General features: G+C 40.4%; 57 protein-coding genes and 3 riboswitches (2 of these 60 running past the window's edge). Of the genes, 42 read left to right on the forward strand and 15 right to left on the reverse strand.

Going from position 1 to position 57,671, the window contains the following annotated elements; translation table 11 throughout:
- From MHH31_RS06510 to MHH31_RS06520, 3 genes are all read left to right on the forward strand, one after another.
- A protein-coding gene (locus MHH31_RS06510) for a PAS domain S-box protein (protein ID WP_342495393.1) crosses the window boundary here: on the forward strand, window positions 1-1,383 show its 3' portion. The gene continues 813 nt to the left of window position 1, outside the view; 1,383 of the gene's 2,196 nt are visible here — the last part of the coding sequence; its start codon lies off the left edge, out of view; it ends in the stop codon at window positions 1,381-1,383.
- Between the two features lies 1 nt (window position 1,384).
- A complete protein-coding gene (locus MHH31_RS06515; RefSeq protein WP_058337424.1) occupies window positions 1,385-1,876 on the forward strand; it encodes a methylated-DNA--[protein]-cysteine S-methyltransferase in 492 nt (163 codons plus the stop codon).
- An 89-nt stretch (window positions 1,877-1,965) separates the two neighbouring features.
- Window positions 1,966-2,100: a hypothetical protein gene (locus MHH31_RS06520; protein ID WP_017359454.1), complete on the forward strand. Its 135-nt coding sequence runs from the start codon at window positions 1,966-1,968 to the stop codon at window positions 2,098-2,100.
- Window positions 2,101-2,124: 24 nt separating this feature from the next.
- On the opposite strand, the gene mtnA is transcribed toward MHH31_RS06520, so the two are convergent.
- Both mtnA and mtnK read right to left on the reverse strand, forming a co-directional pair.
- Window positions 2,125-3,186 (reverse strand): S-methyl-5-thioribose-1-phosphate isomerase, encoded by a 1,062-nt coding sequence (gene mtnA, locus MHH31_RS06525; RefSeq protein ID WP_017367119.1) that lies wholly within the window; start codon window positions 3,184-3,186, stop codon window positions 2,125-2,127.
- A gap of 6 nt (window positions 3,187-3,192) precedes the next feature.
- On the reverse strand, window positions 3,193-4,386 hold the full coding sequence (gene mtnK / locus MHH31_RS06530; protein WP_110487286.1) for an S-methyl-5-thioribose kinase: 1,194 nt from the start codon (window positions 4,384-4,386) through the stop codon (window positions 3,193-3,195).
- Between the two features lie 79 nt (window positions 4,387-4,465).
- Window positions 4,466-4,625, reverse strand: a riboswitch (SAM riboswitch).
- A gap of 163 nt (window positions 4,626-4,788) precedes the next feature.
- Between mtnK and MHH31_RS06535 the strand changes: the two genes are divergently transcribed.
- From MHH31_RS06535 to MHH31_RS06560, 6 genes are all read left to right on the forward strand, one after another.
- On the forward strand, window positions 4,789-5,979 hold the full coding sequence (locus tag MHH31_RS06535; protein WP_039169151.1) for a pyridoxal phosphate-dependent aminotransferase: 1,191 nt from the start codon (window positions 4,789-4,791) through the stop codon (window positions 5,977-5,979).
- A gap of 44 nt (window positions 5,980-6,023) precedes the next feature.
- Window positions 6,024-6,125, forward strand: a riboswitch (SAM riboswitch).
- A gap of 99 nt (window positions 6,126-6,224) precedes the next feature.
- Entirely contained in the window at window positions 6,225-7,442 is a 1,218-nt protein-coding gene (gene mtnW / locus MHH31_RS06540; protein ID WP_061418797.1) for a 2,3-diketo-5-methylthiopentyl-1-phosphate enolase, read from the forward strand.
- Complete coding sequence (locus MHH31_RS06545; RefSeq protein ID WP_017367123.1) at window positions 7,443-8,138, forward strand: 2-hydroxy-3-keto-5-methylthiopentenyl-1-phosphate phosphatase; 696 nt, start codon at window positions 7,443-7,445, stop codon at window positions 8,136-8,138.
- Window positions 8,102-8,734, forward strand: a complete 633-nt coding sequence (locus tag MHH31_RS06550; protein WP_342495394.1) for a methylthioribulose 1-phosphate dehydratase — start codon at window positions 8,102-8,104, stop codon at window positions 8,732-8,734. The genes MHH31_RS06545 and MHH31_RS06550 overlap by 37 nt, the downstream gene beginning before the upstream one ends.
- Window positions 8,735-8,750: 16 nt before the next feature.
- The gene (locus MHH31_RS06555) at window positions 8,751-9,281 is read left to right on the forward strand and encodes a cupin domain-containing protein (protein ID WP_024719646.1); all 531 of its coding nucleotides are present in this window, start codon (window positions 8,751-8,753) and stop codon (window positions 9,279-9,281) included.
- A gap of 301 nt (window positions 9,282-9,582) precedes the next feature.
- Window positions 9,583-9,825, forward strand: coding sequence for an aspartyl-phosphate phosphatase Spo0E family protein (locus tag MHH31_RS06560; protein ID WP_024719647.1), 243 nt, complete (start codon window positions 9,583-9,585; stop codon window positions 9,823-9,825).
- A 51-nt stretch (window positions 9,826-9,876) separates the two neighbouring features.
- Here MHH31_RS06560 and MHH31_RS06565 read toward each other — a convergent pair whose 3' ends face one another.
- Complete coding sequence (locus MHH31_RS06565) at window positions 9,877-11,376, reverse strand: ATP-binding protein (RefSeq protein WP_008346092.1); 1,500 nt, start codon at window positions 11,374-11,376, stop codon at window positions 9,877-9,879.
- 204 nt (window positions 11,377-11,580) lie between these two features.
- Between MHH31_RS06565 and MHH31_RS06570 the strand changes: the two genes are divergently transcribed.
- Window positions 11,581-12,036 (forward strand): MarR family transcriptional regulator, encoded by a 456-nt coding sequence (locus MHH31_RS06570; RefSeq protein WP_003211701.1) that lies wholly within the window; start codon window positions 11,581-11,583, stop codon window positions 12,034-12,036.
- Window positions 12,037-12,068: 32 nt separating this feature from the next.
- Here the strand turns inward: MHH31_RS06570 and motB are convergent, their stop codons facing one another.
- The 3 genes from motB to MHH31_RS06585 all read right to left on the reverse strand — a co-directional run bounded on the left by motB (window position 12,069) and on the right by MHH31_RS06585 (window position 16,291).
- The gene (gene motB, locus MHH31_RS06575) at window positions 12,069-12,836 is read right to left on the reverse strand and encodes a flagellar motor protein MotB (protein WP_024719648.1); all 768 of its coding nucleotides are present in this window, start codon (window positions 12,834-12,836) and stop codon (window positions 12,069-12,071) included.
- On the reverse strand, window positions 12,829-13,623 hold the full coding sequence (motA, locus tag MHH31_RS06580) for a flagellar motor stator protein MotA (protein ID WP_008346088.1): 795 nt from the start codon (window positions 13,621-13,623) through the stop codon (window positions 12,829-12,831). Before motA ends, motB begins: the two co-directional genes overlap by 8 nt.
- 562 nt (window positions 13,624-14,185) lie before the next feature.
- Window positions 14,186-16,291: an ATP-dependent Clp protease ATP-binding subunit gene (locus MHH31_RS06585; RefSeq protein WP_039169142.1), complete on the reverse strand. Its 2,106-nt coding sequence runs from the start codon at window positions 16,289-16,291 to the stop codon at window positions 14,186-14,188.
- A 245-nt stretch (window positions 16,292-16,536) separates the two neighbouring features.
- Between MHH31_RS06585 and MHH31_RS06590 the strand changes: the two genes are divergently transcribed.
- The 6 genes from MHH31_RS06590 (at window position 16,537) to MHH31_RS06615 (ending at window position 20,667) form a co-directional block, all read left to right on the forward strand.
- Entirely contained in the window at window positions 16,537-17,580 is a 1,044-nt protein-coding gene (locus MHH31_RS06590; protein ID WP_039169140.1) for a membrane protein, read from the forward strand.
- 71 nt (window positions 17,581-17,651) lie between these two features.
- Window positions 17,652-17,696, forward strand: a riboswitch (PreQ1 riboswitch).
- Between the two features lie 159 nt (window positions 17,697-17,855).
- A complete protein-coding gene (gene queC, locus MHH31_RS06595) occupies window positions 17,856-18,512 on the forward strand; it encodes a 7-cyano-7-deazaguanine synthase QueC (RefSeq protein WP_008348090.1) in 657 nt (218 codons plus the stop codon).
- Entirely contained in the window at window positions 18,513-18,953 is a 441-nt protein-coding gene (gene queD / locus MHH31_RS06600; RefSeq protein ID WP_024719651.1) for a 6-carboxytetrahydropterin synthase QueD, read from the forward strand. It begins immediately after the preceding gene.
- Window positions 18,946-19,677, forward strand: coding sequence for a 7-carboxy-7-deazaguanine synthase QueE (gene queE, locus MHH31_RS06605; RefSeq protein ID WP_047946004.1), 732 nt, complete (start codon window positions 18,946-18,948; stop codon window positions 19,675-19,677). The genes queD and queE overlap by 8 nt, the downstream gene beginning before the upstream one ends.
- Before the next feature lie 15 nt (window positions 19,678-19,692).
- Window positions 19,693-20,190 carry a preQ(1) synthase gene (gene queF, locus MHH31_RS06610; RefSeq protein WP_003211403.1) on the forward strand — a complete coding sequence of 166 codons (498 nt, stop codon included), beginning with the start codon at window positions 19,693-19,695 and terminating at the stop codon, window positions 20,188-20,190.
- 258 nt (window positions 20,191-20,448) lie between these two features.
- The gene (locus MHH31_RS06615) at window positions 20,449-20,667 is read left to right on the forward strand and encodes a hypothetical protein (protein ID WP_017367128.1); all 219 of its coding nucleotides are present in this window, start codon (window positions 20,449-20,451) and stop codon (window positions 20,665-20,667) included.
- A gap of 124 nt (window positions 20,668-20,791) precedes the next feature.
- Here the strand turns inward: MHH31_RS06615 and MHH31_RS06620 are convergent, their stop codons facing one another.
- On the reverse strand, window positions 20,792-20,980 hold the full coding sequence (locus MHH31_RS06620) for a DUF2187 family protein (RefSeq protein ID WP_003211747.1): 189 nt from the start codon (window positions 20,978-20,980) through the stop codon (window positions 20,792-20,794).
- A gap of 167 nt (window positions 20,981-21,147) precedes the next feature.
- Between MHH31_RS06620 and MHH31_RS06625 the strand changes: the two genes are divergently transcribed.
- The 16 genes from MHH31_RS06625 to MHH31_RS06700 all read left to right on the forward strand — a co-directional run bounded on the left by MHH31_RS06625 (window position 21,148) and on the right by MHH31_RS06700 (window position 39,542).
- A complete protein-coding gene (locus tag MHH31_RS06625; protein ID WP_008348081.1) occupies window positions 21,148-21,342 on the forward strand; it encodes a hypothetical protein in 195 nt (64 codons plus the stop codon).
- 306 nt (window positions 21,343-21,648) lie between these two features.
- Window positions 21,649-22,308: a cell wall hydrolase gene (locus MHH31_RS06630; RefSeq protein ID WP_342495395.1), complete on the forward strand. Its 660-nt coding sequence runs from the start codon at window positions 21,649-21,651 to the stop codon at window positions 22,306-22,308.
- 113 nt (window positions 22,309-22,421) lie between these two features.
- A complete protein-coding gene (locus MHH31_RS06635; protein ID WP_073414311.1) occupies window positions 22,422-23,738 on the forward strand; it encodes a polysaccharide biosynthesis protein in 1,317 nt (438 codons plus the stop codon).
- A 54-nt stretch (window positions 23,739-23,792) separates the two neighbouring features.
- A complete protein-coding gene (gene stoA / locus MHH31_RS06640) occupies window positions 23,793-24,281 on the forward strand; it encodes an endospore biogenesis thiol-disulfide oxidoreductase StoA (protein ID WP_340959710.1) in 489 nt (162 codons plus the stop codon).
- A 295-nt stretch (window positions 24,282-24,576) separates the two neighbouring features.
- Window positions 24,577-26,496 carry a heavy metal translocating P-type ATPase gene (locus MHH31_RS06645; RefSeq protein WP_047946008.1) on the forward strand — a complete coding sequence of 640 codons (1,920 nt, stop codon included), beginning with the start codon at window positions 24,577-24,579 and terminating at the stop codon, window positions 26,494-26,496.
- 104 nt (window positions 26,497-26,600) lie between these two features.
- Window positions 26,601-27,695, forward strand: a complete 1,095-nt coding sequence (locus tag MHH31_RS06650; protein ID WP_342495396.1) for a Xaa-Pro peptidase family protein — start codon at window positions 26,601-26,603, stop codon at window positions 27,693-27,695.
- A gap of 292 nt (window positions 27,696-27,987) precedes the next feature.
- On the forward strand, window positions 27,988-28,977 hold the full coding sequence (locus MHH31_RS06655) for a LacI family DNA-binding transcriptional regulator (protein ID WP_039169127.1): 990 nt from the start codon (window positions 27,988-27,990) through the stop codon (window positions 28,975-28,977).
- A gap of 55 nt (window positions 28,978-29,032) precedes the next feature.
- On the forward strand, window positions 29,033-29,887 hold the full coding sequence (locus MHH31_RS06660) for a transcription antiterminator (protein ID WP_017359435.1): 855 nt from the start codon (window positions 29,033-29,035) through the stop codon (window positions 29,885-29,887).
- Between the two features lie 202 nt (window positions 29,888-30,089).
- On the forward strand, window positions 30,090-32,189 hold the full coding sequence (gene ptsG / locus MHH31_RS06665; protein ID WP_342495397.1) for a glucose-specific PTS transporter subunit IIBC: 2,100 nt from the start codon (window positions 30,090-30,092) through the stop codon (window positions 32,187-32,189).
- 93 nt (window positions 32,190-32,282) lie between these two features.
- Entirely contained in the window at window positions 32,283-32,549 is a 267-nt protein-coding gene (locus tag MHH31_RS06670) for a phosphocarrier protein HPr (RefSeq protein WP_003211078.1), read from the forward strand.
- Entirely contained in the window at window positions 32,549-34,267 is a 1,719-nt protein-coding gene (gene ptsP / locus MHH31_RS06675; RefSeq protein ID WP_008348058.1) for a phosphoenolpyruvate--protein phosphotransferase, read from the forward strand. Before MHH31_RS06670 ends, ptsP begins: the two co-directional genes overlap by 1 nt.
- A gap of 98 nt (window positions 34,268-34,365) precedes the next feature.
- On the forward strand, window positions 34,366-34,608 hold the full coding sequence (locus MHH31_RS06680) for a transcriptional regulator SplA domain-containing protein (RefSeq protein WP_034646394.1): 243 nt from the start codon (window positions 34,366-34,368) through the stop codon (window positions 34,606-34,608).
- Window positions 34,609-34,688: 80 nt separating this feature from the next.
- Complete coding sequence (gene splB / locus MHH31_RS06685) at window positions 34,689-35,717, forward strand: spore photoproduct lyase (RefSeq protein ID WP_007498710.1); 1,029 nt, start codon at window positions 34,689-34,691, stop codon at window positions 35,715-35,717.
- Between the two features lie 115 nt (window positions 35,718-35,832).
- Complete coding sequence (locus tag MHH31_RS06690) at window positions 35,833-37,794, forward strand: methyl-accepting chemotaxis protein (RefSeq protein WP_024719660.1); 1,962 nt, start codon at window positions 35,833-35,835, stop codon at window positions 37,792-37,794.
- Window positions 37,795-37,870: 76 nt separating this feature from the next.
- The gene (locus MHH31_RS06695; RefSeq protein WP_326378033.1) at window positions 37,871-38,656 is read left to right on the forward strand and encodes an SDR family oxidoreductase; all 786 of its coding nucleotides are present in this window, start codon (window positions 37,871-37,873) and stop codon (window positions 38,654-38,656) included.
- Window positions 38,657-38,669: 13 nt separating this feature from the next.
- Complete coding sequence (locus MHH31_RS06700; protein WP_342495398.1) at window positions 38,670-39,542, forward strand: NAD(P)-dependent oxidoreductase; 873 nt, start codon at window positions 38,670-38,672, stop codon at window positions 39,540-39,542.
- A gap of 114 nt (window positions 39,543-39,656) precedes the next feature.
- Here the strand turns inward: MHH31_RS06700 and MHH31_RS06705 are convergent, their stop codons facing one another.
- A complete protein-coding gene (locus MHH31_RS06705; protein WP_007498701.1) occupies window positions 39,657-40,454 on the reverse strand; it encodes a CAP domain-containing protein in 798 nt (265 codons plus the stop codon).
- A gap of 336 nt (window positions 40,455-40,790) precedes the next feature.
- Here MHH31_RS06705 and MHH31_RS06710 point away from each other — a divergent pair, with 336 nt between their 5' ends.
- Together MHH31_RS06710 and MHH31_RS06715 are read left to right on the forward strand one after the other, a co-directional pair.
- Window positions 40,791-42,914, forward strand: a complete 2,124-nt coding sequence (locus MHH31_RS06710; RefSeq protein WP_342495399.1) for a penicillin-binding protein 2 — start codon at window positions 40,791-40,793, stop codon at window positions 42,912-42,914.
- A gap of 156 nt (window positions 42,915-43,070) precedes the next feature.
- The gene (locus MHH31_RS06715) at window positions 43,071-44,897 is read left to right on the forward strand and encodes a PAS domain S-box protein (protein ID WP_342495400.1); all 1,827 of its coding nucleotides are present in this window, start codon (window positions 43,071-43,073) and stop codon (window positions 44,895-44,897) included.
- Window positions 44,898-44,923: 26 nt separating this feature from the next.
- Here MHH31_RS06715 and MHH31_RS06720 read toward each other — a convergent pair whose 3' ends face one another.
- Window positions 44,924-46,096: an aminotransferase A gene (locus MHH31_RS06720; RefSeq protein ID WP_007498694.1), complete on the reverse strand. Its 1,173-nt coding sequence runs from the start codon at window positions 46,094-46,096 to the stop codon at window positions 44,924-44,926.
- Between the two features lie 294 nt (window positions 46,097-46,390).
- On the opposite strand from MHH31_RS06720, the gene MHH31_RS06725 reads away from it, so the two are divergent.
- Window positions 46,391-47,275, forward strand: a complete 885-nt coding sequence (locus MHH31_RS06725; protein WP_039169114.1) for a cation diffusion facilitator family transporter — start codon at window positions 46,391-46,393, stop codon at window positions 47,273-47,275.
- A gap of 64 nt (window positions 47,276-47,339) precedes the next feature.
- On the opposite strand, the gene MHH31_RS06730 is transcribed toward MHH31_RS06725, so the two are convergent.
- On the reverse strand, window positions 47,340-47,492 hold the full coding sequence (locus tag MHH31_RS06730) for a hypothetical protein (RefSeq protein WP_017367142.1): 153 nt from the start codon (window positions 47,490-47,492) through the stop codon (window positions 47,340-47,342).
- A 300-nt stretch (window positions 47,493-47,792) separates the two neighbouring features.
- Here MHH31_RS06730 and MHH31_RS06735 point away from each other — a divergent pair, with 300 nt between their 5' ends.
- From MHH31_RS06735 to MHH31_RS06745, 3 genes are all read left to right on the forward strand, one after another.
- A complete protein-coding gene (locus MHH31_RS06735; RefSeq protein WP_342495401.1) occupies window positions 47,793-48,332 on the forward strand; it encodes an RDD family protein in 540 nt (179 codons plus the stop codon).
- Window positions 48,333-48,457: 125 nt separating this feature from the next.
- Window positions 48,458-49,768: an MFS transporter gene (locus tag MHH31_RS06740; protein WP_170861579.1), complete on the forward strand. Its 1,311-nt coding sequence runs from the start codon at window positions 48,458-48,460 to the stop codon at window positions 49,766-49,768.
- A 73-nt stretch (window positions 49,769-49,841) separates the two neighbouring features.
- The gene (locus MHH31_RS06745) at window positions 49,842-50,750 is read left to right on the forward strand and encodes a chemotaxis protein (protein ID WP_342495402.1); all 909 of its coding nucleotides are present in this window, start codon (window positions 49,842-49,844) and stop codon (window positions 50,748-50,750) included.
- A 35-nt stretch (window positions 50,751-50,785) separates the two neighbouring features.
- On the opposite strand, the gene MHH31_RS06750 is transcribed toward MHH31_RS06745, so the two are convergent.
- The gene (locus MHH31_RS06750) at window positions 50,786-51,247 is read right to left on the reverse strand and encodes a YkyB family protein (RefSeq protein WP_007498684.1); all 462 of its coding nucleotides are present in this window, start codon (window positions 51,245-51,247) and stop codon (window positions 50,786-50,788) included.
- 314 nt (window positions 51,248-51,561) lie between these two features.
- Here MHH31_RS06750 and MHH31_RS06755 point away from each other — a divergent pair, with 314 nt between their 5' ends.
- Window positions 51,562-51,993 carry a hypothetical protein gene (locus tag MHH31_RS06755; protein WP_178930097.1) on the forward strand — a complete coding sequence of 144 codons (432 nt, stop codon included), beginning with the start codon at window positions 51,562-51,564 and terminating at the stop codon, window positions 51,991-51,993.
- A gap of 165 nt (window positions 51,994-52,158) precedes the next feature.
- Here the strand turns inward: MHH31_RS06755 and MHH31_RS06760 are convergent, their stop codons facing one another.
- Entirely contained in the window at window positions 52,159-52,374 is a 216-nt protein-coding gene (locus MHH31_RS06760) for a hypothetical protein (RefSeq protein ID WP_058337408.1), read from the reverse strand.
- 165 nt (window positions 52,375-52,539) lie between these two features.
- Here MHH31_RS06760 and MHH31_RS06765 point away from each other — a divergent pair, with 165 nt between their 5' ends.
- On the forward strand, window positions 52,540-52,716 hold the full coding sequence (locus tag MHH31_RS06765) for a hypothetical protein (protein ID WP_173407972.1): 177 nt from the start codon (window positions 52,540-52,542) through the stop codon (window positions 52,714-52,716).
- Window positions 52,717-52,780: 64 nt separating this feature from the next.
- Here the strand turns inward: MHH31_RS06765 and MHH31_RS06770 are convergent, their stop codons facing one another.
- The 3 genes from MHH31_RS06770 to MHH31_RS06780 all read right to left on the reverse strand — a co-directional run bounded on the left by MHH31_RS06770 (window position 52,781) and on the right by MHH31_RS06780 (window position 55,643).
- Window positions 52,781-54,058, reverse strand: coding sequence for an MFS transporter (locus tag MHH31_RS06770; protein ID WP_008348012.1), 1,278 nt, complete (start codon window positions 54,056-54,058; stop codon window positions 52,781-52,783).
- A gap of 73 nt (window positions 54,059-54,131) precedes the next feature.
- On the reverse strand, window positions 54,132-54,629 hold the full coding sequence (locus MHH31_RS06775; RefSeq protein ID WP_041507380.1) for a L,D-transpeptidase family protein: 498 nt from the start codon (window positions 54,627-54,629) through the stop codon (window positions 54,132-54,134).
- 156 nt (window positions 54,630-54,785) lie between these two features.
- On the reverse strand, window positions 54,786-55,643 hold the full coding sequence (locus MHH31_RS06780) for a metallophosphoesterase (RefSeq protein ID WP_144678868.1): 858 nt from the start codon (window positions 55,641-55,643) through the stop codon (window positions 54,786-54,788).
- 139 nt (window positions 55,644-55,782) lie between these two features.
- Here MHH31_RS06780 and fadH point away from each other — a divergent pair, with 139 nt between their 5' ends.
- Together fadH and MHH31_RS06790 are read left to right on the forward strand one after the other, a co-directional pair.
- On the forward strand, window positions 55,783-56,547 hold the full coding sequence (gene fadH / locus MHH31_RS06785; protein ID WP_061418951.1) for a 2,4-dienoyl-CoA reductase: 765 nt from the start codon (window positions 55,783-55,785) through the stop codon (window positions 56,545-56,547).
- Window positions 56,548-56,611: 64 nt separating this feature from the next.
- Window positions 56,612-57,671 carry the 5' portion of an EAL-associated domain-containing protein gene (locus MHH31_RS06790; protein WP_268373881.1) on the forward strand. Its footprint extends 161 nt past the window's final position, so 1,060 of the gene's 1,221 nt are visible here — the first part of the coding sequence; its start codon is at window positions 56,612-56,614; its stop codon lies off the right edge, out of view.

Genomic DNA, 57,671 nt, shown 5'->3' on the forward strand with positions numbered 1-57,671 from the left:
GAAATATTCGAAAATGCGATGGATGCCATCATCATTTGGGCGGATGATGGAGAAATTGTCAGGGCAAATGAATCAGCCTGCCGAATTTTTGAATTACCGATGCATCAGCTGATTGGCAAGAAACTCATGGATTTTCTAGTCAAATCTGATCGCAGATACCGGCCGACAAGAAGACGGTATATAAGGAATCTTGAAATCAGAGAAGAACTCCTCTTTAGAATGGCGAATGGCCAATTCAAAGAGCTTGAGTTCACCTCTAAGCATGCGGTATTAGAAGGGCAGCACTTAACCATTCTACGGAATGTCAGTGACAGAAAGCGAATGGAAGAGGAGCTGCGAGAAAGTGAGCTCAAATTCCGTAAAGTATTTAATGGCTCTATGGATGGCATTGTTCTTTTCGATAATCAATACCGGATTATTGATGTGAATCCATCCGCAAGTGAACTGCTTGGCCTCAAAGATGATCACTTAACGGAAATGAACCTTTTTCATATCCTTGCGCCATATCAAATTGAAAATTTGGCACAGCCAGCTCAGGCGATGTCATTAGACGAGATGGACAATGAAGTTCCATTTGTGCTGAACCATCCAGATCAACGTATTTTGGAGTTTTCTTTTAAACGAAATATTATTCATAACATGAATTTGGCCATCTTTAGAGATGTGACTGAGCGCAAGGAATTAGAGGAGCGGGTAAGAAAATCGGATACGCTTCATGTTGTCGGAGAGCTTGCCGCTGGAATTGCCCATGAAATTAGAAATCCAATGACGGCTTTAAAAGGTTTCATTCAGCTGCTCAAAGGAAACATTGAAGGGGAGTATTCGCTCTATTTTAATGTCATCACATCAGAGCTAAAAAGAATCGAATCCATCATTACAGAATTTTTGATTTTAGCGAAACCGCAGGCCATCATCTATGAAGAAAAAAATGTCGTGCAAATTGTCAAAGACACGATGGACCTTCTTCACGCACAGGCCAATCTTGGCAATGTACAAATGCATTTAGATGTGCTCGATGATATTCCGCTCATCTACTGTGAACAAAATCAATTGAAGCAAGTCTTTATTAACATTTTAAAAAATGCGATTGAAGTAATGCCTCAGAAAGGAAATGTATACGTGAGCATTCAAAGGAAGGGGGAGGAGCACATTGTGATTTCTCTTCGTGATGAAGGCTGCGGCATGACAGAGGATAAACTAAAGCGTCTCGGAGAACCATTTTATACAACAAAAGAAAGAGGCACTGGACTTGGGTTAATGGTTAGTTATAAAATTATTGAAGAGCATCAAGGAACCATTGAAGTAGAGAGTGAAGAAGGGGTCGGAACAGTGTTCCATCTCACGCTTCCACTCCGGCAGCAGAAACAAGAAGAGGAGCTTTAATGTGTATTATACAGTCTATACCGCACCAATCGGGGCATTATATATACTAGAGAAAGATGGTGCCATCATTGAAGTGAAGTTTGATGATGAATCGTTTTTGGTCAAAGAGCAGAGAGACCGTTTTAAACAAGAAGACACGCCTGTATTAAAAGAAGCGAAAAAACAGCTGGATGAATATTTTAAGGGCGATCGGAAAGTGTTCGATCTCCCGCTCAAGCAAGCAGGCTCTCCGTTTCAAGAGCAAGTGTGGGAGGCACTTTCTACTATTCCGTATGGTGAATCAAAAAGCTATGCTGATATTGCAGAAGCGATCGGCAATCCAAAGGCTGTCAGAGCCATTGGACAAGCTAATAGACGCAATGCATTGCCTATTTTTATCCCGTGTCACCGGGTCATTGGAAAAGACAGGACTCTGACTGGTTATGCAGGGACGAAGACAGGGATGAAAGCGATCTTATTAGAATTAGAAGGCATCCCATTTGTTCAAAAATAAATGAATTGACCTGTTCCAAATGTTTAGTGAGCGACATATCCTTTTATTAAGCTAAAAAAGTTGGTCTAGGGAAAAAGGAGGCTGCTAACATGTTATGGGGCAAAAAAGATAAAATGTACGCCGTCACATCACTATGTGTCAAAATGAACGTGTTGACAGAAGAACAGAAAAAAGAAATATTAGCAAAAACGAACGAAACAAAAAAGCGCGGTGCTCTTAAATGATAAGAACTCCGCGCTTTTGTTTGATTAAAGTGACACGCTTTCGGTGAATAGTGCATCAATCTCTTCTGTATAGTTGGAAGTGATAATGCCTTTTTCTGTAATGATCCCGGAAATGAGATGATGAGGAGTGACATCAAAGGCAGGGTTAAATACCTGCACGTCAGGAGGCGCAATTTGGATGCCGTTTAATTCCTTTACTTCCTGTGGGTCGCGTTCTTCAATCGGAATATCTGACCCATCCTGAGTTGACACATCAAAGGTCGAAAGAGGCGCAGCCACAAAAAATGGAATTTGAAAGTGTTTAGCTAAAATAGCCAGACTTAACGTTCCAATTTTATTTGCTGTATCACCGTTTCTAGCGATTCGATCTGCACCAACAATAACGGCAGAAATTTGTTTTTCTTTCATCGTATGGGCTGCCATATTATCCGTGATAAGCGTCACATCTACGCCACCCTGCATCAATTCCCATGTCGTCAGACGAGCGCCTTGAAGGACAGGACGTGTTTCACATGCGTAAATGTGAAGATCGAGGTTTTTCTTTTTCGCTAAATAAAAGGGTGCAAGCGCTGTTCCGTACCGGCTTGTGGCAATGGAGCCTGCGTTGCAAATGGTCATAATTCGATCACCAGATTTAAAGAGCTGAAGAGCATTTTGACCGATTTGCCGGCATGTTTCTTCATCTTCGATTTGAATTTGAATGGCTTCATGGACAAGATCAGTTTTGGCTGCATTCACCGAAGCAGCACGCTCAATGCGCTGATAAAGCCGGTCTAATGCCCAGGCAAGATTCACAGCGGTTGGACGAGCACTGTTTAAATATTCTTTCAGGCGAGCGACTTCTCGCTTAAAGAGATCAATGTCTTCTGTATCAATCTCTTGTGCACTGAGTGCGAGCCCAAAAGCCGCTGTAATGCCAATAGCAGGTGCTCCGCGTACTTTTAGTGTCACAATGGCATCATACACATCTTCTTTTGTATATAAATGCTCAAACACGGTTTCAGCGGGTAATTTTTGCTGATTCAAAATGTTGATACGGTTTTCTTCCCATTCGACGGAACGGGGAACTTCAAATTCTTTAGACAAAACTCGTCACTCCTTTACAGTTTGCTGGAATAATGCGACGAGGTCAGACGCTGTTTCCACTGCTTGATATTGTTTGATGAATGTTTTTCCTAGTGTAAGTGCTGCTTTTTTCTGCTGAAGCCTTCTAGAATGTGATGGAATCGCATCGAGATCAGCCGCATGCGCAAGACCGATGGTTCGGCGAACAAGCTCACAGCCAGCAAAGCCGGTGGCTTCTTTTAAAATACGGTCAAACGTTGTTTCTAAAAAGCTGTCCGATACACTAAACGCTTCAATACTGTCTTCTTTCCATGCTTTTGTGAACACTTCTTTGAATGTTGTCCACACATTGACGACATGATCAAAAAGGTGCTGCTGATCCTGCTCATTCTCATGAGATAAAGCATTTATGAACAGATTGGCAATAAAGTGACCGATATCGAATCCGAAAGGACCGTAAAAAGCGAACTCTGGATCAATGATTTTCGTTTCCGTTTCGTTTGCAAAAATACTGCCTGTATGAAGATCTCCATGTACCAGTGTTTCAGCAGAGGTTAAGAAGATCCGTTTCAATTCGGCTGCTTTTGCTTGCAGTTCAAGATCAGCCCATAGTGCTTGTGCTTCTTCTCTTAATTCCTCTTCGAAGTCATTCGTTTCGCTGTCAAAGAAAGGATCTGTGAAGACGAGTTTTTCTGTAATGTCACAAAGATCAGGGTTCGTAAACTGCTTCACGAATTGTTTTTTGATTTTAGGATTTGTGGCAAAGTCAGACGTGTAAAATAGTGTTTTGCCTAAAAATTCTCCGACATGATCTGATAAATACGGATAATGTTTTCCGGCAATTAGCCCTTTTCTGACGATTTCAAGGTGTGATAGATCTTCCATTGCTGTGACAGCAAGAGCTGTATCCGAATAATAGACGGTTGGTACGAGATGTGGTGCATACTCTGATTGCTTGATGAGTGCTGCACTTTCAATTCTTGCACGATCTAATGTCAGCGGCCAGCTTTCTCCAACGACTTTTGCGTAAGGAAGGGCCTGCTTGATAATCAGTCCTTTTGCTTGTTTGTGATCATAAATATGAAAGACGTAATTTAAATTTCCGTCACCGATTTCAGTGCATGTTAAATGACTGCTCTCCTGAATCAATCCAAGTCTAATGGCAAGTGCAACTGCCGAACTTTCTGTTAATTCTTCATATGATGCCGTAAGTGTAACCAATTGTTTCCCCTCCAAATCATATAAAAAAGCCTCTTTCTCCTGAGAGAAAGAGGCTTGATGGCGTGTATGCTCGAAGCCTCTCTTATCTCTCAGCACATACGTCTGATGGAATTAGCACCGTGCCCTATAAGACAATTGTCTTGGCGCTGTACTTGCTGCGCCCCACTTCACAGTGGTATTAACGGTCGGTTGCTGTTGGGGTCAAAAGGCCAAATCCCTCGCCCAACTCTCGATAAGAGAAATCAATATGTAATTGTTTCATGTCTGCTTGCATTTCTTAATTCTAGATATTATCAGAGCTACAGTTCACATGTCAATCTTTTTTCAAAATTGCTTTACAATTCATAAAACAATCCATTACAGTGATTGTATTGTCACGTAACTTGAATAGAAGGTGAAAAAATGGAATTCCAGCAATCGGATGTATTGAAACATTTACCGAAACAATTTTTTGCGTCGCTTGTACAAAAAGTACAGAAAAAAGTGCAGGAAGGGGCAGATGTGATTAATTTAGGTCAAGGAAATCCTGATCAGCCCACTCCTCCACATATTGTGAAAGCGATGCAGGAAGCGGTAGCAAAACCTGAAAATCATCAATACTCCTCATTCCGCGGGACAGCGAAACTAAAAAAAGCTGCAGCTGCTTTTTATGAAAGAGAATATGGCGTCACGCTTGACCCAAAGACAGAGATTGCCATCTTATTTGGAGGGAAAGCGGGACTAGTCGAATTGCCGCAATGCTTACTGAATCCAGGTGATACGCTGCTTGTTCCAGACCCAGGATATCCTGATTACTGGTCAGGCGCTGTGCTTGCCGGAGCTCGCATGGTCACAATGCCTCTTCTTGAACAAAATAACTTTTTGCCTGACTACCACCAACTGTCTGAGGAAGATAAGAATCAAGCAAAATTGATGTACTTAAATTACCCAAATAATCCGACTGGTGCGACTGCAACCCGGACATTTTTTGAAGATACTGTTGCGTTTGCGAGTGAAAATAAGATGTGTGTTGTCCATGATTTTGCATATGGCGGCATAGGATTTGACGGCGAAAAGCCCCTTAGTTTCCTGCAAATAGACGGAGCAAAAGAGACCGGTATTGAAATCTATACATTGTCCAAAACGTATAATATGGCTGGTTGGAGAGTCGGTTTTGCAGCAGGGAATGCCTCTGTTATCGAAGCCATTGAGCTTTATCAGGATCACCTGTTTGTGTCACTGTTTAAAGCAACTCAAGATGCAGCAGCAGAAGCACTTTTAAGCGATCAAACGTGCGTACAAGTACAAAATGATCGGTACGAAAAAAGACGAAACACTTGGATTGCTGCATGCAAAGAGATTGGCTGGGACGTTAGTGCGCCAAAGGGCTCGTTTTTTGCTTGGTTAAAGGTGCCTGAAGGGTATACATCTGAAACTTTTTCTGATGTATTATTAGAAAAAGCACATGTTGTTGTGGCACCCGGGAATGGCTTTGGTGCTCACGGTGAAGGCTACGTCAGAGTCGGACTTTTAACAAGTGAGGAGCGGCTAAAGGAAGCAGCTGATCGTATCGCTGCCTTGCAGTTATTTGAAAAAAAGCCATTGACAACGTAAAAAAATGGTGCGATAATTCAGGCAATATTTAAGAAAATTGAATATTCTTATCAAGAGTAGGCAGAGGGACTAGCCCAATGAAGCCCGGCAACCGACTTCCATGAAGCACGGTGCTAATTCTTGCAGCAAGCGCTGAGAGATAAGATTCGGATGAATGAGACGAAACCTCTTTAACGCGCTGATCAAGCACTTAAAGAGGTTTTTTTATTGACCATATACAGGACGCAATCGAAAGGGGATTCCTAGTGAGTGAACTACTGGCAACATACGTACTAACACATCGAGAGGATGAACAAATAGACCGAAAAGCAGAGCAGATCGCACTTGGGTTAACGGTCGGGTCATGGACGGACTTGCCGCAGCTCAAAAAGGAGCAGCTGAAAAAACATAAAGGACGTGTGGTGAGCGTAAAAGAACAGTCTCCCGCAAATGGTGGTCTGTATCAAACAGAGGTGACCATTGCTTATCCTGAGGCGAACTTTTCAGCTGATATACCAGCGGTGTTGACGACGATTTTTGGAAAGCTTTCACTGGATGGGAAAGTAAAGCTCGTCGATATCGAATTTTCGGAAAGGTTTAAAAGCTGTCTGCCAGGACCGGTATTTGGCATTGAGGGGATACGAAAGAAAGTAGGCGTGTTTGATCGGCCGCTATTGATGAGTATATTTAAAGGCGTGATCGGTCGTGATATGGAGGATTTAAAAGAACAGCTCCGCTTACAGGCTTTAGGTGGAGTAGACTTCATCAAAGATGATGAGATTTTATTTGAAAGCCCATTAGCCCCTTTTGAAGATCGAATCAAGGAAGGAAAAAAGATATTAAAAGAAACATATGAAGAGACAGGACATCGCACGCTTTATGCTGTTAATTTAACTGGTAGAACTTTTGATTTGAAAGATCGAGCAAGAAAGGCAGCCGAACTCGGGGCTGATGCGCTTTTATTCAACGTTTTTGCCTATGGACTTGATGTCATGCAAAGCTTGGCTGAAGATCCAGAGATCCCATTGCCGATCATGGCACATCCGGCAGTGAGCGGTGCAATGACATCATCTCCAGACTATGGATTCTCGCATTCTCTTCTTTTAGGCAAATTAAATCGATATGCTGGCGCTGATTTAAGTCTTTTTCCCTCTCCTTATGGATCAGTCGCCCTTCCGAAAAAAGATGCCATTGGCATTTTCGAAGCATGTGTGAAAGAGGATACAGTTCAACAAACATTTCCTGTTCCTTCAGCAGGCATTCACCCGGGAATGGTGCCGATCTTAATCAAAGATTTTGGACTTGATCATGTCATTAATGCAGGCGGGGGAATTCACGGACATCCGCGGGGAGCAATTGGAGGAGGGAAAGCCTTTCGTTCGATCATTGATGCGGTGGTCAAAAAAGAGTCTATCGAAGAAAAAGCATCAACTTGTCAAGACTTACAAGCAGCACTTGATCTTTGGGGAAGGGTAGCAGAATAAATGAAAAAACCAATTGTATGTTGTGATTTTGATGGCACGATTACGAAAAATGATAATATCATTCGCATCATGAAGCAGTTTGCTCCGAAAGAATGGACGAAATGGAAGGATGGTGTTCTAGCAAAAGAGATCACGATCCAAGAAGGCGTCGGGCAGATGTTTCAGTTACTGACGAGTGATCAGAAAGAAGCCATTCGGTCATTTATTTTAGAGGATACAGAGATTCGTGAAGGATTTGAACAGTTTGTCGATGATGTCAAAAAAGCAGATATTCCTTTCTATGTACTCAGCGGCGGTATGGACTTTTTTGTCTATCCTATCCTTGAAGGGATTGTCGAACAAGAGAATATTTATTGTAACCATGCATCATTTAAAGAAGATCATATTCAAATTGAATGGCCGCATGCCTGTGATTCAGAATGCCAAAATGGCTGTGGCTGCTGCAAGCCTTCCATTATTCGAGAGCTGACGCAGGAAGATGATTTTATTATCATGATTGGTGATTCAGTGACTGATATTGAGGCAGCGAAACATGCGGATCTCACGTTTGCGCGTGATTATTTACTGAACGAATGTAAAGAGCTAGGGCTCGTACATAAAGAGTATGAAACATTTGTTGATCTAAAAGCGCAATTTGATCAAATAAAGGAAGTGAAGGAATGGCAGACGAGAAGAGTAAACGCTGGAAGGAACTAGCAGACGTCAAACGTGAATTGGCACAAAGAGACTGGTTTTACGGAACAAGCGGCAATTTATCGATAAAAGTGTCGGATGATCCCATCACGTTTTTGGTGACGGCAAGCGGCAAAGATAAAAGAAAAGAAACCGATGAAGATTTTGTTCTTGTTGATGCAGCAGGTCAGCCGGTTCATCCGAATCAGCCGCTCAGGCCATCAGCTGAAACACTGCTTCACACATACGTTTATGAGCGGACGAAAGCAGGATGTTGTCTTCACGTCCACACGATCGATAACAATGTCATTTCTGAGCTGTATGGCGATAAAGGAGAAGTTCGTTTTAAAGGTAACGAAATCATTAAAGCGCTTGGTTATTGGGAAGAGGATGCAGAAGTTGCTGTTCCTATTATTGAAAACCCAGCTCATATTCCGCACCTTGCAGAGCAATTTGCAGTGCACCTGACGGACGATGCTGGTGCTGTACTCATTCGTAATCATGGCATCACCGTTTGGGGGAAAAGCGCATTTGAAGCCAAACGAGTCTTAGAGGCTTATGAATTTTTATTTACCTATCATTTGAAAGTAGCGCTTTATCAAAAGCAGCTTGTTAAATAAAAAGGAGGAAAAACACATGGCGACCATTTACATTCATAATGAAGAGAACACGTTACTTGAGAACGAACAAGAGGTCCAGGCGTATTTAGAACAGCAAGGGGTCATTTATGAACATTGGGATATTGAAAAACTACCAAAACAGTTATCAGAAAAGTACGATTTAACAGATGATGAAAAGGAAGAAATTTTAACTGTGTTTCAAGAGGAAATAAAGAGTATTTCCGAGCGAAGAGGATACAAAGCGCAGGATGTGATTTCATTATCAGATGCGACCCCTAACCTGGATGAACTGCTTCAAAACTTTAAACGTGAGCATCATCATACGGATGATGAAGTCAGATTTATCGTGAGCGGTCATGGAATCTTTGCCATTCAAGGCAAAGACGGCGTCTTTTTTGATGTGAGACTGAATCCAGGTGATTTAATTTCTGTGCCCCCGAATATTCGTCACTACTTTACACTTCAAGAAGATCGTCAAGTCGTCGCAGTTCGCATATTTGTCACAACTGAGGGCTGGGTGCCAATTTACGAAGAAGAAACGGTTTAATAGTGGGAGCTGATCATTTCGCATGAGGCGGAAGATCAGCTTTTTTTTAGGAAAATAGACATAAAATGAGAGAGAAAATAGTTGATTTTGGTCTTCTGCATAGGATAAAATTCTGTTTAATCAATGTGTCAGTCCTGTCCAATTTTGAAGTTTACCCCCAGAATTCATTGGGTAAAAGGTCTTTAGGCTGTAAAAAATTAAATAAAATAAGCATATTTAATTTAATTTACAAATAAAGTATAATTTTGGTGTCGGATCATTTAGAGCTTAGACAGACGAATTCATAGCGGGAGCTGAGATCATGAATATTTATGTACGGAAAGAACAGCTATTAATGTCAATTGATGAAAAGAGAAGACAAATGGTAGAAGCTGCTCAAGTAGAAGGCTATACAGGTGAGACGACAATTAAATATAGTCAAGAACTGGACAACCTGATGAATGAGTATCAGTCTCTTCTTTTTCATGAACAACAATCTGTTGCTTCCTTTCATGATCTTGTATCACAAATGAGTCTCCTTTCTGTCAATCGTCCTTCTTATTGACATCAAAAAACCGGTCTTGCCATTAGCAAAACCGGATGAATGCTTCAGCTATTAGTGTGCAGAAGGGAGCATGATGATCACGGTTGTTCCTTTATTCACTTCGCTCTCGATATCGATTGTCCCCCCATACATCGAAATGATTCGTTTACACACAACAAGCCCAAGACCTGTTCCTTTTTCCTTCGACGTAATAAAAGGGAGGAAGATATGTTTCAGCATCTCTTCTGGTATACCTTCACCTGTATCTTTCACTTTTATGATGACCTGTTCTTTTTCAGCCTCAATGACAATCTTCAAATGACCGCCATTTGGCATCGCTTCTAACGAGTTTTTCGCTACATTCAATACCACTTGTTTAATGTGATCCTTCGTGCAATACACGCCAACATCTTGAATGGTATTGATTTGCAAATCAACCTCGACATTATAAAGGTTCGCCTCAGAAAATACAATGGGCATGATCTCACTCACAATTTCTTTCACAGAATTATTTTGCCACTTTTCAGCCGTTGGTTTTCCTAGCACAAGAAACTCACTGACGATTTGGTTAATCCGTTTAATTTCTTCCTCGATGACAGAAAAATAAAGCTGATCCTCTTCTGAACGATACTTCTTTTGCAAAAGTTGAATAAACCCGCTAATGCCTGTTAATGGATTGCGAATTTCATGCGCTGTACTTGCCGCAAGTGTTCCAATGAGTTCAAGTTTTTGTGCTTCATTTTGGTGGCGTTCCTGCTGGGTTTGTCGTCTTAAAATGATATATTGGACGAGTGTGAATAAGATATTTAAGAGAATAAACGCACTGGATAAAGGAAACAGCATCACAGACAGGACTTCACTTGTTGTCGCACGCTGCGGAAAAACCTCCAGCTTCCAGCTGTTTTCATCTAAATATGTAGACACGGTGCTATCACTTTCAGATGCTGGCTGTGGACCACTTGTAAACACAACGTCTCCATTTTGATTCAGCATCTTAAAATGAAGCTCTGGGTTTAATACATTCATAATATTTCTTAAATAATCAATTTGAATCGCAGCGACTAGCACATCCGTGACTTCGTCGTTTTCATTCAAAACAGGGACACAAATGGAGAGAATCCGCTGCTTAGTAATGCGGCTTACATAGTTATCTGTGATGACGGTCTGTTTTGTGACTTGAATACGTTTAAAGTAATCTCTAAATGACAGGTTGATTTTTTCCTTTAATGGTGTGGTGCTGGCTGTGACATTTCCTTTTTGGTCTAGGAGATACAGGCCTGAAAAACGAGGTTCTTGTTTATAGATTTTCTCTAGGATGTTTTGTACTCTTTTCGTTTCAAGCGGCTGGTCAAATCCCATGGCAAGGGAAGTTAATCTTGCTTCTGTTTCACTGATTAAATAATTCATTTGGTTTTTGTGAATATTTAACATAAGTGTAGCGGTTTGTTTGTTTTTTACATCAATTTTCTCAGTTTCTTTTTCGTAGATAAAATAACTAATGATGAGGGTTGGAATCACGACCAAAATAAGGTAAAGCTTGATCTTCTTCCAAAACCCTTTCAGTATACTCATGATTCATCGCTCCAACGTATTACCTAATAGACTTATTATAGCATTGAACCTATCTTTATTACGATGACTTGTGAGATTTTTAAAAAATTAGGTGATTCGTTCTGGTCTCTTTTTCATGCTAAAAATGGATCAACATGTTGACATTTTACTTATTGTTTATTAATGTCACATTAGTGGGTTGCATTTCATAAAGGATGATAAAAAATGGAAAATCATAATGTTGAGAAATCTTTGAAATTATTTATTGTACTATCACGTGCCTATCGCTCCATTAATCACCACATGAACAAACATATTGTGAAACATGGTCTGAATCCGACTGAATTTGCTGTATTAGAATTGCTGTATCATAAAGGTGATCAGCCGCTTCAGCAAATAGGTGATAAGATCTTACTCGCAAGCGGAAGCATCACGTATGTGGTTGATAAATTGGAGAAAAAAGAACTCCTTAGCCGGAAAGCTTGTGCAGAAGACCGCAGGGTGACATTTGCACATATTACGGAGCAGGGAAGAGCTTTACTTGATGACATCTTCCCAGATCATGCAAAAGAGATTCACGAGATGATCAGTGTGCTTAGTGAAGAGGAAAAGGATGCCTGCATCGATATGCTCAAACATGTAGGACTGCGTGCCAAGCATTTATATGATCATAAAGAATAAACACATAAAAAAGGAAGCCGTTGGCTTCCTTTTTATTTTGCTTTTTTCTCAATTGGTAAAATAAGAACTTCGACGCGTCTGTTTTTACTTCTGCCTTCTGCGGTATCGTTAGAGGCAATCGGTTTAAATTCACCGTAACCTTTTGTGCTAAAGTTCTCTTGGTCTAGGTTGCTGTTTTCAAGGAGAATATTTAAAAAGTTGACCGCACGAATGGCGCTTAAATACCAGTTGGATTCAAATTCAGAATTCCGAATCGGAACGTTATCTGTATGTCCGCTAATGACGATATCACGAGCAGGGTTAATGACGAGCAGCTTTGATATTTCTTTGGCTAACGGAACATCCTGCGAGCGGATCACCGCTCGCCCAGAATCAAAGAAGATGCTGTCTTCAATTGTAATAAGCAGACCTTCATCCGTCAGCTTTGTTTCAAGCTTCGAACCAAGTTTTTTATCCGCAATGAATGAATCTACTTGCTTTTTAACCTTTGTTAATACCGCTTGGTCACGAGCTTTCGCTTTTGCTTCTTCTTCTTCATCTTCTGCTGATTTTTTGGTTTGATTGCTGTTTTCTGTTTCTTCGGTGCTCTGCATGCTTGATTGGTCCATTACGCCAGTGCCGCCAGTAAAGACAACATTAAACGATTTAGCCATCTGTTCATATTTTGCCGCATCAATGGAGCTAGATGCAAACAGCACAATGAAGAGGGCGAGAAGAAGCGTAAGAAGATCGGCGTAAGGGATCAGCCAAGACTCATCTACATGGTCTTCATGATCATGTTTTTTACGTTTCCTAGCCATTCTGTTTTTCTCCTTCTTCAATGACAAGATTTGCACGTTCTTTTGCTGGTAAGTACATCAGAAGTTTTTGCTCAATGACCTTTGGAGACTGGCCTTCAAGGACAGAAAGAATCCCTTCAATCATAATGAGACGAAGCTTTACTTCTTCCTTTGATTTACGCTTCAGCTTGTTGGCAAATGGATGCCACAACACATACCCTGTAAAAATCCCAAGCAGTGTGGCGACGAAGGCAGCACTAATCGCATGTCCAAGTGCTTCAATGTCTCCCATGTTTGCAAGTGCGGCAATAAGTCCGACAACGGCACCAAGTACCCCTAGAGTCGGAGCGTATGTACCAGCTTGTGTAAAGATTAATGCGCCTGACTGATGTCTCTCCGACATGGCATCGACTTCTTCAGTTAAGACGTCGCGAATAAATTCAGCACTTTGACCGTCAACTGCCATGCTTAAGCCGTTCTTTAGAAAATCGTCATCGACTTCCTCAAGATTTGCCTCTAATGCCAAAAGACCTTCACGACGAGCAATTTGTGCCCAGTTTGAAAATAGAGGAATCATTTCTTGTATCGTTGGAAGCTTGCTATCTTTGAAAATTTTGCCGAATAATTTTGGTGTTTTCTTAATTTCACTAGATGGGAAGGCAATGACAACAGCTGAAATTGTCCCAACCACAATGATCAATATAGCCGCCGGGTTGATAAGAGCGGTTAGACTCACACCTTTCAAAACCATACCGACACTCAGTGCAATAAATGCTAAAATAATACCAATTAACGATGTTTTGTCCATTATCTCACCAAATCCTTTAACTATCTTTTTCTATAGTTAATATCGGTGTCTTCTAGAAGGGTTTTAGTCAGAATATAAAATTAAGACAGTTTATGTGAAGAAATTTTGACGAAAGCGCTTTCTGAAAGCCGTAAAAAAAGAAACTCTCTCATATAAAAGGGAGTTTTCAGCGTGTAGACAAACCCTCGCATTCTTTGTCAGTCCTGCGCTCTGGTGCTCACGAATGCCAAATTCGCTCCGCACAAGTAGCTGTCCTTCCTAGACTGCAAAGGTTTTCTATCACGCTGAAAAGAAGACAAAGGGCTAAAATCAAGTTCATTTTAGCCCTTTGTCAACAATCTGGAAACTTCATCTTTTTTGAGCTGTTTCATCTAAGAGCAATTCTTTTAATTTTTCTTCATGTATGATTTTGATCAAATCGTAGTTCCAATTGATCATGTGATCCATGTAATCCACCTCTTTTTCTTTTATCGTAAAGGAAAAGAGGCGGGGGAGCGTCGGCGCTCAGATGGAATTTAGACACTGCAACATGATGGAGCTGAAGATCCTCCTTAGGATGTACTTAGCTCTTTTTCACAACAATTTCGTCATGTTCAACATCGACTGTAAATCCAGTAAGTTGTTCTTCTTCAAGCAAGATGTCCGTCATTTGATCCTCAACATGCTCTTGAATCGTTCTTCGTAACGGACGAGCCCCAAATGCTGGATGATAACCAAGTTCAGCGATTTTTTCTTTCGCTTCGTTTGTGACGTGAACAGTTAGATTTTGTTCTTTTAACTGCTCTGACAAATCTTTGAGCAGAAGATCCACAATTTTGACTAAATCGTCTTTATCTAATGAATCAAACTGAATGATGCTGTCAAAACGGTTCAAGAATTCCGGTTTGAAATAAGCGCTCAGCGAATCAATCAATGATTGTTCTTCGATGGCTTCTTCTTGTTCAGACTGGAATCCGACTTTGACCGCTTTTTTATCTGTGCTGCCAGCGTTACTTGTCATAATGATGACTGTGTCTTTAAAGCTGACGGTTCTGCCTTGGCTGTCTGTTAGACGACCATCTTCCATGATTTGAAGGAACATATGCTGGACATCAGGGTGCGCTTTTTCGATTTCATCGAGCAAAATGATGCTGTATGGTTTTCTGCGAACCTTTTCCGTGAGCTGTCCGGCTTCATCATGTCCAACGTAACCAGGAGGAGAACCGATGATTTTGGACACGGAGTGTTTCTCCATGTATTCACTCATATCTAAACGAATGATCGCTTCTTTTGAGCCAAATAATTCTTCCGCTAATGTTTTAGACAATTCGGTTTTCCCGACGCCTGTTGGCCCAACGAATAGGAAGGAGCCAGTTGGTCTGTGTTTTGATTTTAAGCCGGCTCTGCTTCTTTTTACGGCTTTCGCCACTTTTTCAACCGCATGTTCCTGACCAATGACGCGGGCTTTTAAGCGGACATCAATTTCTTTCATTTTTGTTTGTTCGTCTGCTTGTAGTTTGCCGACAGGGATACCTGTTTTTTGTTCTACAATCGACTGAATGTCCTCAGCTGTGACGACATGTTCTTTGTCATTTGTTTTGTTTTGCAATCTCGCTTCAATCGCTTCTTCTTCGTCTCGAAGCTTCGCTGCTTTTTCATAGCGTTCTTCATTTAAAGCGGCTTGTTTTTCAGCGGCAATTTGCGCAAGACGGTTTGTTAATTCATCTTCACTTGCTGCATCAATGGAGAGATTCGCTTTTGAACCTGCTTCATCCATTAAATCAATGGCTTTATCTGGCAAGTGGCGGTCTTGAATATACCGCGAAGATAATTGAACACACGCTTTAATGGCTTCGTCAGAATAGGTGACGCCATGATAGGCTTCATACTTATCCTGAATGCCTTTTAAGATCTCGAATGCTTCATCCTGTGTTGGCTCATCAACGATGACAGGTTGGAACCTGCGTTCAAGGGCAGCATCTTTTTCAATCTGACGATACTCTTTTAATGTTGTCGCACCTACTAGCTGCAGTTCCCCTCGAGCTAGAGCTGGTTTCAAAATGTTTCCGGCATCCATTGACCCTTCGGCAGAGCCTGCGCCTACAAGAAGATGAATTTCATCAACGAATAAGATGATATTTTTACGGCTTTGCAATTCTTTGATTAATTGCTTCATCCGTTCCTCAAATTGACCACGTACACCTGTGTTTGCCACAAGTGAAGAGACATCTAATAAATAAACTTGTTTGTTCTTTAATTTATTTGGTACATCTCCATTTGCAATTTTTAGTGCTAGTCCTTCGGCTATGGCCGTTTTACCAACACCAGGTTCACCAATGAGGACAGGATTGTTTTTATTTCTTCTATTTAAAATCTCAATGACTCTTGTGACTTCTTCATCACGGCCAATGACAGGATCGATTAAACCAGCATGTGCGCCATCCGTTAAGTTCCGGCCAAGCTCATCGAGTAAGCCTTTTTGTTTAGGCCGCTCTTGGCTCGTCGCATGTCCTGCTTGCTCAGAGAAGAATGAACCGCCCCCGAAAAGGTTAGGACCCATTTTCATTTTTGACTGTTCCATCAAAGAGGTATAGCAGTCTTCACATAAAACCATTTGGCTACGGGACGAATTTACTTGCATATTCAGGCGAATAGTTGCTTCATTTACTTGACAATGTTGACAACGCATGAGCCATGACCTCCTTAAAATAAAGTTTGACTTTATTTGACCAATGAATGTTAAATAAAATGGTCTGTTGTTTGACCATCTTTGACTATAGTATACTCTGACCTATTTTGACTTTCAACTGTTTTGCTCATAGCTGAATGAAAAATCCTTTTTTGCATTTAATCATGGTTTGTCCTTCTTTTCAAGGAACTTGTTTCATAGGATAAAAAAGAGACAATCGAAAGTGATGGGTGCGGAGGGGTCATATGAAACGTTCAAATGAATCCGCTTTTCAGCTTGCCTTTGTATATGTAGGAACAGTGGTTGGAGCTGGGTTTGCGACAGGAAAAGAAATCGTAGAATTTTTTGTTCGTTTTGGCTGGATTGGATTGATCGGGATTTTGATTAGCGGTGTTATTTTTACCGGCCTTGGCGCAAAAATGATGCTTATTTCCAAACGAATTGAAGCGGAGTCTTATCAAGATATGAATCGGTTTTTATTTGGAGCTGCTGCGAGTCGATATATTAACATCGCCATGTTTTTTATTTTACTAGGTGTGACGTCAGTGATGATTTCTGGCGCAGGCGCTATTTTTGAAGAACAACTTGGCATCTCAAAAGAATATGGTATTTTTTTAACGATTATTTTAAGTGTCATTGTCCTTTTTAAAGGTTCAAAAGGGTTATTTGGTGTCAATGTACTTGTCGTTCCAATGCTGATTTTCTTTTCGCTGATTGTGTTTCTAGATTCATTTGTGTTTAGTAGCGGTGAAAGCCACGTTCTGGGGCTGCAAATGGGAGAGGGCGAATGGATGTTGTCTGCGATTTCATATGGTGCATTTAATTTAGCGCTGTCTCAAGCCGTATTAGTGCCGGTTGCAAACGAAATGACATCCGAAGCCGTCATAAAAAGGGGAGCGGTGCTTGGAGGTCTGATGCTGACACTCATTCTGCTCGCCTGCTTTTTATCCCTTTCTTCATTAGAAATGCTGGAAGCGTATGATATTCCGATGGCCCAAGTGGTGTATCAAGTCGCAAACTCCATTCATCTCATCTATTTATTCGTGATCTTTGGTGAAGTCTTTACATCCGTTATAGGAAATTTATACGGTCTCGAAAGACAGGTGAGGGCGTATATCCGATTGAACAGTATGTATACGATATCCTTTATTCTGCTTTGCTGTTATGTCATCAGTAAAATTGGATACGGCACACTCATTTCAACGGTTTACCCTGTTTTTGGCTATGTCAGTATCTTTTTTATCCTCTTTCTTTGTCTGAAAAAAGTGCCTGCATCACGTGATAAGTAAAGAAGGGATAGCTTGTACACCAATTATGTGGTACACTATCCTCTGTGAAAATTGAACAAAAATCCGTGAAAACGGGAGAGGTTCTAGCAAAACCCTCTATAAAAAACTAAGGACTTGCCGTATCCTTGGATGTGGCATTTTTTATTTTTTATGGCTGGGACACCTCATACACATGTAAAGGTGTCTTTTCTTTTGAGAAAAATAGGGGTTTTCATGAACCTTTCAGATGCAGCTTTGTGCGGAGGTACGGGTCTGCAAAAGGAGGAAAAGGAAAAATGAAAAATGAAAAAGCGGTCGTTGTCTTTAGCGGGGGACAAGACAGTACGACATGTTTACTATGGGCACTTCAACAATTTAAAGAGGTTGAAACGGTAACCTTTCATTATAATCAGCGTCATCAAGAAGAAATTGATGTTGCCAAAAGAATTGCTGACAAGCTAGGTGTGAAAAATCATCTATTAGATATGTCTCTTTTAAATCAGCTTGCACCCAATGCCTTAACAAGAGATGACATTGATATTGAAGAAAAGGAAGGAGAACTGCCTTCCACATTTGTTCCGGGGAGAAACTTAGTTTTCTTATCCTTTGCATCCATTCTTGCGTATCAAATTGGAGCACGTCATATTATCACGGGTGTGTGCGAGACAGACTTTAGCGGCTACCCAGATTGCCGAGATGAGTTTGTGAAATCTTGTAACGTCACGGTGAATTTGGCAATGGAAAAACCATTTGTCATCCATACGCCGCTCATGTGGCTGAATAAAGCTGAAACGTGGAAACTGGCTGATGAACTGAATGCGCTAGATTTTGTGAAAAATGAAACACTCACTTGCTATAATGGCATCATTTCTGATGGCTGCGGGGAATGTCCTGCATGTAAGCTTCGGAAAAATGGCTATGACACTTATATGGACATGAAGGAGGCGAACTAAATGCTTTCTCAAATCTATCCACAGACGAATCATCCATTTTCGTTTGAATTGAATAAAGATATGCATGTATCGGCAGCCCATTTTATCCCGAGAGAAGATGCTGGCGCTTGTAGCCGTGTACATGGTCATACGTATACGATTAACATTACGATTGCAGGAGATCATCTAGATGATTCAGGTTTCCTTGTGAATTTTAGCACGCTAAAAAAACTCATTCATGGACAGTACGACCATACACTGCTCAATGACCATGAAGAATTCTCATCAAATGATCCATACGCGATGCCAACCACTGAGGTTGTCGCAAAGACTGTGTATGATAAAGTGGCCGCATATTTAACGACTTTAGCGAACAAACCAGTATGTGTTCAAGTTTTTGTCAGAGAGACACCAACAAGCTACTGCATTTACCGTCCGAAACGAGTTGAGCTCAATGACTAAAGCGATTCCTGTCTTAGAAATCTTTGGTCCGACCATTCAAGGAGAAGGAATGGTTATTGGTCAAAAAACCATGTTTGTCAGAACGGCTGGCTGTGACTACTCTTGCAGCTGGTGTGATTCAGCTTTTACATGGGATGGATCAGCTAAGCATGATATTCAGTGGCTTCAGGCAGAGGACATTGTAAAAGAGCTGAAGAGAATAGGTGGAAAGGCATTTTCTCATGTCACCATTTCAGGTGGGAATCCTGCGCTCTTGAAACAAATGGAATCACTTATTGATTTATTGCATGAAGAAGGAATTGATACGGCGCTTGAAACGCAGGGAACGATGTATCAAGATTGGTTTTTGAAGATAGATGATTTAACCATTTCTCCAAAACCACCAAGTTCAAATATGAAAACAGATTTTACGAAACTTACGCGTATCATAGATGAATTGAAAAAGGGAAACAGGTTGCAACATGCAAGCCTGAAGGTCGTGATCTTTGATGATCTTGATCTAGCCTATGCAAAGGATGTCCATGCGAAATACCCAGAACTCCCCTTTTATTTGCAGGTGGGAAATGATGATACAACAACAGCTGATGATGCGTACTTATTAACGCACTTATTAAAGAAATACGAAATGCTTGTAGATCAAGTAGCGCAAGATCCTGATTTGAATCGTGTGAGAGTCTTACCACAACTGCACACGCTATTGTGGGGAAATAAACGAGGCGTATAGAAAGGAAGAGACAAAATGACGACAAGAAAACCAGAAGAATTAGAAGGTGTCACTTTACTAGGAAATCAGGGGACCAATTACTTGTTTGACTATGCACCACAAGTGCTTGAAACGTTCCCGAATAAACATACGAATAGAGATTATTTTGTGAAATTCAACTGCCCAGAATTCACATCCCTTTGCCCGCAAACAGGGCAGCCAGATTTTGCGACCGTGTATATCAGCTACATCCCAAATGAAATCATGGTCGAAAGTAAATCATTAAAATTATATTTGTTCAGCTTCCGTAATCACGGTGACTTCCATGAGGATTGTATGAATATTATCATGAACGACCTCATTGAATTAATGGACCCAAGATATATCGAAGTATGGGGCAAATTTACACCAAGAGGCGGTATTTCAATTGATCCGTATACGAACTACGGAAAACCTGGGACAAAGTATGAAGAGATGGCATCGTATCGTATGATGAATCACGATATGTATCCAGAAACGATTGATAATCGCTAATAAATAAGAAAAGACATGTGGATGACATGTCTTTTTTTATGGAATAGATTATGATGGCACATAAAAAAAGAGAAGAGTCATGTCACTCTTCTCATACCAATAGGAATAGAACTTGCTAGGACGGCTGGGGGCTACCAGCTCGTATGTATAGTATACACGACAGAACGTATGTTTGTAAAGGTGTATCATGCTTTTATTCTTCATATATTTACTTTAAGATAAAATTGAAACGAGCGAATGAAAATGGAGGCGTTTGTGTTGGCAAACAAAGAAGACAAAACAGAGAAGCTGCTAATGGAATTAAGGGAAGAGCTTCAGATGCTTGAACATCAAAACAAAGAACGATATAAATGGAGTGCCTCCACATTACTTGGAGTGATCGCCCTTTTAATTGATAAAGGCGTGATAACACCTGAAGAAGTTGATATGTACAAAACAAAAGCGGAAATGCAAACCTTTCACGCGCAAAAAGACTGACGCCACTTTATATGGTTGTCAGCCTTTTTCATATGTGATGGTCAAAAGAGAACAGAGCTGTGACACGAGTCAGCTTTGCTGTGTATATCTTTATGTAACGGTAGTCTGAATTGAGGATTGCAAATTAATGTACGGAGTCTTTGATGATTTTATAGTTTTTATGATTAACGACTGTTAGTGAATCCAGTTCTAAATCTCTATAGTTGTCCATAATGGTGACATCCACAATAACAGAGTTTTCATTCACTTTTTCAACTACACCTGTTAAACCATTTCTAAATTCGATCACATTCCCAATTTTTGCAATCTTCAACCGATCCCTCTCCTTTAAAAACAGATTTCATTCCCTATTAAAAAGTATTTTGCAATATTTTCATACCAATGTAAAGGATAAAGACGTTTTTCTTTCGTTTTCGTTGTACGCTTTGAAAACGAATGGTATATTTAATATTTGATCAAGGCTGAAAAGGAGCGGTTTTTTTGACTGAAGAACACATCAACACAATACTAGAATCATTACGGAATGGTACTGAAAAACAAGTGACCATTCAAAAGGATGATTTTTTAACATTTCGTTCTGTATTGGTCAATCAAGATGATTTTAAACATTTTCGCGGAATCGCCAAGCATGGTGGAGATGTTATTTTTGAATATCTTAAAGAAGCAAGAAGCTAAAGCTTTTTCTCATTCATGAGAAAAAGCTTTTTATTTTGGTTCTTTTGTCACACTTCAAACCAGCTTGATACATATGAAAAGAAAATGTAATAACCCATAATCAGGAGCATAAGGATGATTATAGGCTAAAAAGAGACTATATTAAACGCTTACATTACCAGTTCATGCGTATTTCAACTAGGACATGCCATTTAATGACGGAATTTGGACAGGCATGAAAATCTTTGTGCGTGAAAATAGAAGAAGCTCTTGTTAGAGTGGACAAGTATCTTACGGCCTACATTAATTAAGGGAGGAATGAGGCGAATGATCAAAATTCATACAGCTCTTTTTGCCATCCTTATGCTCATCTCAGCGATCAAGATGGACAATATACAAGAGCAAGAGGGCACATTAAGTCAGAAACTTGAACAAGCACCTGAAAAGCATCAGCTTTCATATATAGATCAAGATAATAAGCTTACCGTGATTCCAGCGTTTTCAGAGGAGAAACATCAGCCGAAAGTGAAAATGCTAAGCACATCAACAGAGGAAAAGGCATCAAAACCGAGGCCGAAGCCGAAGAAAAAGGAAACGGCAAAGCCAGCAAGCTCAAGAAATGAATCACACTATTCTAATGAAGAAATGGACTTGCTTTCTCGGTTGGTACATGCCGAAGCAAAAGGTGAATCTTACGCAGGGAAAAAAGCTGTAGCAAGCGTCGTCTTAAACCGCGTGGAACACCGTTCTTTTCCTGACAGTGTCAGAGGCGTGATTTATCAGCGAAATGCCTTCCAGCCCGTATCAAATGGAAGTATCAATGATAAGGCAGACCAGGATTCCGTAAAAGCTGTGAAGCAGGTTGTCAAAGAAGATGACAGAACAACAAAGGCGATTTATTTTTATAATCCAAAAACGGCGACAGATAACTGGATTCGTTCTCGTAAAATTGTAGAACGCATTGGCCGTCACGTGTTTGCAGTGTAAAGAAAAGCAGCGATCAATCAGTCGCTGTTTTTTTGTCTTCAATTATTAAAATATTTTCAGGACTTGTCTCATAGAATGTGAAAAGAATTTGCTTTTAGACAAGGGGAGGCTACATGAATCGATTTGTAAAAGGGGTCATTCTGCTATCTGTCGCAGCTTTCATTGCTGAGTGTATCGAGTTTTTAGTCAATATGATTTTAGCGAGAGAGCTTGGAGAACATGGAATGGGTTTATATATGAGCATCCTTCCCATCATCATGCTTGTTCTTGTGATCGCCAGCTTAGAGCTGCCAGTCTCCATTTCTAAATTCATTGCAGAATCGCATGAGCGGCTTCATAAAAGTATGCTTCGCCATGCATTTAAAATGACGCTTGTGGTGACATGCACAACAACGACAATAGCAGCCATTGTACTGCCTTTCATTCCTGTATTTCAATCGTATCATCCGCTGATGAAGGGCTTGGTTCTGTCACTTATTCCAATCATCGCATTTACGTCCATTGCACGCGGCTATTTTATGGGCAAGCAGCAAATGGGCAGAATTGCTCTAGCCAATATGCTGAAAAAAACGATCCAGCTTATCTGTTTATTTTTGTTTTTTCATTGGTATTCGTTTGATATTGAAACAGCGGTGCTTATCGCGATTGGTGTGATTGTTGCAAGTGATCTCGTCGTCTTTATCTATTTATATTCCCAATACGTCATGGCAAAAAATGCTGTGAATGTCAGATCGGTTGAGTTAAGAGGGATTGACGTCAGAAAACGTTTGTTAGCAGTCTCCATCCCGACAACAGGTATGCGTATCTTTCATGCCATTGCCAATGCGATTGAACCGTTTTTAATCAAAGGAGCCCTCGTTGCAGCGGGCATTTCTGGTACGCTTGCTGTTGATCATTACGGAATGCTTGCTGGTGTAGCGATGTCGATCGGTTTTTTTCCGGCGTTTATCGCTCATTCCATTATGATTGTGATGATTCCGAATGTATCAGAAGCCTATGCCTTGGGGCAGTATGATCTCGTGAAAAAACGTGTCAGACAAGCGATTCTCATTACGTTTGGCTATGGGGTGCCAGCCGTGATGATCATGTATTATTTCGCTTATCCGCTCACGCAGCTCTTTTTTGACTCACCTCAAGCAGCCGTCTACTTGCAGCTGCTATGGCCTTATTTCTTATGCCACCTGTTCGTCATGCCGTTTCAAGCGTGCTTAATTGGTATGGGTCTCATTAAAGATGTGTTCCTACATAATATATGGGTGCACGTGGTGTCGTTCTCTATGGTGTATTTCCTAGGATCCATCGAATCCTTAAATATGATGGGCGTTATCTTAGGAATGAACACGGGGATGCTGCTATTAACGGCTTTGCATTATGCGACGATTTGCAAGGAACTCGGCGTCTCCATGTTTCTTACATTGAAAAAAGCTTGAATGTCATGTGCAGCTAGCGGGCAAGCTATAGGAAAATCAGGAAGGAAGATGCTGATGAATTTTAAATATCTACCCGCCAGTCTTCTCATGATGACCCTTCTTTTATTTCTGATGAACATAGAGGCTGAAGCAAAAGAGCCTGTAATGGCGCCGAGGATAGAAGCTCCTACATTAACAGGTGAAACGCAGGTGATCCCGGTGAAAGGGAAGCGGACCATTCTGCATTTTTGGACAACGTGGTGCCCGTCCTGCAAAATGGAGCTGCCAGCCTTTGAACAGATCGTGAAAGAAAATCAAAGTGATGTAGACATACTAACTGTGAATTTACTTGGTGCTGAGCAAAGCAAGCATGCAGTTGCCCAATTTGTGAAAGACAGAAAGTTCACATTTCCGATCGTTCTCGATGAGCACGGCGAAATGATGAAGAAATACCAAATTATTACGATCCCGACGACTTTTTTCATCAATGAAAAGGGTGAAGTGGTCAAAAACCATGTAGGTCCGCTGACGAAAAAACAAATCAAAGAGTGGACAAATTCGTAGAACACAAGCTTTCTGTAAAGAACCAATGGGCGATCCGTTGGTTCTTTTTTGTGTTCAATTACCTTTCAGATGAATAAAATGTGCTCAGAAAGAGGAAGAAATGTCGGACACTAATAATGATAATTATTATCAAAAAGAAATTATAATAATTATTAATTGAAAATTGATCAGAACCTGTTATAATGAGTTACAGACCTATAAAAAGCTTGAAATAGCAGAAAATATAGATGATAAACGGAACGGGCAACGATTGATAATGTGAAAATCATTATCAATTAGAGAGGAGAAAGTAATCATGAATGAGAATACAGCACTTTATCAAACGACAGATCAAAAGGGATCCAACTCGCTCTTTCAAAAATGGGCACAGCACGGGGAATTAATCGCAGCAGGCATTTCGGGGATTCTCATCTTGATTGGATGGTTTCTAAAGGATGAAACGATGTGGAGTATTCCTCTTTTCATTCTTGCTTTTGTTATTGGTGGTTTTGCAAAGGCAAAGGAAGGAATTGAAGAAACCATTTCATCCAAGACATTAAATGTAGAACTTTTAATGATATTTGCTGCGATAGGCTCAGCGATCATTGGCTACTGGGCAGAGGGCGCCATTTTAATTTTTATTTTTTCGCTCAGCGGTGCGCTAGAAACGTATACGTCAAATAAAAGTAAAAAAGACTTAACGGCCTTAATGAGTATCGCTCCAGATGAAGCCACTTTAATTGAAGAAGATGGCACCACCATCCAAATCGCTGCTTCTTCACTTACGCCAGGCGACCGTATTTTAATCAAAGCGGGCGAACGAATTGCAGCAGATGGTGTGATCATGAGCGGAAGAACAAGTGTAGACGAATCTGCCTTAACGGGTGAATCGGTGCCTCAGGAAAAAGGGCAAGGGGAAGATGTGTTTGCAGGAACAGTGAATTTAAATGGTTCATTAACAGTAGAAGTAACAAAACATAATGAAGAAACACTTTTTCATAAAATCATTAAGCTGGTGGAATCTGCACAAGAAAGTGTATCGCCAAGCCAAGCATTTATTGAAAAATTTGAAGGTGCCTATGTAAAAGGTGTGCTCATCACTGTGGCGATTTTAATGTTCCTGCCTCATTTTGTACTTGGCTGGAGCATGAGTGAAACGTTTTACCGTGCGATGGTGTTTATGGTAGTTGCCTCGCCTTGTGCACTTGTTGCCTCAATTATGCCAGCAGCTCTTTCACTCATCTCAAACGGTGCAAGAAACGGTATGCTTGTAAAAGGAAGTGTCTTTTTAGAAAAACTGGGCACAAGTACGATGATTGCATTTGATAAAACGGGTACGATTACAAGTGGAAAACCAGCTGTTGAAAAAGTGGTCTTGGCAAAAGGGCAAGATGAATCGACCTTTTATCATGCACTCTATCAAATTGAAAGTCAGTCAAACCATCCATTAGCTAAAGCCATTTCTGATATGGCAAAAGAGCATCATACAGAGCGGGCAGCCCACGTAACCATTGAAGAAACATCAGGTTTTGGTGTGGAAGCACAATTAAATGAGGACACATGGCGGATTGGGAAGAAAGATTTTGCCGGAAAAGCTGCAATGGACCGTGACATTGAAGAGAATGGTGATGTTCTTTCATCCAAAGGATATACAGTTGTCTATGTTCAAAAAAATCAAGAAGTCGTCGGCTGTCTCGGTTTGAAGGATCAAATCAGACCTGAAGCCAAAAAAATGATTCAGGAGCTGAATGATTTAGGCATCCAAACCGTCATGCTCACAGGGGATCAGCAAAAAACAGCTGAAGCGATTGCAGAGGAAGCAGGCATCCAAACCGTTGTCGCTGAATGTCTTCCAGATGAAAAGGTACATGAAGTCAATCAACTGAAAAAACAAGGTGATTCGATCATTATGGTCGGAGATGGAATCAATGATGCACCGGCACTCGCCACAGCAGATGTTGGCGTCGCAATGGGCGGAGGCACAGATGTTGCTTTAGAAACAGCAGACCTCATTTTAATGAAAAATAACTTAAACAATCTGACAAAGATGATCCGTCTTTCAAGAAAGATGAACCGAATCATTAAACAAAACATCATCTTTTCATTAACAGTTATTTGTTTGTTAATCTGTGCGAATTTCTTACAAGTTCTTGATTTACCTTTTGGTGTCATTGGGCATGAAGGCAGTACGATTTTGGTTATTTTAAACGGACTTCGTTTGCTTCGTGCTTCTTAAGCAAATCACAAAAGCGCACTGGCTTTAGGTCAGTGCGCTTTTGTGCGAAATACAGTGAAAACTGATACAATAGATCAGTAGTCAAACGTGTGAGGAGGATCACGATGAATCGAATGAAAAACTTGTCTTCTTGGCTTAAGAAAAAAGACATTCAAGGTGCATTTATACATACAAAGGAGAATGTATTCTATCTATCTGGATACTTCACAGAGCCGCATGAAAGAGTGATGGGGCTGTTTGTTTTTGAGGAAGCAGATCCATTTTTCATTTTGCCTAAGATGGAAGTTGAGCAAGCAAAAAATGCGGGATGGGCTGGAGATCTCATTGGATATGAAGACCATGAAAACCCCTTTGATTTCATACAAAAGGCACTAGAAAAACGAGGAGTAAAAGCGACTCGCCTAGCGATTGAAAAAGAATCCATTCCTTTGCAAAGAGCAGAGCAGCTCCAAGCTGTCACTGGGGCAGAAACATTTGTCCGGGCAGAAGGTGTGCTCAATCAGCTAAGACTAATTAAAGACGAAGCTGAAATTGAAACATTGAAAAAAGCTGCTCAATTGGCAGACGAAGGCGTCAAAATTGGGGTTCATGCCCTAAAAGAAGGGGTGACGGAAACCGAAGTTCTTGCTGTCATCGAATATGAACTGAAGAAAAAAGGCATTCAGGGCATGTCCTTTTCAACCATGGTACTATTCGGAGAAAAATCAGGAGAACCTCATGGAAATCCGGGGCAGGCAGCCTTGAAAAAAGGTGATTTTGTTTTATTTGACCTCGGCGTGATTGTGGATGGCTATTGTTCAGATATTACAAGAACCTTCATCTATCAAGAAGCGTCTGAACAACAAAAAGATATTTACAACACCGTCTTGAAAGCCGAATTGGCAGCACTTGATATGAGCCAGCCGGGTGTGAGAATTGGTGACCTTGACTTAAAAGCAAGAGGGCTGATCGCAGAAGCAGGATATGGCGAATACTTCCCGCATCGTCTAGGGCATGGACTCGGGGTTTCTGTTCATGAGTTCCCTTCTATGAGTCAAGCAAATGATGACCTTCTAAAAGAAGGGATGGTCTATACGATCGAGCCGGGTATTTATGTACCAGGAGTCGGCGGGGTTAGAATTGAAGACGATGTTCTCATTACAAAAGATGGCCCAGTCACCTTAACCAATTATCCAAAAGAGTTGACGATCATCAAGTAATGAAAAAAATCACGATGAACGTCCAAGTATTGGGAGCGTCATCGTGATTTTTTTGTCACTCTTTGCGATCCTTATCAACAAAAAAATCATCAATTGATTGAAACGGCTTGATTTTATGTTCTTTTCCTAAAGGATGTAGTGCGAATCGAGCAGAAAACAAAATAGTCAAACATAATATGATCCATATGATAATACCCATCTTGAATTCCCCTTTCCACCCAGTGATTTGTTCAGCTCACATACATCTTAAAGTATGAAACGCTTACCATATCAAGAGAAAGTAGGAGAAAAAATGCCTAACATAAGGGATATTGCGAAAAGAGCGGGTGTATCGGTTACCACCGTATCACGAGTGATGAATGATCATCCTTATGTCAAAGAAGAAAAGCGAGAGCGCGTACTTAGTGCGATGAAAGAGCTCAAATATACACGGAATATTCAGGCAGTTCATTTAGCAAAGGGCTATTCCAATATGCTTGGAATTGTACTTCCGACAATTGATCACTCCTATTTCAGCGGAATTGTCACAGGGATTGCAGAGAAAGCACAGGAGTGCGGAATGCATTTTGCCTTGTTTCAAACAGGATATGACCCATTCAAGGAAAAAGAAGCATTAATGAGCTTAAAAGAGCAGCGTGTGGATGGTTTAATCTTTTGCTCAAATGCGTTAAGTGATCGAGAAATTTTAAAGTGGCAGGAATCTGGTCCTATTATCTTTTGTCATCCTACTCCGCATGATACATGTTCATCGGTATCGATTGCGCATGATCAGGCTTTTAAGGAAGGGCTTGAACACTTAGCGGCATGCGGTCATGAGCGAATCGCAATCGTTCTTGCTAGAACAGAAGGGGAGAATAGCCAAGTTCGCATTCAGACTTATCAAGAAATGATGCGGTCGCTTGGGCAGGACATTGATGATGAATGGGTCATTGAAGGAAAACTAACCATTTTTGATGGCAAGCAATTATTTACAGAATGGAAAGAGATGAAAAATCGTCCGACAGCCTTACTGATTACAAACGATGATGTCTCAGCAGGTTTTTTACTAGAGGCACAGCGTCACCAAATAAACGTTGGAGAATCACCAGCCATACTTGGCTTTCAAAACGATCAATTGAGTGAAGCATTGGGGATTTCTAGTATAGATATTCCCCTCAAACAAATGGGGCAGGAAGCATTTGACTTGTTCAACCAAGTATTACAAGGTGAGGCACCAGAAAAAAGGGTGCTGTCATATCGACTCGTTGAGCGCACAACGACTATTTTGAAAAACAATCGTTGACGCACGTTTCATCTGTTTTGTACGATAAGAAGGATTGAATAAGAAGGAGGTGGGGATGTTCATGGAATCCTTCACCGTTGATAAAGCGTTAAATAATAATGTCATCATCGCAAAACACCCTTCTTTAGGCGAAGTGGTCCTGATTGATAAAGGGATCGGCTTTGGGAAAAAATCGGGTGACGTTCTCGATCAAGCGGCATTTGAGAAAATGTTTGTGTTAAAGAATACAAAAGAGCAAACAGAATACAAACAATTGCTGCACCACATTAATGAGGACATGATTGAGCTTGCCAATGACGTCATTTATCATATACGAGAAAAAATGGGGCATCGTTTAAATGAGCATATTCATATTGCACTGACAGATCATATTGCCTTTAGTTTTAAACGAGTTAAGCAAGGCTATGATATCACCAATCCTTTTATGCTTGAAACGAAATCCTTATACCCGAAAGAATACGAGGTCGCAAAGGAAGTCGTGGAACTGATAAATGCGCGGCCAGATGTTGAAACAAAGCTGCCCGAAGGAGAGATTGGGTTTATTGCGCTCCACATTCACTCTGCTTTAACGAACCGGCCTTTATCCGAGGTCAACCGTCATTCGCAGCTCATGACACAAATGGTCCAAGTCATAGAAGATGCATTTCATATGAAAGTAGATAGAGAAAGTATTCATTATTTACGCTTACTGCGCCATATTACGTTTTCGATTGAGCGTATTAAACGGGAAGAATCATTAGAGGAGCCAGAAAAGTTGCTTCATCTATTGAAAAATGAATATCCTTTATGCTACAATACTGCTTGGAAAATGATCAAAATTTTGCAACATGCATTGAAAAAGCCTGTACAAGATGCCGAAGCTGTCTATTTGACACTTCACCTGTACAGATTGACGAATAAAATTTCATAGTTTCCTTGAAACGTGTAACTGATTCGATCAGGCATGAGTGACTTAAGGTAAATACAGGATAAGATCCTGTTATTTGCGCAACCTTATATCACCATGCCTTTTTTGTGTTCTGAAAGTGAAATGTAAACGGTTAATTATGAAATGTACGTCAGTGTGTAATTGAAATGCATGTTGTAAGCGAAAACAAAAGGAGGTTCAACCAGTGTTTAAATCACTTTTTGGTGTGTTGCAAAAAATTGGACGAGCACTTATGCTTCCAGTTGCGATCCTTCCTGCTGCTGGTATTTTACTAGCACTCGGAAATGCGATGCAAAATCCGCAGCTGATTGATGTCGCTCAATTTTTAAGCAATGATACAATTCAGCTTGTTGCTAGTGTTATGGAGAATGCGGGGAATATTGTCTTCTCGAATCTTCCACTCCTATTTGCTGTAGGGGTTGCCATCGGTCTTGCCAATGGAGACGGTGTGGCAGGGATTGCCGCGATCATCGGTTACCTTGTCATGAACGTAACGATGAGTGCCGTATTAATGGCCAACGGTTCCATTCCATCCGATTCAATCAAATTGGCTAAGTTCTTTAAGGAAAGTCATCCAGCGTATGTGAATATGCTCGGCATACCGACCTTGTCTACCGGCGTGTTTGGCGGGATTATTGTCGGGGTATTAGCCGCTTATATGTTTAATAAATTTTACAAAATTGAGCTCCCGCAATATCTTGGCTTCTTTGCTGGTAAGCGTTTTGTTCCAATCGTTACGTCGATTTCAGCACTTATTTTAGGGCTTTTGATGCTCGTCATTTGGCCGCCAATCCAAGGTGCATTGAACTCATTTTCAACTGGACTGCTTGCAGCGAATGAGCCGCTAGCTGCCTTTGTATTCGGTGTCATTGAACGCTCATTAATTCCGTTTGGTCTGCACCACATATTCTACGCACCATTCTGGTATGAATTTTTTAGCTATAAGAGCTTATCAGGAGATATTATCCGTGGTGACCAGCGTATTTTCATGGCGCAAATCAAAGATGGTGTTCAGCTGACAGCTGGGACATTCATGACAGGGAAATATCCGTTCATGATGTTTGGACTTCCAGCAGCAGCACTTGCGATTTACCATGAAGCAAAACCTAAGAATAAAAAACTTGTAGCAGGAATTATGGGGTCAGCGGCCCTTACTTCTTTCCTAACAGGGATCACTGAACCGCTTGAATTCTCATTCTTGTTTGTTGCACCGATATTATTTGCGATTCACTGTGTATTCGCTGGATTATCCTTTATGATAATGGATATTCTAAACGTGAAAATCGGGATGACCTTCTCAGGAGGGTTAATCGACTTCTTCCTATTTGGTATCCTGCCAAATAGAACCGCTTGGTGGCTTGTTATTCCAGTCGGTCTCGTACTGGCTGTCATTTACTACTTCGGATTCAGATTTGCGATTCGCAAGTTTAATCTGAAAACGCCAGGACGAGAAGATGAAGCAGCTGACGGTGCAAGCAGCGCTCAATCTGGAAAAGGCGATGACTTACCTTATGAAATTCTTGAAGCAATGGGTGACCAAGAAAACATTAAACACCTAGATGCTTGTATTACGCGTTTACGTGTCACTGTAAATGATCAGAAAAAAGTGGATAAAGACCGCTTGAAAAAGCTTGGCGCTTCAGGTGTCCTTGAAGTAGGGAATAACATCCAGGCCATCTTTGGACCACGCTCTGATAATTTAAAAACACAAATGCAAGACATTATTGCAGGGCGCACATCTCGACCAGCGAAAGACCCTTCTGCAAAAGAAGAAGTCAGTCAGCAGGTTGAAGAAGTCATTGCAAAACCGCTTCAAAACGAACAAGGGGAAGAAACGTTTGCTTCACCAATTACAGGGGAGCTGCATCCAATTACAGATGTGCCAGATCAAGTATTCTCAGGGAAAATGATGGGTGACGGTTTTGCTATCTTGCCAAAAGAGGGAACAGTGGTTTCACCAGTAAGAGGAAAAATCTTAAATGTGTTCCCAACAAAACACGCCATCGGCCTCCAGTCTGATGGTGGACTTGAAATCTTGATTCACTTCGGGATTGATACAGTCAGCCTCAAAGGAGAAGGATTTGAAGCATTTGTACAAGAGGGAGACCAAGTAGAAATCGGTCAAAAACTTTTAGAGGTTGATATTGATAAAATTAAGTCAGAAGTACCATCTTTAATGACACCAATTGTATTTACAAACTTAAGTGAAGGACAATTTATTGACCTTCAAGAATCCGGTGAAATCAAAGCTGGCCAAGAAAACATCATGAAAATTTCAAAATAATTTTCATAACTGCCGTTCTTGTTAGATGACAAGCTCGGCAGTATGATATAATATTGTGGATGTATGAAATGTATAAAAAGGAGATTGATAAAAATGGCTCAACAAACATTCAAAGTAACTGCAGATTCTGGAATTCACGCACGTCCTGCAACAGTTCTTGTACAAACTGCTAGTAAATATGATGCTGATATCAACTTAGAATATAATGGTAAAACAGTGAACCTGAAATCTATTATGGGTGTAATGTCTCTAGGAATTGCGAAAGGTGCTACAATCACAATCTCTGCTTCTGGTTCTGATGAAAATGATGCACTTGCTGCGCTAAAAGACACAATGAAAAGTGAAGGCCTAGGCGAGTAATGCAACAACTGAAAGGAATCGGTGCTTCAGCAGGCGTTGCGATTGCAAAAGCATATCGTCTAGAAGAACCAGATTTAACAGTTCACCAAAAAGACATCAATGATCCAGAGACAGAAGTGAAACGCTTTGAAGAAGCAATTCATGTTTCAAAGCAAGAACTTGAAGCAATTAAAGAGCATGCGCTAAAAGAACTTGGCCAAGATAAAGCGGATATTTTTTCTGCACACCTTCTTGTGTTAAGTGATCCAGAGCTGCTCAACCCAGTGAAGGATAAAATCACATCGGATAAAGTAAATGCTGAATTTGCTTTAAAAGAAACAGCAACAATGTTTGTTACAATGTTTGAAGCAATGGACAATGAATACATGAAAGAACGTGCAGCGGATATTCGCGACGTTACAAAACGTGTCACTGGTCATTTGCTAGGCGTTGACATTCCAAACCCAAGTATGATTTCTGAAGAAGTCATTATCATTGCTGAAGATTTAACACCTTCTGATACAGCTCAGCTGAACAGACAATTCGTCAAAGGTTTTGCGACGGATATCGGTGGTCGTACTTCTCACTCAGCAATTATGGCAAGATCAATGGAGATTCCAGCCGTTGTTGGAACAAAAGAAGCAACAAAAACGGTGAAAAACAATGATCTGATCATTGTTGATGGTATTAGCGGAGACGTCATCATTCAGCCTTCTGAAGATGAAGTGAAAGCGTATCAAAAAAAGCATGAAGACTACTTAGCTCAAAAAGCGGAATGGGCGAAACTTGTTGACCAGCCAACGGTCACAAAAGACGGCGTTCACGTAGAGTTAGCTGCGAATATTGGAACACCTGAAGATGTGAAAGGTGTACTTGAAAATGGCGGCGAAGCAGTTGGATTGTACCGTACAGAATTTTTATACATGGGCAGAGATCAGCTCCCAACAGAAGAAGAGCAGTTCGATGCGTATAAAACCGTTTTAGAGAAGATGGAAGGCAAAGCTGTGGTTGTCCGCACACTAGATATTGGTGGCGATAAAGAACTTCCTTACTTGCAGCTTCCAAAAGAAATGAACCCGTTCCTTGGCTATAGAGCGATCCGCCTTTGCCTTGAAGAGCAGGAGATTTTCAGAACACAGCTACGCGCGTTACTTCGTGCAAGTACATATGGAAACTTGAAAATCATGTTCCCTATGATCGCGACGTTATCAGAATTTAGAGAAGCAAAAGCTATTTTACTTGAAGAAAAAGAAGCATTGGTTGCTGCTGGTACAGAAGTATCTGATTCCATTGAAATCGGAATGATGGTAGAAATTCCATCAACAGCTGTTATCGCAGATCAATTTGCAAAAGAAGTAGATTTCTTCAGTATTGGAACAAATGATTTGATTCAATACACAATGGCTGCTGATCGAATGAACGAACGAGTGTCTTATCTTTACCAGCCATACAATCCAGCTATTTTACGCCTCATAACGCTTGTGATTGAAGCAGCGCATAAAGAAGGTAAATGGGTTGGCATGTGCGGTGAGATGGCAGGAGATGAAATCGCAATCCCGCTCCTACTTGGATTAGGATTAGATGAATTTTCAATGAGCGCAACATCGATTCTTCCAGCAAGAACGCAGTTAAGCAAGCTTTCTAAGGAAGAAGCTGCATCATTTAAAGAGCATATCTTATCACTGAGTACAACTGAAGAAGTGGTTGATTTCGTGAAAAAAACGTTTCAACATAACTAGGTGATGTAAACCAGACAGGTCAAACTGTCTGGTTTTTTTGTCGAATTTTATCATAATCAGTCATATCGCATGAAGAGAAGGGCATCCTAAAATAAAAAATGGAGGTGACCAGTTTGTCTTTCTCTAACTATAAGCCAGGTGATCAAGTATATGTGATTTATCGAAATCCACATGCAGCCAATGTCGCACAAATTAAAGAAGCGGAAATCGTTTCACACCCTTACAATGAGCAAGAGCTTGCGCTATTTCTACTTGAAACATATCACCCATTAGCCCCTGATGATGCCGTATTTCCAACATACGAAGAAGCAGAAGCCCTTTATCAAGATCTGTTTGAATAAGGGAGATTTTAGAAAGGATAGAAGCCATCCTGAGAGGTTAAAGTAACGATATGAACCTATAAGGTAAGGATGTGCTAATTATGATCAAACCGTTCGTTCCCCAGCTTGTGTATATTGAACCTCGGGCGCTAGAGTACCCATTAGGACAAGAGCTGAAAGAAAAGTTTGAAGGCATGGGAATTGAAATTAGAGAAACAACCTCACACAACCAAGTGAGAAATATTCCGGGGAAAAATGATTTGCAAAAGTACCGTAATGCAAAGTCGACGCTCGTTATCGGCGTGAGAAAAACCTTAAAATTTGATACATCTAAACCATCTGCAGAGTATGCCATTCCGTTTGCGACAGGATGCATGGGGCATTGCCATTATTGCTACCTGCAAACGACTATGGGGAGTAAGCCGTACATTCGCACATATGTCAATGTAGAAGAGATCTTAGATCAGGCTGAACAGTACATGAACGAGCGTGCGCCTGATATCACGCGATTTGAAGCCTCGTGTACATCTGATATCGTCGGAATTGACCATTTGACTCACACACTCAAACGAGCGATTGAATACTTTGGTCAAACCGATCTTGGCAAACTACGCTTTGTTACGAAATTTCATCATGTAGACCATTTGTTAGATGCAAAACACAATGGACGAACAAGATTCCGTTTTAGTATCAATGCCGATTATGTCATTAAATATTTCGAACCTGGCACATCACCACTCGATCAGCGGATTGAAGCGGCTGTAAAGGTAGCAAAAGCAGGCTATCCACTTGGCTTTATTATTGCCCCTATTTACATTCATGAAGGGTGGCAAGAGGGCTATAAAGTCCTATTTGAAAAACTCGATGCAGCTCTCCCTGAAGAAGTGAGACAAGATATCACCTTTGAAATGATTCAGCACCGTTTTACAAAACCGGCGAAGCGTGTCATCCAAAAAAACTATCCAAAAACAAAACTAGAACTAGATGAAGAAAAGAGAAGATATAAGTGGGGTAGATACGGAATTGGAAAATATATCTATCAAAAAGATGAAGAACAAGAACTTAGACAGACATTAGAATCATATATAGAACAGTACTTTCCGTCTGCAAAAATTGAATATTTTACTTAAAACAAGTCATTATGGCTTGTTTTTTCTATTTAAATTTTCTTACAACTATTGAATGCGGTACCAATTTTGCCGATATACACATTAAGATGCGAAAGTAGGATGTAGGGGTGATGAGATGTTTAAGAAACTTCAAGTGAGAATAGCTGTTTTCATCTCAGTTATTTTAATTTTAACCGTTGTCGCAGTTCAAGTGGGTTCCAATTTAGTATTAAGACCACTGATTGAACGAGATGCGAAAACAACGACAGCAGCAACGGCAGAAAGCATGAGAGACATCATAGCACTAAAGCTTGAGAATTACGGTGATACGATTAACAAATTGGCAACAAGTACACTTACTGAAGATTTTGCACAGAAACAAACAAAGCAGACATTGGCATTTGAAAACGATGAATTAAAAGGATTGCAGGAGCAGGATGAACTCATCTCGCTTGCCTATATAGGAACAAGTGATGGTAAAATGTTCGCTTTCCCGGAGTCCGATTTTGGTGAAGGGTATGATCCGTCTAAACGAGACTGGTATATTCAAGCGGCTGAAAAGCCTGACGACGTCCTATGGACAGATCCGTACATTGATAAAGCAACAAATGAAATGGTCGTTTCAGCCACAAAGGCGATCGTACGAAACGGGAAAGTAGTCGGTGTCGCTGGACTTGACTTGAAACTGGCTTCCATTCAGTCTTATATAAAAGAACAAAAGATTCCTTATATGGGAACGGCTTTCTTAGTTGACGGCACAGGGACCATTTTGGCACATCCAACAGAGCAAGGAAAAAATATCTCAAAAGTCGCTTCTGTGAAAAAAGCGATCGACAACTCGGGTATTGATGATGACAAACAGCTGACCGTCATCTCAAAAATTAAAGAGGCAAACTGGACGATCGGTGTGAGCTTCGAGAAAAAGAAACTTCTTTGGATCACTGAACAAATGAATCAGACAAGTATCATTATTTCTGTCATTGCCATTATACTTGCCATGATTCTAAGCTACTTATTGGCTAGAAGCATTACAACACCAATTAAACGCCTCATCGAGCATGTTCGTAAAGTGTCTGAAGGCGATTTAACCAGCTCGCTTGAGTCGAAGTCTCAGGATGAGATAGGGTTCCTGACGAAAAGCTTTAATCAAATGACTGAAGGCATCAGGGATTTAATTGAAAAAGTGAAAGAGTCTTCAGATCAGGTTGTGAAATCAACGGATGAAGTGACCCAAATTTCAAACGAGACCTTGCTGTCTAGTGAACAGATTGCAACGGCTATTCAAGAGGTCGCTGTAGGAGCGACGAAACAAGCATCAGAAGCGGAAACCATTAATGAAAAATCAGAGCATTTGTATGAAAAAGTTCGTCATATGGGTGAGCTTGCCACGCAAATGCAAACCAACTCAAAATCATCGGAAGATGCAAGCTATAGAGGACTTGATGCTCTTGGTCTGCTCGTCCAAAAATCAACACAAGCGAATGAAGAATCGAAGAAGGTAGAGCAAATGCTGCTTGACCTTGAGCATAAAACAAAAAATATTGAAAACGTCGTAACAGCGATCTCTGAAATCTCAGATCAAACGAATTTACTCGCACTGAATGCAAGTATTGAAGCAGCGAGAGCAGGAGAAAGCGGAAGAGGATTTGCTGTTGTTGCAGAAGAAGTCAGAAAGCTGGCTGAACAATCTGCAGAATCAACGAAACATATTAGTGAAACCGTAAAACTCATTCAAGATGAATCGAAAAAGGCAGCTGAAGCGATGACAGCAGCAAGCAAAATGAATGAAGAACAAGGTGATGCCATCAATTCAACAGGTGAGGCACTCAGCAGTATCACAATGGAAATGCAGGCACTTGTCGGCTCCATTGACAGCATTCATACACAAATCAATGAAATGACTGAAGAACAGCAGAAAATGAATGATTCCATTCAAAGTATTGCGGCCATTTCACAAGAATCCGCCGCTTCAGCTGAGGAAGTACATGCTTCCACAGACGAACAAGTACAAGCTTTAGAAAGAACGAAAACATCAACAGAAATGTTGAACGAATCAAGTCAGGCACTGCGTCAGGCAGTCAATCGGTTTAAACTATAATCTTGAAGAAAAGAACCTTGCCATGTGAGCAAGGTTCTTTTTGTATGATAAAATATGAACAGAGGAGGGTGCCAACATGCATGTTAATCTATCTGGAAAAAAAGCATTGGTCGCAGCAAGCAGTCAAGGTATCGGTAAAGCCATTGCCTTTCATCTTGCAATAGAGGGAGCAGATGTGATGCTCTCGGGAAGACATGAGCACACGCTGCAAGAAGCGGTCAAAGAATTATCCCCGCTTGTAAAAGGGAAGCTGACGTATCAAGTATGTGATGTATCTGATGCCAAGCAAATTAAAGCGCTTGTCGTCGCAGCAGCAGGTGATGAAAAACGTCTTGATATACTAGTGAACAATACAGGCGGTCCTCAAACAGGAACACTTGAAACCTTAACAGATGAAGATTGGATGGAATCATTTCAGCTTCATTTACTCAGCTATATTCGGTTATTAAAAGAAGCCTTGCCGTATTTAAAAAAACAAGGTGCACGAGTGTTAAATATTGCATCTATGTCGGTCAAAGAACCGATCCCAGGCTTGATGCTGTCGAATACATTTAGACCGGCCATTACCGGCTGGACAAAAACAGCTGCCCAGGAGCTTGCCAAAGATGGTATTTTGATCAATACCTTAGCCCCGGGGAAAATTGAAACAGAGCGCGTGAAACAGTTGGACAAACACCGTGCACAAGAGGAGCAACAATCGGTTGAAGAGATCAAAGCACAAGCTGAACGTATGATTCCGCTGGGCCGTTACGGACAGCCAGAGGAATTTGCAGCATATGCGGCTTTTCTTTTATCTGAAGCCAATACATATATGACAGGTCAAACCCTCATCATTGATGGTGGATTGACAAAGTCTCTATAAGGAGGAATTCTTGATGGCACAAATCAAAACAGTTGGTTTTATTGGAATCGGTGTAATGGGACATAGTATGGCAGGGCATTTAATGGATGCTGGCTACGAAGTTCTCGTTTATACAAGAACAAAAGCAAAGGCAGACACATTGGTTCAAAAAGGTGCTCTTTGGAAATCGACCGTAAAGGAGATCGCAAAGGAGGCAGATGCCGTCATCACAATGGTCGGGTATCCATCAGATGTAGAAGAAGTCTATTTAGGAGAAGATGGACTCTTGGAACATGCTGCGCCTGGTACATACCTCATTGATATGACCACATCGAAACCTCAGCTGGCAAAAGAAATTGAAGCGAAAGCGAAGGAAAAAGGACTATTTGCATTAGATGCGCCGGTCTCTGGCGGAGACGTAGGAGCCAAAAACGGCACGCTGGCCATCATGATTGGCGGAGAAAAAGCAGCCTATGAAGCGTGCTTGCCGCTATTTCAGCAAATGGGCGAAAACATTCAATATCAAGGACCTGCAGGAAGTGGTCAGCATACAAAAATGTGTAACCAAATTGCTATCGCAGCAGGGATGATAGGTGTGGCAGAGGCAATGGCTTATGCGGAAAAATCAGGACTTGATCCAGAGCAGGTACTTAAAAGCATCACAACAGGAGCAGCCGGCAGCTGGTCTTTGTCAAACCTTGCACCAAGAATGCTGAAAGGTGATTTCGAGCCAGGATTTTATGTGAAGCATTTTATTAAGGATATGGGCATTGCACTTGAAGAAGCAGAGCTGATGGGAGAAGAGATGCCAGGCCTGTCATTAGCGAAGTCATTATATGAAAAGCTCAGCGAACAGGGCGAAGAAAACAGCGGAACACAAAGCATCTATAAATTATGGGTGAAATAAAAAAACTGCCCCGCCTACGTGGAACAGTTTGTGGCGTGTAAACAAGCCCTCACATTGCTGAAAAAAGAAGACAAACTAAAAACCTGTCCCAAATAGAGACAGGTTTTTTTGATCTTATTTTCCGATGAATTGCTGCGTCCAGTAGTTACCAGATTTCACATAACCTACACCGATATGTGTATAGTTTTTGTTTAAAATGTTCGCTCTGTGACCTTCACTGTTCATCCAAGCTGTTACTACTTCTTGAGGTGATCTTTGACCTTGAGCAATGTTTTCACCTGCTGTTTTGTACGTGATACCAAATTGCTTCATTTGATCAAATGGAGATCCGTAAGTTGGGCTTGTATGAGAGAAATAGTTTTTATCTTTCATATCTTGTGATTTAGCGCGAGCAGATTTGCTTAATTTAGAATCAACAGAAAGAGCTTTTAAGCCTTGTTTTGCACGCTCTTTATTTGTCAGCTCAACCACTTCTTGTTCAAATGCATTTAAGCTGCTGTCTGCTTTTGTTGCAGTTGTGTCTTTTTGATCAGATTTTGAGCTGTTGTTCGTTGTGTTTTCTTTTGCTGGTGTGCTTGGTTTAGAAGCAGCTGGTTTTTTCACTGATTCTTGTTTTTGCTCATTTTTTGCTTTGTTTACTTCTTTCACCACTTTTGTTCCAGTAACAGGTTGACCACTTTTGATCAGCTTGTTTAATAGAGCTTCGATCTCTTTTTGATTTGAAGTGCTTAGCTTGTTTACATCTGAAGAGATATGTAATTTTGCAGCTAATGTATGAAGATCAATGGCTTGATGCTGTACGTTTATGACTTGTTTCAGGTTAAGCTCTTTCGCATCAGCTGAATGCCCTCCAGTGAACGTGATCAATGCAGCAGCTGTCAGCGCTGAAAAAATGAATGATTTCTTTTTCATTTTGTAACTCCTCCTAAAATCTTTGTTTTGTTTTCTCACAGAAAATCATAACATGGACTTTTTGTTATAAACGTACCAGCATCCTCCATTGACAACGCCCATTTGTCATTTTTGTTAAAGTCATAGAAAGAGTCTCCTTATATCAATGAATGGAGAATCTTTCTATTTAAAGAAAACGACATAAACATACCAATATTTTAAAGTGTTAGTATATTTTTTTGCAGAATAGGGATTGACAGCTTTTTTTCACTTGTTTCGCTGTAACAACTATTACAAAAGTGTTACAATAATGAGTGGTAATTGTAAAAGATTGAAAGGATGAGAGGAGCTACATAAGTGGGAGAGAAACAGCATCAAGGTGCTGCCGAGCAGAAAAAAATGAAGCGCCGGAACGCCTGGAGAATTAATCTCTTTTTCTTCGCTGTATTTAGTTTATTTGCTGGACTTGTTATCAAGCTCGGTGTGCTGCAAATCGTCAATGGTGAGGATTATAAAAAGCAAGCCAACCGAACTGAGGTCAAAACAGCATCATACCCGTCTCCAAGAGGAAAAATGTATGACGCGAGAGGAAGAGTCGTTGTTGATAACGAAAGTGTACCTGCCATCGTTTATACATCAGAAAGCGGTGTGAAAGCGGAGGATAAGATTAAAGTAGCAAGAAAACTTGCGACTTATATAAAAATGGATACAGATTTTTTGAGAGAGCGTGACATTCGAGATTTTTGGCTGGCCAGCCATCCGAAAGAAGCGGATAAGCTCATTTCAAAAGCAGAGCAAAAGAATCTTAAAGCAAAAGATGTCTATCCTCTTCAAGTAGAGCGTGTGCCTAAGAAAGAAGTCAAGGCGATCGAAAAAGATGCAGAGGAAAAAGCAGTTGCAGCGATCTATCGCAGGTTTACAGGCGGATATGCCTTTGAACCTCAAATCGTGAAAGCAATGGACCCGAACGAAGAGAAAAAAGGGGACGAAAAAGTTGCGCTGCTTGATGAAACAAAAGAATCAAAACAGACATCATCCGTAAGTTTGACATACGAAGAGATCTCACTTGTATCAGAGCATCTTGATGAACTGCCTGGTGTAAATGTCATCAATGACTGGACAAGGAAATATCCGTATGAAAAAACCCTCTATAATGTCCTTGGCGGTGTCACCACCCCAGAGCAAGGCATTATAAAAGAGCGTGAAGATTACTATATGGCAAGAGGTTACTCGAGAAATGACCGAGTAGGAAAAAGTTATTTAGAATATCAATATGAAGATTTTCTCAATCCAGAAAAAGCAACTGTTCAATATACACAGGTCGGCGGAAAACTGCTTGATGAAATCAAGCGGACAGAAGGACGAAGAGGACTTGACCTTGCACTCACATTTGATATGGAGCTGCAAAAGGAAGTCGACAAAATCGTTGAATCAGAGCTAAGATCTGCTAGTGCAAGAAACTATATGATGGACCGTGCCTTTGTTGTGATGATGGACCCTAACACAGGTGATGTTCTCGCGATGTCAGGGAAGAAAATGGACGGGAGAGACGTCACAGATTATGCGATCGGAACATTTACGACACAGTATGAAATGGGCTCTGTTGTCAAAGGAGCTACTGTCCTCTCTGGTTATCAAGATGGTATGTCACACAACCAATCCTATACGGATACACCGCTGTATTTTGCGGGAAGTGGAAAACCGAAGAGGTCTTACAAAGATCTTGGGTGGGTTAACGACCTTCAGGCACTCCAAAAGAGTTCCAACGTTTACATGTTCCAAGTAGCGATGAGAATGGCAGGGATCACCTACCAAAAGAATGGGCCATTACCAGCAAGACCTGAACACTTACAAAAAATGAGAAACTACTATGCGCAATTCGGACTTGGTGTGAAAACTGGGATCGACTTGCCGCAGGAATCAAGCGGAATGCAGACGCATCCTAAGACAGTCGGCGGACTCTTGCTTGATGAAGCGATTGGTCAGTATGACACGTATACACCACTTCAAGTCGCACAATACATGTCGACCATCGCAAATGGAGGTAATCGTATTCAGCCAAGAGTGGTGAAAAGTGTTCACTTTCCAACGAATAAGGAAGAAGTAGGCCCTGTTGTGAAGAAATATGAGCCGAAGGTGCTGAACACCATTAACAACTCGAAAGCAGATATTGACCGTGTCAAAATGGGACTAAAAATGGTCACATCAACAGGCGGGACTGCCGCTGGCCGGTTCGGTCAGCATGATGTCGCAGGGAAAACGGGTACAGCCCAAACCTTCTACTATGGTGCCAACCGGAGCTGGTGGGGGAATGCCACGTACAATTTAACCTTTGGAGGATATTATCCTTCTTCCAATCCGAAAGTGGCATTTAGTGTCGTCACACCGTATGTATCAGATAAAGATCCTGTCATTAAAACCATTCCAAGTAAAATTGTTGATAAGTACGTTGAATTACAAAAGAAATATGAAAAGCAATAAACAGCAGGGAGCACAGCAAGAGAAAGTGCTCCCTTTTTGCTGAAAATATGGACGTTTCACACGAGATTGGGAGGAAAATACGGTTTTTCTAGCGAATCCTTTTTATACATCAAACTAAGGACAACCCTAAAAAAATTAAAGGAGGGTCGGACGACGATGGAACAAAAAATGAAAGATTCGAATCAGCTGTACTCGAATATTGATTTACATGCCGTTCTTTCTTCTAATGGCCGCTTTCTCTACATTTCTTCCAATTGTAAGCAGCTTTTGCTCTATGAACAAAAGGATTTACTAGGGTGTTTTTTGAAAGACTTTGTTCATACCGAAGATCAATTTCTCGTCGAAAGTTATTTCTATAATCAGCACATGCTAGAGATTTGCCACTTTAGACTGCTTAGAAGTGATCTTACAGCTGTATGGGTAGAAGCAAGCATTGATTTTGTTGCTTGTGATGGGTTAGACAACGATTTGAGTAGAGAAATGATCCTGAAAATGAGGGTAATGAATACAGAGCCTCAAAAAGCAGCATTTCAACCAACAGAAGCGTCAGAACAGTCGTTAGGCAGTCTACCGGCTTTCCAAGATGTCAGTGAAGCTGAAAATCTGATTGCCATGCTGCCAAATCCGTTATGTATTACGGCGCTTGGAAAAATTGTGTATGCCAACGATGCGATGCTGCAATTAATGGGTGTATGTACAAAAGATGAAATGATCGGCAAATCTGCGTTTGATTTTATTGCCGAGGAGTACCATGACATTGTGAGAAGCCGAATCAAAAGACTGCAGCAAGGCCTTCCAGTCGGAATGATTGAACAAATATGGAAAAGGAAAGACGGGAGCATGATTCATATTGAGGTGAAGTCATCTCCGGCAATTTATCAAAATCAACGGGCAGAACTTTTACTATTAGTGGATATCTCTTCCCGTAAGAAATTTCAAACCGTTCTTCAGAAAAGCAGAGAGCGGTATCAGCTGCTTATCCAAAATTCTATTGATACCATTGCCGTCATCCACGATCATAAATGGGTATTTATGAATGAATCAGGTATTAAATTATTTGAAGCCGAACATTACGATAAATTAATCGGAAAAGATATCTTTCATCAAATCCATTCATGTGATCAGCAAAAAGTCAAAAAGAGCTTATCACGTATAATCGAAAGAGCATCAGATTCTGAGATTGTGACGATGAGCTGCCATACGTTTAAACACCGTTTGATTTATACAGAAATGGTGTGTATCCCTACCACATTTTTTGGTGAAACAGCCGTTCAAATTATTTTAAGAGATATATCTGAACGAAAACAGACAGAAGAACTCATGCTGCGCTCTGAAAAATTATCAATCGCAGGTCAATTGGCAGCAGGCATTGCACATGAAATAAGGAATCCACTGACGGCGATTAAGGGCTTTTTACAGCTCATTAAACCAAAAACAAAAGACCGTGATCAATATTTTGAAATTGTCTTCTCTGAGCTGAGCCGGATTGAAATCATCTTAAGTGAGCTACTAATGCTTGCGAAGCCGCAGCAAACGGCATCCATGCAGACGCTTGATTTGAAAAAAATCATTAGCGAAGTCACCGCTCTGTTAGAGACACAGGCCAACTTAAATGGAATTTTGATGAACACAAGTGATATCGAGGAGGATCTTCTGATGAATGGGGATCAAAACCAGCTGAAGCAAGTGTTTATCAATTTAATCAAAAATGCCGTCGAATCCATGCCGGACGGAGGGAAGGTAGACATTACCGCCAAAGCCGAAAAAGAAGGAATACTTGTCACGATTAGAGATGAAGGAATTGGTATTCCTGAATCGGTCATGAAGCGGATCGGTGAACCTTTTTTAACAACAAAAGAAAAGGGAACAGGACTTGGGCTCATGGTGACATTTAATATTTTAGAAAATCACAACGGAACCATCCGGGTAGATAGCGACCCAGAGAAAGGGACTGTGTTTCACATCATGTTTCCCGCAAAATAAAAAACAACGGCAAGAGAGCCGTTGTTTCATCCGTCTATTGATTGTATGGAACGCTTTTCAAGAACAAATTGTTCGAGACGGTCAAGTCCTTCTTTTAACGTTTCAAGTGAATATGCATAGGAAAGGCGCACATATCCTTCTCCGAGTGAAGAGAAAGCAGAACCAGGTACGACCGCAAGTCTTGTACTTTCTAACAACTCCATGCAAAAATCAAATGAACTCATCCCAAACGATTCAATGGAAGGGAAAATATAAAAAGCGCCGGAAGGCTTAATGACCGGAAGCCCCATAGAAATGAGTCGATCATATACATAGTCGAGTCTTTTCTTATATTGCTCTCTCATGATCAGTGCATCATCCACACCATTTGTCACTGCTTCAAGTGCCGCCTTTTGTGAGATAGCCGAGGCACAAGACACGTTATATTGATGTACTTTTAATACATGTTTAGCAATAGGAGCGGAAGCAAATAAAAAGCCGATTCTCCATCCGGTCATGCTATGAGACTTTGACAGTCCATTGATGACAATCGTCTGTTCCTTTAAGAAAGAAGCAATGGAATGATGCGGACGATCAAATGTCAACTCACTATAAATTTCATCAGATAGAATAAAAATATCCTTTCCTTCAAGAAGCTGTGCAATTTCTTTCAATTCTTCTTCTAATAGCGTGACCCCAGTTGGATTTGAAGGGTATGGAAGGACAACACACTTTGTCTTTTCCGTTAATGCATCTTCAATCAGCTTGGCGTTTAATTTAAAACCGGCATTTGTTGTGTCGATATGCACAGGCACCGCACCGCACATCCGAATGATCGGTTCATAGCCAGGGTACACAGGGCCGGGCAGGATGACCTCATCGCCTTCAGTCAAAATGGTTCGAAACGCAGCATCAATTGCTTGACTCGCACCTGTTGTCACAATGATTTCTGTCTCTGCATCATAATCAAGATGGACTTTCTTTTTGATGTACTGCTGGATCGCTTGTCTTAGCTCTAAAAATCCAGCATTATGAGTATACGAGGTGAAATTCTCGTCAATGGCTGTTTTGGCAGCTGTTTTGACATGATGCGGCGTATAAAAATCGGGCTGACCTATGGTCAATGAAACGACATCCTCATATGAAGATACGAGATTTGAAAATGTTCGAATGCCTGAAATTTCAATATCCTTTACTCTTGGATTCAGCAAATGCTCCATTTCTCATCACCTTAAAAATTTATGTTTTTATCCTATTTTACCATTCACTGCATAAATGTCACCTGCGGAAAGGCTTCGGATATCGTTATATGTAGTCTATTCTCCTATCCATCACAGCATGAGTGATATATGAAGAAAGAGCAACATTTATTATAGCGTAACCTGCTCGGAAAATACAGCTCTGCTTAAGATGATTAGAATAAGGCAAAACGGTATAAACTGAAAGAACGAGAGAATCAAGTCATGGGAATTGCTTTCACAGGCATACGATCTCCTGAAGGAGGACGATAATAGATGGATCAATCAGCAAAGACATCGAAAATAGCCTTTTTATCCGTCATGAGTAATACGTTTGTTGTGGTCCTTAAAATCATTGTAGGGGTGTTAACTGGATCTGTTGCGGTTTTATCAGAAGCCATTCACTCTTTTCTCGATTTAATGGCCTCTTTTATTGCATTTATCTCTGTTCGTATTTCAAGAAAGCCGGCAGATTCAAAACATCCTTATGGACATGGGAAAGTTGAGAATATTTCTGGAACGATTGAAACTTTGTTAATTTTTGTTGCTGGGATTTGGATCATTTATGAGTGTGTTCATAAATTAATGCATCCTGAGCCTGTTAAACTGCCGGTACTTGGTATTGTGGTCATGCTGATCGGCGCACTTATCAATTTTGTTGTGTCGAGAGTTGTGAACAAAGAGGCAGAGCGAGTACATTCTGTTGCCATGAAATCGAATGCGCTGCATCTTTTAACAGATGTGTTTACGTCACTAGGGGTCGCCATTAGTTTATTGCTTGTTGCATTAACGGACTGGTATTTCCTCGATCCGATTATTGGAATGGTGCTAGCGCTCTATATTATGCGTGAAGCGTTTAAACTCATGAAGGAAGCCTTCCCGCCGCTTGTCGACGCCCGGTTAACTCCGGAAGAAGAACAAGCGATAGAGGGCATCATTCAAACATTCAGTCAAGAATTCATTGAATATCATGACTTTCGAACAAGACGATCCGGTGCTGAAGAATATATTGATTTTCATTTGATTGTTCATGGAAAAACAACCATTGAAGATGTCCACCAATTATGTGATCGAATTGAAGAGAACATTCAGCAGGCGTTTCCGCATGCACAAATCTTTATTCATGTAGAACCTGAAAGTGAAAGAAGCACACAAACGTAAAAAGGCGATACCACCTCTTTGAAGGTTGTATCGCCTTTTTTTACGCTTCATCTATGAAATGAAATCAATATCCATAAGCAGTATCGTAATCTTCATACCAAGAGATATAAGCAGCATCTTCATTAGATAAACCATGTTTCATATCTAAAAAATCAGCTTCGCAAATATCTTCAATCACAGTCATTTCGTTGTTCTTTAATAGTACGACAGTTCCCATCATGAACACCTTTCTTTAAAAAATCCTTGACTATTGTACCATGTGAAATGTGATTGTCAACAGAAGAATCGAAATGAGACAAAAATATCACAAAATGTTAAAAAATCAGGCGTTGAAAGAACTAGATGTGCCATAATTTCTGTGAATTTTCAGTATTTATTCACATAAATCATCATTGAAAAATGATCTAAAATTCATGTAAAAATGTAAAGCTCCATTGATCTTGCGATATTCATAAGATATAATAACGAATGATTATAAGAAATTTATAGAAAACATACATAATAAAGGAGAAATAGGATGGAAACAAACATGTCAGAAGCACCTATTCAAGAAGAAAAACATCCTGAACTAGCTGGTGTAGGTTATCGTTTTCTTGCTCATCTTTTAGACGGTGTCATTATTAGTGTACCATTTTCATTCATTGTATTTATTCTCGCAACACTCTTTTTTGTCTCAAGCCCTGAGGCGGCATTTTTAATGTATGATGATAGCTATTACTATTCTTCAACGGTGATCACGGATGAAGAATGGGCAGTCATTATGGGCTTTATCTTTTTCTATGGCGTAACGATTTTAGTCGGTATCGCGCTGACTTGGCTGTATTATGCGATCATGGAATCATCAAAGCTGCAAGGAACTCTTGGCAAAATGGCTCTTGGCATCAAAGTGACAAAAGTAACGGGTGGAAAAATAACATTCGGGCGCGCGACAGGCCGCTTTTTTGCAAAAGGCTTTTTGTCTCCAATCTTATTCATTGGCTACATCATTGCGTTTTTCACAGAAAAAAAACAAGCACTTCACGATTTGATTGCAAGTACCATTGTCGTAAAGAAATAATGAAAAGAAGCACCTCTGCTAAATAGTAAGGGGTGCTTTTTGTATAGATTGCTTGTATGGAAGAGGGAAACGTCACATAAAGTAGAATGATAGTGAAAATAAAAGCAGAGAAGGGAGTCAATCTATTGAAAAGAGGGAAAATGACCGTTCAAAAAAAAGGGGCAAGCTTCGGGCTCTTTTTCACCGCACCTGTTTTGGCCTGGGCATTGTATGATTTTGCAAATACGATATTTTCATCGAATATGATCACCATTTTCTTCCCATTTTACTTGCAGGAGACGATAGGCGACAGTGCGAGGATGGATCAAATCGCCAGTACATTTATTTCTTATGCGAACGCACTTGCAAGCTTTTTCCTCGTCATTTTTACGCCTTTATACGGTGTGCTGATTGATCGTACAGGGAAAAAGAAGCGGTATATCACGGTGTTTACCCTGATTTGTATTGCCTGTACCTTTATGATGGGGATCTTTGCTGGGATTGATTTCTCAAGCGAATGGTTTGGTCTTCCTGTCTCCTTATTGGTGGTGGTTACCTTGTTCGTCATCGCCAAATTTTTCTATCACTCTAGTCTTGTTTTTTATGACACCATATTGCCCGATCTTGGGACAAAGGATGAAATCCCCCTCATTTCTGGATTCGGTATTGCTGTCGGCTATTTAGGTACACTTGTCGGCCTTTCTGTTTATTTACTTGTAGGAAATGACCAGTTTCATGAAGCATTTATTCCGACAGCCCTTTTATTCTTTCTCTTTTTTCTTCCCTTTCTCTTTATTATAAAAGATCCTCAACCTCTCCCGCAGCAAGAGAAAAAGGCGTCTTTTTTCAGCGGGTATAAAGAGATTATTCGTACGTTTAAAGAGATGAAGCAGTACAAACCGGCCTTTATTTTTATGATCGCTTTCTTTTTTATGAATGATGCGTTGCAGACAGCGATTGCGATGATGGCTGTTTATGCAAAAATTATCATTGGCTTTACGGCAGGTCAATTTATTTTGCTTTATCTTGTGTCCACGATTTCAAGTATCATTGGCTCGTTTCTATTCGGATATGTCACAAAGGCCATCGGGGCAAAGCGCTCGATTACAGTCGTGTATGTCATTTTAATTGTGGCGCTCATTCTAGCTGTGACAGCGACAACTGAATGGGTCTTCTGGGTAGCAGGCAGTCTATTCGGAATTTCACTTGGTGCAAGCTGGGGATCATCACGAATCCTCATTATTGAGCTGACGCCTAAAGAAAAACGAGGGCAATTTTTTGGTCTCTTTGCGTTTTCGGGAAAGGTGTCTTCAATTGTTGGTCCCATCATTTATGGCTCCGTCACACTGCTATTTGCAACACATGGGAATCTCGCAAGCCGTCTTGCATTAGGGTCTTTGCTCATCCTTGCAGCCATAGGACTTGTGATTCATCAATTCGTGCGAGAGAAAGCGTAAAGAAACGTCAACTTTTTACCCATGCTGCCGATATAAAAAGTACAATCTTATATTGAAGAATAGAGGGATTTCCGTGGCTTTAAACAAACAAGAAATTTTACTTGACACTGGTACTAATGAATTGGAAATTGTGAAGTTTGAAATTGGTTCAAATCAATTCGGCATTAACGTCATGAAAGTAAGAGAAATTATTCAGCCAGTTGAGGTGACAGTTATACCGCACTCTCACCAAGATGTAGAAGGGATGATTAGTTTACGAGGCGAGATTTTACCAGTCATCAATCTATTTTCCTTTTTTAATGTCGAGTCAGATCAGTCAGAACAAGAGAAATACATTGTGACTGAATTCAACCAACGGAAATTTGTGTTCCATACAGGAACGGTATCACAAATTCACCGCGTCAGCTGGGAAGAGATTGAAAAACCAACTGCACTCAATCAAGGAATGGACCGTCATTTAACAGGGATCATCAAGCTTGACGAGAAAATGATTTTCCTTCCAGATTACGAAAAAATCATCTATGATATTGAATCCGCATCTGGCGTAGACACATATCATATGTTTGACGGTGAGAAAGACGAGAGAAGAACAGGGAAGAAGCTGTATGTTGTTGAAGATTCTCCGCTTCTCATGCGCTTATTAACAAATGAATTAACCGAGGCAGGCTATAAAAACATTGTGACCTTTGAAGATGGGAAACAAGCATATGACCATGTCATGGATCTCGTCAGTAAAGGCATTAGTGTGACAGAAGAAATTGATATGATTATTACAGATATAGAGATGCCAAAAATGGATGGACATCGATTAACAAAGCTGCTGAAGGACAATCCTTTAACACAGTCCATTCCAATTCTCATTTTCTCTTCATTAATTACGGACGATCTGCGTCATAAAGGGGAAACCATCGGTGCAGATGATCAAATTAGTAAACCAGAAATTCATCAGCTGATTGAAAAAGTAGATCATTTTATTATCTAAAGAAAAAAACCACTCGCTTTGAGTGGTTTTTCTGTTTAAAAGTAACTTTCCCCGAGACGTTTGAAGACGGGTTTTGTATAATGTGATTTTTGTTTTGTGGCGGCAGGTTTTTCTTTTAAACCGACATACGTTTGAAGTATTTGTTTTGCTCGATTTAATGACATATTCGCTTTCGGATTGCGATATGATTGATTTAAATTTCCTAAGTGTGGCAAAAATTCGAAGTCTTCTTTAGTTGGTGGCAGATGAAAATAATAATCTCCGATTTCAATCAGCACGTCGGACTGTTGTTGACTATATCTGGGATTGTTAGAGAAATGTAGGCCCACTTTTCTTCCTTTACCTTCTTGCAATAGTTTTTGCAGCGCACGTTTTTTCAAAAGATAAAGAAACTTGGGATTTGGTGCGGTTTTAGCATGGCGGTTAACAGTATAAATGGCTTTTGCGATGTTTTCTGCTGTAGGTTCTATGTCTTTAGTATGAGCATAATCGTCCATTTTTTCTCTCCTTTGTCTTTCGTCTTCCTGTGCTTAGTATAAATTATACGATTTTATTAGTAAATTGCAAATAGAGTTATTGTTAAAAGTGATATATGTATTGGACTTGATCGGCATTTTTTTTTAATTGTGCACATGACTTGATGTTTATTATAGAAACAAAATGGATTAAATACGCAAAAAATTATTTATAATATGAAAATTTAAAAAATAATTTTGGGAACGTTTTCGTATATTGTGATTCAGAAGGAATTGTTGAGTAAAATGTAATAATATTGTATAATTTCTATATATTTTTAAAAAAGGGTGATTTTATGAAGTTAAGACTAGTAATTTCGTTTGTATTTTTATGTGTATCAATCTTTTTTTCTATCGATGCATCAGCTGCTACTAGCAATTGGCAAACCCCGTATTTTGCTAAATCTACATGTAAGGTAAGAGTATGGACAGATGCTACCAATTATTCTAAAAAAGCTAAAACTGTTGATTTTACAATTGAACAAAATGGTAAATGTGGTGAACTAAGATATGATGCTCATTTGTCTCCAATCGGACTCTATACATATACCGCAAAATTTGAAAGAGGGAGTTTTAAATATAAAACCCCGCTGAAAAAATTAAGTTTAAATCTACCAGAATACAAACATAGAGGATATGAAGCTGTTGTACATGTCGATTTATTTAGTAAGAATGGTAAAGATCTAGGGTATGTAAATTCTAAAACAATTAATATAAAAAAACGTTAGAAAATTCATAAACATGTCTAAAAGTTAATAGCAAATAGATATAACTTAATCCCCTTTTAATAGGGGATTTTTATTGTACAGATCAAAATTAAATAAGTTTTTGATGATTGCAGATCTACCATATGCAAGACAATCAAAGTCGAACATATGGCTTAAAAACATGGACTATTTCGTATGGCTAGAATAAGCACAGTAAAAACAGCCGTTAAAATCAGTTTCACTCGTCATTTTTTTGGCTTCATCCATGGCGCTTTCACTGTTCATGTGCAGACCAATCAACGTACGGCTTGCTGCATCACCTAAAAATGCGCAGTCTTCTGTATGTACAACATATTGTCCTTGTTCATTTTTTGAATGAATAAAATAATAGCTTTTTAGCATACCCCTCACCTCCAACCTGACTATATTACTATAAAACTTCCAATATTGTAAAGAATTTTTATTGAAAATGTTGCATTTATACACATCCCTTTTATTTCATAAAAAGAAAAATTTGTTATAAAATAAGAAGAGTAAAGTCAATGAGAACAGAAAGGACGGTTTAGATTGAAAGATATTTTAACGCCTTTATTGGTCGCTTTTGTCGTTGGAGGCATTGTGTACGTGATAGATGATCAGCCGATTCATCCTTTTCTTCTTTTTCTCATCTTATTTATTAGCATTTATACAGTCGATAGAATCGTTCATTTTGCTTCAATTCATTTCGATGAGCAGAAAAAATAAGCGTCGTTTATGTTACTGCCATGAAAAAAGGACTTTCTATAGAAGAAAGTCCTTTTTGCTTCATCTATTGTACTCCCTGACCTTTTAATTCACGCTGTACATCTAAGTCAGCAGCTTCTCTGCTGAACTTTGGCAGTGTAATGAAGTAAAAAAGGAAGACGAGTAAAATAATAATACCCATTCCGTAATAAATGTAAGAAACATTGGTGATGAGCTTTGGAAATAACACGGCAATTAAACCTAGCGTCATTGATTGTGCAAACATGGTGAGCGGATCAACCCACCCTGATACGCGTCCCATCAGACGAGGGTGAACAATTCTTGGGAGCCAGCCTCCAATGACAATGTTGACTGGACCAATACATGTACCAATGACAAATGATGTGACATAAAATAACCATAATGTATGGGTAGAACCAAGGACAAAAATTAAAATACCTGCAACTAGAATTGGAATCGACATGAGATATTGCATCTTTACCTTTTTCGCAAGAATAGAGCCAAGTAAGCTTCCAACTAGAAGTCCGGCACCGATCGCGATCGTAAAAAAGGATGTATGCAGTTCAAAATGGTCCGGTGAAAGACCGTATTTCATTGTAAACATCGGAAGAACGGCAAATGCGCCATTCACAAGACCAAAAACAAAAAAGCCAAAAATTAAAGAAGCCAATAATTTATTTTTTAAAATATAGAGAATGCCTTCTTTAAAATCTTTTAGAGATGTTTTAACGGTCATGCCTTTCCAGCCTGCTTGTCCATTTGGCTGACGTGCTTCAATTGGAATATTGCATGATCGAATGAGAATACCGGAAATAATAAAACTGACCAAATCAATGGTAATGGCACCGTGAAGTCCAATCGTTTTATACATAATGGCACCAATTCCAACACCAAATACCATAAACAAACTAAACAGCATCTGATTTAAACCTGCAGCTTTTGCATATTGATCTTTATTTAAAATGGCCTGAACGAGAGAGGCTTCAGCTGGATAGAAGAACTTCGTAATGGCACTTCGTATAAACAAGATCAAGAAAATAAGCGGCAGTGAATTAAAATAAATGACGATAAATAAAACGATCGTCAGCCCAGCTCGTATCCAATCACAATTCTCTGCGACTTTTTTACGATCAAAACGGTCTGCGACCACACCGACCATAAAAAAGACAAAGATCGTAGGCAGTGAATACATTAACTCTGCTAAAGTGGCGTAAGCGGGCTGATGACTAAAATGGTCGAGCAAATAAAAGGCAAACGCCATATTGCCTACTGTTGTCCCCATTTGCGAGGCAAGTGCTGCAAAAAAGAGACGAACAAAATTTCTGTTTTTAAAAATATCCATAAATACGCTCCTTAACCTGAAGATCCCACTTTCTATCATATAAAATTTTAACCATTCGTACAATTAATTTCTCCTACTGGCTAATGGTCACAGGTGTTCCATTTGGAACAATTGAAGCAAGTTCGATGACATTCTGATTGTACATGCGAATGCACCCTCTAGACACAGCTTTACCAATTGAAGACGGGTTATTCGTTCCATGGATGCCGTAATGAATTTTTGAAAGGCTCAGCCAATAGGCGCCAAAGGGACCTCCTGGGTTTGGCTGTCTGTTGACAATATAATAAGAACCTGTCGGTGTCATGTTTAATATTCTGCCGGTTGCAATCGGGTATGAGCGCAAGAGCTGTGATCCAGAAAACAGCACGAGACGTTTCGCTGAAATTGACACAGATATGCGGTAAGGGATCGTGTTAGGATCCGGTAATCCAGGGATGATGATGACTTCATTTTGTTCTGGCTCGCGGGCTTGAAGTGACGGATTTGCAGCCTTTAAATCATCTGTCGTTGTTCGAAAATCAAGTGCTATAGAAGCAAGTGTTTCTCCACTTTTTACCGTGTATCGCAGCACGAAAGTACACTCCTTTTACTCAAATAAAAGAAGCCATGATCCCCGCCTCACATATACTATATGGACGGGATCAGGCCCAGTAAGGTTTCTCCTAACATTTGTCATGAGAATGATCTTTGTTTATACATATGCAGGAAAAGGTGATTTGGCTTCTCTTTACACGTGAGATGTTAAGGTGAAAAAAGTGATTTCAGGTTTGGCTAAAAACCGAAGCGGCAGTCTAGTTGTCCCAAGCCCGCGGTTGACATAGATACGGTGCTGATAGCTACCGTATAAGCCTTCGACATATATACGCCCAAAAGGTGCTGTGAGAATCGGTCCATAGAAAGGAAGCTGTATTTGACCGCCATGCGTATGCCCAGAAAGCTGCAAGTTAATAGGTGTTGTTTCAAGTTCTAGTGCGGCATCAGGCTCATGCACAAGCAATAACGTAAAGAGATCAGAAGAGACTTCTCGTTTGATGAAATGGTAATCAGGCATACTCATCATGAGATCATCCAGTGTAGCGATCTGTATGCGTCCGCCTTCTTTTTCTAAGTGAAACACTTCATTTTTACATAATGTAAAACCGCAAGCTTTCATCGTTTCTTCATATACATCAATGCCAAAGGGTCCGTAGTCATGATTTCCGCATATGGCAAACTTTCCAAACGGAGCATCAAGCTTAGACAAAGAGGCTTTGGCTTTTTCATGTTCTTCAATCGATGCTTCAAAATCAACAAGGTCACCTGTAAACACAATGAGATCTGGAGATGCAGCGTTGATCTTTTGGACAACAGTCTCTAAATCTTTTGCCGAAAATGTATCACTTAAATGAACGTCACTAAATTGCGCAATTTTAAATTGGTCAAAAGAAGCCGGTAGCTGAGCATCATGAATGGTGAGTGATACGGTGTCGATCATGCGCGGCTCAATGTACCGAGCATAGCCATAACCGGATGTGGTCGCCAAAAGTCCGAGAATACTCGCACCAGCTGCTCCTTTTAAAAACTGCCTACGGGAAAGTTGCTTCATATAAGACTCCTTTAAAAATAAAATTAAGTATAGCATGATTTTTGATGAATCTCCCATATGGTGTATGGAGGGGAAATCATGATATGATAGATGGATAATGAATGAATAGTCATTCAAAACACACAAAGGGGGAGAACAAATGACGAAGCAAACAGTGATTGTCACAGGAGGATCAAGCGGAATGGGAAAGGCGATGGCGACTCATTTGGCACTCGGGGGCTGGAATGTTGTGATTACTGGAAGAACAGAAGAGACCCTTGAAACAACGGCAAATGAAATCAAACAGCAAGGTGGTTCGATCGCTTATTTTCCAATGGACGTGCGACATCCAGAAGATGCTGATCAAATGGTGAAGTTTGCGGTAGATACATTTGGTGATGTGGATGCACTTATTAATAACGCGGCAGGCAACTTTTTAGTTCCAGCAGAAAAACTGTCTCCTAACGGCTGGAAAGCGGTCATTGATATTGTGCTAAATGGCACCTTTTTTTGCAGCCATGCAGTGGGCAACTATTGGATTCGTCAAAAGAAAAGTGGAAGTATGATCAACATGGTCGCCACATATGCATGGGGGGCTGGTGTTGGTGTAGCGCATTCAGCAGCCGCAAAAGCAGGCGTACTGTCGCTTACCCGAACGCTTGCTGTGGAATGGGGAAAGCAATATCGGATTCGCGTAAATGCCATTGCGCCGGGACCCATTGAAAGAACAGGTGGTGCAGATAAACTGTGGGAATCAGAAGAGGCTGCCCAAAGAACATTAGATAGTGTTCCGCTCGGTAGACTTGGCACACCAGAAGAAATTGCAGAACTTGCGAGTTTCTTATTATCTGAGCATGCATCTTATATTAATGGAGATTGTATCACGATGGATGGGGGGCAATGGCTCAACCAATCACCATTTTGAATGACCGTGTAAGACCTGCTTTTGATATGGTATAATCACACAAAGAGAGAAGCAGGTGATGAAAATGGTCGATCCATTGGATATTTTAACGAATATTGAAGATGTTTTCCCGCACTATCAAGCGATCTTCAGTGCGGAGGAACAAAAAGTGATAGGCTATGAGATTCTTGGAAGAATGAAGCTTGAGTCGGGAACAGTTAGTCTAGGCTCCTTCTTTACGGATTCATCTATTCCTGACGAATATAAATTGGAAGTAGATCACAGAGTATTAAGTCAAGCGCTTGATCTCTTCACGACCGCAGATGAAGATTTGCTCATCTTTATTAATCATGATGCGAATGTCCTCATGCTTGATCATGGCGAAAGTTTCTTAGAACTTTTAAAAGAATATGAAGCAAGGGGTATTCAGCTTAACCGGTTTGTCATTGAAATTACTGAACATACGTTTAGCGGCGACATTGAACAGCTTTACCATACGTTAACGTATTATCGTACATATGGGATCAAAATCGCCGTATCTAATATAGGAAAAGAAAGCAGCAATCTTGACCGGATTGCTCTGCTTTCACCTGATCTATTAAAAATAGATCTTCAGGCTTTAAGGGCTTCGTCTCCATCTCCTTCCTATGAATATGTGTTATACAGCATTTCACTTCTTGCAAGAAAAATAGGAGCGGCTTTAATCTATGAAGACATTGAAGCGAATTTTCAGCTGCAATATGCATGGAGAAATGGCGGAAGATATTTTCAAGGCTTCTACCTTCACGAGCCTGCCGCACAATTAATTGACCGTAACAAACGAAAAGAGCAGCTTAAAGAAGAATTTCAACAATTCATTGCCCATGAGAAAAAGAAACTCCAAGCTGTCTATGAACATTCTGAAACCTTTTATAAGCGAATTCATCACGCCGTCAGTACGTTAAAAAAATCATGCAGCACAAATGATGAACTTATACAAAAACTGGCACTTGAACTAACCGATTGCAGCTTTCGCATTTATATGTGTAATGAAGAAGGGTTTCAAATCACTGGAAACGTATTTAAGAAAGAGAAAGAATGGCTGTTTCAGCCAGAGTATATAGAGAAAAACTGGAGCTGGCGCCCTTATTTTCTAGCAAATATTC

The organism is Bacillus sp. FSL K6-1033 (assembly GCF_038630765.1).
Lineage (GTDB): Bacteria > Bacillota > Bacilli > Bacillales > Bacillaceae > Bacillus > Bacillus altitudinis.

What these genes read in the sequence shown, in the direction of transcription:
- MHH31_RS06520 (WP_017359454.1), top strand. Translation starts at nt 1,966, where the DNA reads ATGTTATGGGGCAAAAAAGATAAAATGTACGCCGTCACATCACTATGT.
- MHH31_RS06535 (WP_039169151.1), top strand. Translation starts at nt 4,789, where the DNA reads ATGGAATTCCAGCAATCGGATGTATTGAAACATTTACCGAAACAATTT.
- MHH31_RS06545 (WP_017367123.1), top strand. Translation starts at nt 7,443, where the DNA reads ATGAAAAAACCAATTGTATGTTGTGATTTTGATGGCACGATTACGAAA.
- MHH31_RS06550 (WP_342495394.1), top strand. Translation starts at nt 8,102, where the DNA reads ATGGCAGACGAGAAGAGTAAACGCTGGAAGGAACTAGCAGACGTCAAA.
- MHH31_RS06555 (WP_024719646.1), top strand. Translation starts at nt 8,751, where the DNA reads ATGGCGACCATTTACATTCATAATGAAGAGAACACGTTACTTGAGAAC.
- MHH31_RS06560 (WP_024719647.1), top strand. Translation starts at nt 9,583, where the DNA reads ATGAATATTTATGTACGGAAAGAACAGCTATTAATGTCAATTGATGAA.
- MHH31_RS06565 (WP_008346092.1), bottom strand. Translation starts at nt 11,376, where the DNA reads ATGAGTATACTGAAAGGGTTTTGGAAGAAGATCAAGCTTTACCTTATT.
- MHH31_RS06570 (WP_003211701.1), top strand. Translation starts at nt 11,581, where the DNA reads ATGGAAAATCATAATGTTGAGAAATCTTTGAAATTATTTATTGTACTA.
- motB (WP_024719648.1), bottom strand. Translation starts at nt 12,836, where the DNA reads ATGGCTAGGAAACGTAAAAAACATGATCATGAAGACCATGTAGATGAG.
- motA (WP_008346088.1), bottom strand. Translation starts at nt 13,623, where the DNA reads ATGGACAAAACATCGTTAATTGGTATTATTTTAGCATTTATTGCACTG.
- MHH31_RS06585 (WP_039169142.1), bottom strand. Translation starts at nt 16,291, where the DNA reads ATGCGTTGTCAACATTGTCAAGTAAATGAAGCAACTATTCGCCTGAAT.
- MHH31_RS06590 (WP_039169140.1), top strand. Translation starts at nt 16,537, where the DNA reads ATGAAACGTTCAAATGAATCCGCTTTTCAGCTTGCCTTTGTATATGTA.
- queC (WP_008348090.1), top strand. Translation starts at nt 17,856, where the DNA reads ATGAAAAATGAAAAAGCGGTCGTTGTCTTTAGCGGGGGACAAGACAGT.
- queD (WP_024719651.1), top strand. Translation starts at nt 18,513, where the DNA reads ATGCTTTCTCAAATCTATCCACAGACGAATCATCCATTTTCGTTTGAA.
- queE (WP_047946004.1), top strand. Translation starts at nt 18,946, where the DNA reads ATGACTAAAGCGATTCCTGTCTTAGAAATCTTTGGTCCGACCATTCAA.
- queF (WP_003211403.1), top strand. Translation starts at nt 19,693, where the DNA reads ATGACGACAAGAAAACCAGAAGAATTAGAAGGTGTCACTTTACTAGGA.
- MHH31_RS06630 (WP_342495395.1), top strand. Translation starts at nt 21,649, where the DNA reads ATGATCAAAATTCATACAGCTCTTTTTGCCATCCTTATGCTCATCTCA.
- MHH31_RS06635 (WP_073414311.1), top strand. Translation starts at nt 22,422, where the DNA reads ATGAATCGATTTGTAAAAGGGGTCATTCTGCTATCTGTCGCAGCTTTC.
- stoA (WP_340959710.1), top strand. Translation starts at nt 23,793, where the DNA reads ATGAATTTTAAATATCTACCCGCCAGTCTTCTCATGATGACCCTTCTT.
- MHH31_RS06645 (WP_047946008.1), top strand. Translation starts at nt 24,577, where the DNA reads ATGAATGAGAATACAGCACTTTATCAAACGACAGATCAAAAGGGATCC.
- MHH31_RS06650 (WP_342495396.1), top strand. Translation starts at nt 26,601, where the DNA reads ATGAATCGAATGAAAAACTTGTCTTCTTGGCTTAAGAAAAAAGACATT.
- MHH31_RS06655 (WP_039169127.1), top strand. Translation starts at nt 27,988, where the DNA reads ATGCCTAACATAAGGGATATTGCGAAAAGAGCGGGTGTATCGGTTACC.
- MHH31_RS06660 (WP_017359435.1), top strand. Translation starts at nt 29,033, where the DNA reads ATGTTCATGGAATCCTTCACCGTTGATAAAGCGTTAAATAATAATGTC.
- MHH31_RS06670 (WP_003211078.1), top strand. Translation starts at nt 32,283, where the DNA reads ATGGCTCAACAAACATTCAAAGTAACTGCAGATTCTGGAATTCACGCA.
- ptsP (WP_008348058.1), top strand. Translation starts at nt 32,549, where the DNA reads ATGCAACAACTGAAAGGAATCGGTGCTTCAGCAGGCGTTGCGATTGCA.
- MHH31_RS06680 (WP_034646394.1), top strand. Translation starts at nt 34,366, where the DNA reads ATGGAGGTGACCAGTTTGTCTTTCTCTAACTATAAGCCAGGTGATCAA.
- splB (WP_007498710.1), top strand. Translation starts at nt 34,689, where the DNA reads ATGATCAAACCGTTCGTTCCCCAGCTTGTGTATATTGAACCTCGGGCG.
- MHH31_RS06690 (WP_024719660.1), top strand. Translation starts at nt 35,833, where the DNA reads ATGTTTAAGAAACTTCAAGTGAGAATAGCTGTTTTCATCTCAGTTATT.
- MHH31_RS06695 (WP_326378033.1), top strand. Translation starts at nt 37,871, where the DNA reads ATGCATGTTAATCTATCTGGAAAAAAAGCATTGGTCGCAGCAAGCAGT.
- MHH31_RS06700 (WP_342495398.1), top strand. Translation starts at nt 38,670, where the DNA reads ATGGCACAAATCAAAACAGTTGGTTTTATTGGAATCGGTGTAATGGGA.
- MHH31_RS06705 (WP_007498701.1), bottom strand. Translation starts at nt 40,454, where the DNA reads ATGAAAAAGAAATCATTCATTTTTTCAGCGCTGACAGCTGCTGCATTG.
- MHH31_RS06715 (WP_342495400.1), top strand. Translation starts at nt 43,071, where the DNA reads ATGGAACAAAAAATGAAAGATTCGAATCAGCTGTACTCGAATATTGAT.
- MHH31_RS06720 (WP_007498694.1), bottom strand. Translation starts at nt 46,096, where the DNA reads ATGGAGCATTTGCTGAATCCAAGAGTAAAGGATATTGAAATTTCAGGC.
- MHH31_RS06725 (WP_039169114.1), top strand. Translation starts at nt 46,391, where the DNA reads ATGGATCAATCAGCAAAGACATCGAAAATAGCCTTTTTATCCGTCATG.
- MHH31_RS06730 (WP_017367142.1), bottom strand. Translation starts at nt 47,492, where the DNA reads ATGGGAACTGTCGTACTATTAAAGAACAACGAAATGACTGTGATTGAA.
- MHH31_RS06735 (WP_342495401.1), top strand. Translation starts at nt 47,793, where the DNA reads ATGGAAACAAACATGTCAGAAGCACCTATTCAAGAAGAAAAACATCCT.
- MHH31_RS06750 (WP_007498684.1), bottom strand. Translation starts at nt 51,247, where the DNA reads ATGGACGATTATGCTCATACTAAAGACATAGAACCTACAGCAGAAAAC.
- MHH31_RS06755 (WP_178930097.1), top strand. Translation starts at nt 51,562, where the DNA reads ATGAAGTTAAGACTAGTAATTTCGTTTGTATTTTTATGTGTATCAATC.
- MHH31_RS06760 (WP_058337408.1), bottom strand. Translation starts at nt 52,374, where the DNA reads ATGCTAAAAAGCTATTATTTTATTCATTCAAAAAATGAACAAGGACAA.
- MHH31_RS06770 (WP_008348012.1), bottom strand. Translation starts at nt 54,058, where the DNA reads ATGGATATTTTTAAAAACAGAAATTTTGTTCGTCTCTTTTTTGCAGCA.
- MHH31_RS06780 (WP_144678868.1), bottom strand. Translation starts at nt 55,643, where the DNA reads ATGAAGCAACTTTCCCGTAGGCAGTTTTTAAAAGGAGCAGCTGGTGCG.
- fadH (WP_061418951.1), top strand. Translation starts at nt 55,783, where the DNA reads ATGACGAAGCAAACAGTGATTGTCACAGGAGGATCAAGCGGAATGGGA.